This is a genomic window from Kitasatospora phosalacinea (assembly GCF_000716545.1).
GTDB lineage: Bacteria > Actinomycetota > Actinomycetes > Streptomycetales > Streptomycetaceae > Kitasatospora > Kitasatospora phosalacinea.
In genome coordinates, this window is sequence record NZ_JNWZ01000017.1 from 114,180 (window position 1) to 159,857 (window position 45,678).

General features: G+C 73.3%; 35 protein-coding genes and 1 pseudogene (1 of these 36 cut by a window edge). 33 read left to right on the forward strand and 3 right to left on the reverse strand.

What is annotated here, in order from left to right; all coding sequences use genetic code 11:
• From OO48_RS11340 to OO48_RS11380, 9 genes are all read left to right on the forward strand, one after another.
• A protein-coding gene (locus OO48_RS11340; protein ID WP_033214805.1) for an enhanced serine sensitivity protein SseB C-terminal domain-containing protein crosses the window boundary here: on the forward strand, positions 1 to 708 show its 3' portion. Its footprint begins 105 nt before the window's first position; 708 of the gene's 813 nt are visible here — the last part of the coding sequence; its start codon lies off the left edge, out of view; its stop codon occupies positions 706 to 708.
• Positions 709 to 1,308: 600 nt separating this feature from the next.
• The gene (locus OO48_RS11345; protein WP_033214806.1) at positions 1,309 to 2,307 is read left to right on the forward strand and encodes an ABC transporter permease; all 999 of its coding nucleotides are present in this window, start codon (positions 1,309 to 1,311) and stop codon (positions 2,305 to 2,307) included.
• 28 nt (positions 2,308 to 2,335) lie between these two features.
• Entirely contained in the window at positions 2,336 to 4,105 is a 1,770-nt protein-coding gene (locus OO48_RS11350) for an ABC transporter substrate-binding protein (RefSeq protein WP_033214808.1), read from the forward strand.
• Between the two features lie 116 nt (positions 4,106 to 4,221).
• Positions 4,222 to 5,220, forward strand: coding sequence for an ABC transporter permease (locus OO48_RS11355; RefSeq protein WP_033214810.1), 999 nt, complete (start codon positions 4,222 to 4,224; stop codon positions 5,218 to 5,220).
• A complete protein-coding gene (locus tag OO48_RS11360; protein ID WP_033214812.1) occupies positions 5,217 to 6,263 on the forward strand; it encodes an ABC transporter ATP-binding protein in 1,047 nt (348 codons plus the stop codon). The genes OO48_RS11355 and OO48_RS11360 overlap by 4 nt, the downstream gene beginning before the upstream one ends.
• A 28-nt stretch (positions 6,264 to 6,291) precedes the next feature.
• Positions 6,292 to 7,341, forward strand: coding sequence for an ABC transporter ATP-binding protein (locus OO48_RS11365; RefSeq protein ID WP_033214818.1), 1,050 nt, complete (start codon positions 6,292 to 6,294; stop codon positions 7,339 to 7,341).
• 117 nt (positions 7,342 to 7,458) lie between these two features.
• Positions 7,459 to 8,370 carry a DUF6891 domain-containing protein gene (locus OO48_RS11370; RefSeq protein WP_033214820.1) on the forward strand — a complete coding sequence of 304 codons (912 nt, stop codon included), beginning with the start codon at positions 7,459 to 7,461 and terminating at the stop codon, positions 8,368 to 8,370.
• A gap of 131 nt (positions 8,371 to 8,501) precedes the next feature.
• Positions 8,502 to 9,281, forward strand: coding sequence for a hypothetical protein (locus OO48_RS11375; RefSeq protein ID WP_033214822.1), 780 nt, complete (start codon positions 8,502 to 8,504; stop codon positions 9,279 to 9,281).
• A 54-nt stretch (positions 9,282 to 9,335) separates the two neighbouring features.
• Positions 9,336 to 9,995, forward strand: a complete 660-nt coding sequence (locus OO48_RS11380) for a trimeric intracellular cation channel family protein (protein WP_033214909.1) — start codon at positions 9,336 to 9,338, stop codon at positions 9,993 to 9,995.
• Here OO48_RS11380 and OO48_RS11385 read toward each other — a convergent pair.
• Complete coding sequence (locus OO48_RS11385; protein ID WP_033214823.1) at positions 9,931 to 10,752, reverse strand: IclR family transcriptional regulator; 822 nt, start codon at positions 10,750 to 10,752, stop codon at positions 9,931 to 9,933. The genes OO48_RS11380 and OO48_RS11385 overlap by 65 nt on opposite strands.
• 104 nt (positions 10,753 to 10,856) lie before the next feature.
• Between OO48_RS11385 and OO48_RS11390 the strand changes: the two genes are divergently transcribed.
• From OO48_RS11390 to OO48_RS11410, 5 genes are all read left to right on the forward strand, one after another.
• Positions 10,857 to 12,038, forward strand: a complete 1,182-nt coding sequence (locus OO48_RS11390) for a cysteine desulfurase family protein (protein ID WP_033214825.1) — start codon at positions 10,857 to 10,859, stop codon at positions 12,036 to 12,038.
• 87 nt (positions 12,039 to 12,125) lie between these two features.
• Complete coding sequence (locus OO48_RS11395) at positions 12,126 to 12,617, forward strand: MarR family winged helix-turn-helix transcriptional regulator (protein WP_033214827.1); 492 nt, start codon at positions 12,126 to 12,128, stop codon at positions 12,615 to 12,617.
• Between the two features lie 93 nt (positions 12,618 to 12,710).
• Positions 12,711 to 14,123: an MFS transporter gene (locus OO48_RS11400; RefSeq protein ID WP_033214828.1), complete on the forward strand. Its 1,413-nt coding sequence runs from the start codon at positions 12,711 to 12,713 to the stop codon at positions 14,121 to 14,123.
• A gap of 41 nt (positions 14,124 to 14,164) precedes the next feature.
• Positions 14,165 to 15,298 (forward strand): tRNA 2-thiouridine(34) synthase MnmA, encoded by a 1,134-nt coding sequence (gene mnmA / locus OO48_RS11405; RefSeq protein ID WP_033214830.1) that lies wholly within the window; start codon positions 14,165 to 14,167, stop codon positions 15,296 to 15,298.
• Between the two features lie 89 nt (positions 15,299 to 15,387).
• The gene (locus OO48_RS11410) at positions 15,388 to 15,921 is read left to right on the forward strand and encodes a hypothetical protein (protein ID WP_033214831.1); all 534 of its coding nucleotides are present in this window, start codon (positions 15,388 to 15,390) and stop codon (positions 15,919 to 15,921) included.
• Between the two features lie 4 nt (positions 15,922 to 15,925).
• Here OO48_RS11410 and OO48_RS11415 read toward each other — a convergent pair whose 3' ends face one another.
• Entirely contained in the window at positions 15,926 to 17,158 is a 1,233-nt protein-coding gene (locus OO48_RS11415) for an IS701 family transposase (RefSeq protein WP_081952051.1), read from the reverse strand.
• Positions 17,159 to 17,324: 166 nt separating this feature from the next.
• A complete protein-coding gene (locus tag OO48_RS11420) occupies positions 17,325 to 18,959 on the reverse strand; it encodes a hypothetical protein (protein ID WP_157845428.1) in 1,635 nt (544 codons plus the stop codon).
• Positions 18,960 to 19,077: 118 nt separating this feature from the next.
• Between OO48_RS11420 and OO48_RS11425 the strand changes: the two genes are divergently transcribed.
• The 19 genes and pseudogenes from OO48_RS11425 (at position 19,078) to OO48_RS11510 (ending at position 45,664) form a co-directional block, all read left to right on the forward strand.
• Positions 19,078 to 19,425 (forward strand): hypothetical protein, encoded by a 348-nt coding sequence (locus tag OO48_RS11425; RefSeq protein WP_033214837.1) that lies wholly within the window; start codon positions 19,078 to 19,080, stop codon positions 19,423 to 19,425.
• Between the two features lie 62 nt (positions 19,426 to 19,487).
• Complete coding sequence (locus tag OO48_RS11430) at positions 19,488 to 20,024, forward strand: LOG family protein (RefSeq protein ID WP_033214841.1); 537 nt, start codon at positions 19,488 to 19,490, stop codon at positions 20,022 to 20,024.
• 11 nt (positions 20,025 to 20,035) lie between these two features.
• Positions 20,036 to 20,725 (forward strand): SDR family oxidoreductase, encoded by a 690-nt coding sequence (locus OO48_RS11435; RefSeq protein ID WP_033214843.1) that lies wholly within the window; start codon positions 20,036 to 20,038, stop codon positions 20,723 to 20,725.
• A gap of 118 nt (positions 20,726 to 20,843) precedes the next feature.
• Positions 20,844 to 21,815: a methionine synthase gene (locus OO48_RS11440; protein WP_245194598.1), complete on the forward strand. Its 972-nt coding sequence runs from the start codon at positions 20,844 to 20,846 to the stop codon at positions 21,813 to 21,815.
• On the forward strand, positions 21,812 to 24,181 hold the full coding sequence (ligA, locus tag OO48_RS11445; protein WP_245194593.1) for an NAD-dependent DNA ligase LigA: 2,370 nt from the start codon (positions 21,812 to 21,814) through the stop codon (positions 24,179 to 24,181). Before OO48_RS11440 ends, ligA begins: the two co-directional genes overlap by 4 nt.
• A gap of 363 nt (positions 24,182 to 24,544) precedes the next feature.
• Positions 24,545 to 26,071, forward strand: a pseudogene (locus tag OO48_RS11450) (putative bifunctional diguanylate cyclase/phosphodiesterase); the annotation flags it as partial.
• A gap of 145 nt (positions 26,072 to 26,216) precedes the next feature.
• On the forward strand, positions 26,217 to 26,513 hold the full coding sequence (gene gatC / locus OO48_RS11455) for an Asp-tRNA(Asn)/Glu-tRNA(Gln) amidotransferase subunit GatC (RefSeq protein WP_033214845.1): 297 nt from the start codon (positions 26,217 to 26,219) through the stop codon (positions 26,511 to 26,513).
• Positions 26,514 to 26,518: 5 nt separating this feature from the next.
• On the forward strand, positions 26,519 to 28,012 hold the full coding sequence (gatA, locus tag OO48_RS11460) for an Asp-tRNA(Asn)/Glu-tRNA(Gln) amidotransferase subunit GatA (protein ID WP_033214847.1): 1,494 nt from the start codon (positions 26,519 to 26,521) through the stop codon (positions 28,010 to 28,012).
• Entirely contained in the window at positions 28,009 to 28,248 is a 240-nt protein-coding gene (locus tag OO48_RS11465) for a hypothetical protein (protein ID WP_033214849.1), read from the forward strand. The genes gatA and OO48_RS11465 overlap by 4 nt, the downstream gene beginning before the upstream one ends.
• Before the next feature lie 26 nt (positions 28,249 to 28,274).
• A complete protein-coding gene (gene gatB / locus OO48_RS11470) occupies positions 28,275 to 29,774 on the forward strand; it encodes an Asp-tRNA(Asn)/Glu-tRNA(Gln) amidotransferase subunit GatB (RefSeq protein WP_033214851.1) in 1,500 nt (499 codons plus the stop codon).
• 200 nt (positions 29,775 to 29,974) lie between these two features.
• Entirely contained in the window at positions 29,975 to 30,178 is a 204-nt protein-coding gene (locus OO48_RS11475) for a hypothetical protein (RefSeq protein WP_033214853.1), read from the forward strand.
• A gap of 74 nt (positions 30,179 to 30,252) precedes the next feature.
• Positions 30,253 to 33,267, forward strand: a complete 3,015-nt coding sequence (locus OO48_RS11480) for a helix-turn-helix transcriptional regulator (RefSeq protein ID WP_245194594.1) — start codon at positions 30,253 to 30,255, stop codon at positions 33,265 to 33,267.
• A 291-nt stretch (positions 33,268 to 33,558) separates the two neighbouring features.
• Positions 33,559 to 36,549, forward strand: coding sequence for a putative bifunctional diguanylate cyclase/phosphodiesterase (locus tag OO48_RS11485; RefSeq protein ID WP_033214857.1), 2,991 nt, complete (start codon positions 33,559 to 33,561; stop codon positions 36,547 to 36,549).
• Positions 36,550 to 36,822: 273 nt separating this feature from the next.
• Positions 36,823 to 38,673 carry an acetolactate synthase large subunit gene (locus OO48_RS11490; protein WP_033214859.1) on the forward strand — a complete coding sequence of 617 codons (1,851 nt, stop codon included), beginning with the start codon at positions 36,823 to 36,825 and terminating at the stop codon, positions 38,671 to 38,673.
• A 24-nt stretch (positions 38,674 to 38,697) separates the two neighbouring features.
• Positions 38,698 to 39,222: an acetolactate synthase small subunit gene (gene ilvN / locus OO48_RS11495; RefSeq protein ID WP_033214916.1), complete on the forward strand. Its 525-nt coding sequence runs from the start codon at positions 38,698 to 38,700 to the stop codon at positions 39,220 to 39,222.
• A 99-nt stretch (positions 39,223 to 39,321) separates the two neighbouring features.
• On the forward strand, positions 39,322 to 40,320 hold the full coding sequence (ilvC, locus tag OO48_RS11500; RefSeq protein ID WP_033214860.1) for a ketol-acid reductoisomerase: 999 nt from the start codon (positions 39,322 to 39,324) through the stop codon (positions 40,318 to 40,320).
• Positions 40,321 to 40,534: 214 nt separating this feature from the next.
• Complete coding sequence (gene serA / locus OO48_RS11505) at positions 40,535 to 42,115, forward strand: phosphoglycerate dehydrogenase (RefSeq protein ID WP_033214862.1); 1,581 nt, start codon at positions 40,535 to 40,537, stop codon at positions 42,113 to 42,115.
• Between the two features lie 280 nt (positions 42,116 to 42,395).
• Positions 42,396 to 42,572, forward strand: coding sequence for a hypothetical protein (locus tag OO48_RS38195; protein WP_157845429.1), 177 nt, complete (start codon positions 42,396 to 42,398; stop codon positions 42,570 to 42,572).
• 95 nt (positions 42,573 to 42,667) lie between these two features.
• Positions 42,668 to 45,664: a S8 family peptidase gene (locus tag OO48_RS11510; protein WP_157845430.1), complete on the forward strand. Its 2,997-nt coding sequence runs from the start codon at positions 42,668 to 42,670 to the stop codon at positions 45,662 to 45,664.
• The last annotated feature ends 14 nt before the right edge of the window (positions 45,665 to 45,678 follow it).

Genomic DNA, 45,678 nt, shown 5'->3' on the forward strand with positions numbered 1-45,678 from the left:
GGGCAGGTCTGGATGCTGCTGTGGCACGGCAGCCCCGGCAGCCCGGACGCCCAGTACGGCAACATGGACGTCGGCGGGCACGGCTACGCGCCCTGCGCCACCTCCCCGGCCCAGCTGGCGGCCAGCGGCTGGACGCGGGCCCACGAGGTGGTCTCCGGGCCGGAGATCGCGTCCTCGCTCTACCGGTCGCGCTGGGGCCTGTGGCTCGACCCGCACCGCCCCGGCGGCGGCGTCGGGGTGCCCTGGGCCGACCTGCGGCGGATCGCCCTCGGCCTGGACCGGCTGCCGGCCGGCCCGCTGCGGATCTCCGAACCCCCCGTGCAGGCCTCGCCGTTCTTCGCCGTGCTGGAGCAGCAGGCGGGTGAGGTGCGGCCGTTGCGCTCGCTGCGGCGGGCCTGGGTGCAGCCGGTGCTGGGCGAGGCGTACCTGGCGATCGGGCTCGACCTGTACGACGCCTCGCCGCCGTCCGTCGAGGCGGCCCGGGCGCTGGTGCAGCGGGCCGCCGCGCAGGCGCCCGAGGGGCCCGGGGTGTCCACCGTGATGATGGCCGACGAGTTCGACCCGGTGGCGATGTGGATGTGGGCCAACGCCCGCCCGTTCTTCGACCGGCAGGGTCACCCGACCGGCTTCGGTTACGCAGCGCAACCGATGGCCGGGCCCGCCCCGGGCTGGGGGCAGCCCCCGTGGCCGGGCCACCCGGGCCGGTGAACCTACCCTGACGCACTGTCCGAAAACCCCCGCTCCGACCTTTTCCCCGGTCGGCGGGGGTTTTTTGCCGTCTTTTGCCAGCTCGTGATCTACGCGCGAAACCCCGGGTTCCACCTGGCGTTTTCCCGCCAGTGGCGGGGTGTCGTCAGTGGCCCTCTTGACGGACACGTAACAGCTGTGTGAAGAGCGATATGCGTGCGCAACGGAAGTGCATGCCGACAGATCACAGTTGGGCATCCTTCGGCATGGAGGTCTTCCGCCGGGCACTTCCCATGACAGAGAGTGCTGCGCAATGCGGGGTGCGAGTCGAACCTCACGAAGGTGAACGCGCCCCGGCCGCAGCATGTACCGCACGATGCGCGTCTCGTACGGTCGCACCGTGCACGTCGGAGGCGTCCCGCCCGGGACCGCCGCCGTCCCGGGCGCCCCCCTGACCGGAGGGCCGCCCGGAGGAACCCGGCACCACCAGCAACGCCCTGCTTGCTCAACGCACTTCTGCACCGCCGCACCGGCACCCGGCACCACCGAACCGCTCTGCAACTCCGCACCGCACGCGACTCCGTGGGCCGGCCACCGTCGGCGAGGGGAACGAACTGACTCATGACCACACCCACCGAGACCTCGGGTCCGGCGTCCGGGGCGCAGCCTGACGGCGCGTCAACTCCAGAGCCGGACAAGCAGATCGAGGGCCGCTCGCCGGGCCGCATCGCCTGGAGCCGGCTCAAGCGCGACAAGGTCGCGCTGGCCGGCGGCGCCGTCGTGGTGCTGCTGATCCTGGCGGCGGTCTTCGCCCCGGTGCTGACCGCGCTGTTCGGACACCCGGTCGACGAGCCCCACCCGGACCAGATCAACCCCGACCTGGGCCTGCCCAAGGGCGCGTTCGGCGGCATCAGCGGCGACTTCCTGCTCGGCGTCGACCCGACCTTCGGCCGCGACGTGTTCTCCCGGATCGTCTACGGCGCGCAGATCTCGCTGCTGGTGGCCTTCCTGGCCGCCGCGCTGTCGGTCTGCATCGGCGTCGTGATGGGCATCATGGCCGGCTACTTCGGCGGCTGGGTGGACTCGGTGATCAGCCGGGTCATGGACGTCCTGCTGGCCTTCCCGCAGCTGCTGTTCAGCATCGCGCTGGTCTCGGTGATGCCCAACGAGCTGCTCGGCCTGGGCGACACCGGTGTGCGAGTGGCGGTCCTGGTGACCGTGATCGGCTTCTTCGGCTGGCCGTACATCGGACGCATCGTCCGCGGCCAGGCCATGTCGCTGCGCGAACGCGAGTTCGTGGACGCCGCCCGCAGCCTCGGCGCGGGGCGCGCGCACATCCTGTTCCGCGAACTGCTGCCGAACCTGACGGCGCCGATCCTGGTCTACGCGACCCTGATCATCCCCACCAACATCCTGAACGAGGCGGCGCTCAGCTTCCTCGGGGCCGGCGTCCGGCCGCCCACCCCGTCCTGGGGGCAGATGCTCTCGGACGCGGTCGGGATCTACCAGGCGGATCCCACGTACATGGTGGTCCCCGGTCTCGCCATCTTCATCACCGTGCTCGCCTTCAACCTCTTCGGTGACGGCCTGCGTGACGCTCTCGACCCCAAGGGCAACTGAGCCCGCAACTCTGGAGGTTCCCCAACCCATGAAGCGAAACAGGACGCTCGCGGCCGCCGCGCTGGTGGCCACCCTCGCCCTCACCACGGCCGCCTGCGGCGGGTCCAAGGGCGGCGGTTCCGGGGGCGACAAGGCCGACGGCTCGAAGGCCGGCTTCAACGCCGCGGCCGAGAAGGTGGTGAACCCGTCCGACAAGAAGGGCGGGACCCTGGAGATGTGGACCACCACCGACGTGGACTCGCTCGACCCCGGTCGCGCGTACTACGCCTCGGTGTGGAACTACGAGCGCTTCTACACCCGCACCCTGCTCGCCTTCGACGGCAAGCCCGGCAAGGACGGCCTGAACCTGGTCCCCGACCTGGCCTCCGCCAAGCCGGAGATCTCCGCCGACGCCAAGACCTACACCTTCAAGCTGAAGCCCGGCCTGAAGTTCGAGGACGGCTCGGTCATCACCTCGAAGGACGTCAAGTACGGCATCGAGCGGATCTTCGCGCAGGACGTCATCTCCGGCGGCCCGACCTACCTGATCAACGAGCTGGACCAGGGCCAGGGCTACAAGGGCCCCTACACCGACTCCGACCCGGACAAGCTCGGCCTCAAGTCGGTCCAGACCCCGGACGACACCACGATCGTCTTCACCCTGGCCAAGCCGAACTCCGACTTCCCGTACCTGCTGGCCATGGGCTCCGCCGCCCCCGTCCCGCAGAAGCTGGACACCGGTGCCCAGTACGGCCAGAAGCCGGTCTCCTCCGGCCCGTACAAGTTCAAGTCGGTCGAGCCCGGCAAGGGCTACGAGCTGGTCCGCAACGAGAACTGGGACCCGGCCTCCGACCCGTTCCGCAAGGCGCTGCCGGACGTCGTCAAGCTGACCGTCACCACCAACGCCGACGACATGGACGCCCGCCTGCTGGCGAACACCGCCGACCTCGACTGGGCCCAGACCGGCCTGTCGCAGGCCGCCCAGGTCAAGGTCCTCCAGGACCAGGCGCTCAAGGCCAACACCGACGACCCGTACAACGGCTTCATCCGGTACGTCTCGCTCGTCCCGGCGGTCGCCCCGTTCGACAACGTGCACTGCCGCAACGCGGTGCTGTACGCGGCCGACACCACCGCGCTGCAGACCGCCCGCGGCGGCTCGGTCTCCGGCTCGCTGTTCGGCTCGATGCTGCCCCCGAACATCCTCGGCTCCGACGACTACGACCCGTTCGGCCTGACCAAGGGCAAGCCGAACATCGAGAAGGCCAAGGAGGAGCTGAAGGCCTGCGGCAAGCCGGAGGGCTTCAAGACCACCATCGCGGTGCGCGGCAACAAGCCGAAGGAGGTCAACTCCGCGGTGGCCCTGCAGACCGCGCTCAAGGCGGCCAACATCGACGTCACCGTCGACCAGTACGACGGCAAGCTGATCTCCTCGGTCATCGGCGCGCCCGACGTGGTCAAGTCCAAGGGCTACGGCCTGATCGTGATGGGCTGGGGCGCCGACTACCCGACCGGTTCCGGCTACCTGCAGCCGCTGGTCGACGGCCGCTTCATCACCAGCAACGGCAACAACAACTACTCCGAGATCAACGACCCGGAGATCAACGGCTGGTTCGACCAGGCCGCCCAGCAGACCGACCCGGCCAAGGCCGCCGAGTTCTACAAGAAGATCAACCACAAGGCCATCGACGGCGCCTACTACCTGCCGATGGTCGCCGACAAGGCCCTCAACTGGCGCAACCCGCGCCTGACCAACGTCTACATCACCGACGCCTTCGGCGAGGTGGACTTCCAGGCGCTCGGCGTCTCCGACGGCAAGTGACCTGACCTCCCCGCTCGTCCGCACCGCTAGTCCGAAGGGCAGGTGAAGGCCCTGCCGAGCCGGCCGCGGCGCCCCCACCGGGGCGCCCCGGCCGGCCCGCGGCAGGGCCGACCGCAGTGCTCGTGTATCTCGTCAGGCGACTGGTCAACGTCGTCTTCATGCTGTTGGTGGTCGCCGCGGTGACCTTCGGCATCTTCTTCATGGTGCCGAAACTGACCGGGACCGACCCCGCGATGCTCTACGTGGGCAAGATCGCGGACAAGGCGGCGGTCGAGGGCATCCGCCACAAGATGGGCCTCGACAAGTCGATCATCGAACAGTTCTGGCTCTTCCTGCGCGGGGTGTTCGCCGGCCGCGACTACAACGCCGGCGTCGACATGACCCACTGCGCGGCCCCCTGCCTGGGCTACTCGTTCAAGACCGAGCAGGCGGTCTGGCCGCTGCTGCTCAACCGGGTCGGCGTCGACATCTCGCTGGCCGTCGGGGCCTCCGTGCTCTGGCTGGTGTTCGGCACCGCCACCGGCGTCATCTCCGCACTGCGCCGCGGCACCACCCTGGACCGCGTCACCATGACCGTCGCGCTGGCCGGCGTCTCGCTGCCGATGTACTTCACCGGCCTGGTCGCGCTCGCGGTCTTCGTCAACCAGCTCGGTTGGTTCCCCAACAGCTACACCGACTTCGCGGACGATCCGGTCTCCTGGTTCCAGGGGCTGGTGCTGCCCTGGGTGACCCTGGCGTTCCTGTTCGCCGCGACGTACGCCCGACTCAGTCGGGCCACTTTGCTGGACGTCCTCGGCGAGGACTACATCCGCACCGCGCGGGCCAAGGGCCTCAAGGAGCCGGTGGTCATCGGCAAGCACGCCATGCGCTCCACGCTGACCCCGATCCTGACCATCTTCGGCATGGACCTCGGCGGTCTGCTCGGCGGCGCCGTGCTCACCGAGAAGACCTTCAACCTGCGCGGACTCGGCTACGAGGCGGTCACCTCGATCCAGTCCAGCGACCTCCCGGTGATCATGGGCGTGACCCTGTTCGCCGCGTTCTTCATCGTCATGGCCAACCTCGTGGTTGACCTGCTGTACGCCGTCGTCGACCCCCGGGTGAGGCTGACATGAGCAACACCGACAAGCCTTTCCTGTCCGTCCGCGACCTGAAGGTGCACTTCCCCACCGACGACGGACTGGTCAAGTCCGTCAACGGGCTCAGCTTCGACCTGGAGCGCGGCAAGACGCTCGGCATCGTCGGCGAGTCCGGCTCCGGGAAGTCCGTCACCTCGCTGTCGATCATGGGCCTGCACCGCACCGGCACCAAGCGCGGCGCCCCGCGGATCTCCGGCGAGATCTGGCTGGACGGCGAGGACCTGGTCGCCGCCAGCGCCGACCGGGTGCGCAAGCTCCGCGGTCGGAAGATGGCGATGATCTTCCAGGACCCGCTGACCGCGATGCACCCCTACTACACGGTCGGCGCCCAGATCGTCGAGGGCTACCGGGCCCACCACCCCGGCGCCTCCAAGAAGGAGGCCCGCAAGCGCGCGGTCGAGATGCTCGACCGGGTCGGCATCCCGCAGCCCGACAAGCGGGTCGACAACTACCCGCACGAGTTCTCCGGCGGCATGCGCCAGCGCGCCATGATCGCGATGGCGCTGGTCAACGACCCCGACCTGCTGATCGCCGACGAGCCGACCACCGCGCTCGACGTCACCGTCCAGGCGCAGATCCTCGACCTGATCCGCGACCTGCAGAAGGAGTTCGGCTCGGCGGTCGTCATCATCACCCACGACCTGGGCGTGGTCGCCGAACTCGCCGACGACATCCTGGTGATGTACGGCGGCAAGCCGGTCGAGCGCGGCCCCGCCGCCACCATCTTCGAATCCCCCGAGCACCCCTACACCTGGGGCCTGCTCGGCTCGATGCCCCGCCTCGACCGGGAGCTCCAGGACCGGCTGATCCCGGTCAAGGGCACCCCGCCGAGCCTGATCAACGTGCCGTCCGGCTGCGCGTTCCACCCGCGCTGCCCGTACGCCGAGCTCACCGGCGGCCGCTCCGTCAGCGAGGTGCCCGCGCTGGCCGAGGCCGCGCCCCGGCACCACGCCGCCTGCCACCTGCCGATCGCCGAACGCCACCGGATCTTCACCGAAGAGATCGCGCCCCGGCTGTGAGCACGTACCACCCATTTGGAGAGCAGCGATGACGGACAGTCAGGCGGCGGTGCCGCAGCTCGCGAAGGTGCCCGCGCAGGCGCCCGGGCCCGACCGCGAACCCCTGCTGAGGGTCACCGGACTGACCCGGCACTTCCCGGTCACCAAGGGACTGCTGAAGCGCCAGGTCGGCGCGGTGCGGGCGGTCGACGGCATCGACTTCGAGGTCAACGCCGGCGAGACGCTCGGCGTGGTCGGCGAGTCCGGTTGCGGCAAGTCCACCATGGGACGCCTGGTCACCCGGCTCGACGAACCCACCGGCGGCACCGTCGAGTTCGAGGGCACCGACATCACCCACCTGGGCGTCGCGGCGATGCGGCCGTACCGGCGCGACATCCAGATGATCTTCCAGGACCCGTACTCCTCGCTGAACCCCCGGCACACCATCGGCACCATCGTCGGCGCGCCCTTCCGGCTCCAGAAGGTCGCCACCGAGCACGGGGTCAAGCGGGCCGTCCAGGACCTGCTGGAACTCTGCGGACTCAGCCCCGAGCACTACAACCGCTACCCGCACGAGTTCTCCGGCGGCCAGCGCCAGCGCATCGGCATCGCCCGCGCCCTGGCCCTGCGCCCCAAGATGATCGTGGCCGACGAGCCGGTCTCCGCGCTGGACGTCTCCATCCAGGCCCAGGTGGTCAACCTGCTGGACGACCTCCAGAAGGAACTCGGCCTCACCTACCTGATCATCGCGCACGACCTCTCGGTCGTCCGGCACGTCTCCGACCGGGTCGCCGTCATGTACCTCGGCAAGGTGGTCGAGATCGCCGACCGGGACGCCCTGTACGCCCGGCCGATGCACCCCTACACCAACGCCCTGATGTCCGCGGTGCCGGTGCCCGACCCCCGCCGCAAGGAGCGCCGCGAGCGCATCCTGCTCACCGGCGACGTGCCCTCCCCGCTCAACCCGCCGTCCGGCTGCCGCTTCCGCACCCGCTGCTGGAAGGCGCAGGACGTCTGCGCGAGCCAGGAGCCGCCGCTCGCCACGGCGGCGGCGGGGCACCAGGTGGCGTGCCACTTCCCGGAGAACGCGGCCGAGTAGCGCCTCCGCCCGTCGCGAAGGTCCGCCGGGGGGAGTTCCCTCCCCCCGGCGGACCTTCGCCGTGCGCGCGGCGGCCCGAGTGGGGAGCCGACGGTGGCGGATGGCAGGGTGGGGCGCATGCTGGAGATCACGGTGCGGGACGAGTCCGGTCGGGTGGGCGTGCGGGTCTCGGAGGACGAACTCCGGGCCTCGGTGCGGGACGTGGGACAGCGGAAGGGCTCCTTCCTGGTGCTCCAGCGCGTCCCCGACCTGCCGGACACCTACGCGCAGGCCTGCCCGGAGGACGGGGCGTGGACGGTCGAGTACCGGGACGGCGCGCAGTCGCGGCACTTCGGGGCGCGGGTGGGCGAGCCGGAGCGGGTCGCCGAGCTGCTGACCGGGTGGGCCCGGGGGGACGCGGACTGGGCGGCGGGGGAGGAGTGGGAGCGGATCGACTTCGGCCCGGACCCGGAGCCCGCGCCGCTGGAGCTGTCCGCGGAGGACGAGCGGATCCTGGTCGCCGAGGTGCGGCGGCTGCTGGTGGGCGGGTACACCACGCTGGCGCGGGCGGCCGAGGCCGCGCGGGAGTGCCTCGTGCGGGACGGGCACCGGCCGGTCGGTGCGGAGCAGGCCAAGCAGCTGGTCGACCGGATGTGGCTGGAGCGCGTCGCCGAGCAGCGCGGCTGGGTGGGCGAGACCGACCCGGAGCGGCTGTCCCGGGCGTTCGCCGCGCTGGAGGAGAGCGGGATCACCGCCCGGGAGAACTTCACCTGCTGCCGCACCTGCGGCAACAGCGAGATCGGCGCGGAGGACCCGGGGGCCCGCGGCTTCGTCTACTTCCACTCCCAGTGCACCGACGGCGTGGCCGGGGGCGGAGACCTCTGGCTGCTGTACGGCGGCTTCGACGGTTCCGAGCGGACCACCGCCGCCGTCGGCCGGGAGGTCGTCGCGGCGCTGGCCGGGGCGGGTCTGACGGCCGTCTGGAGCGGGGAGCCGGGCGACGCGATCCGGGTGACCGGCCTGGACTGGCGGCGCCGGCTGGTCGGCTAGGGGCGCTCCGCCCCCGCAGGTCAGGCTGTCCTTCGTCCGGCCCAGCCCCCGGCCCGAGCTGTTGCCGGGGGAGGGGGCGGTGCCTTGACTGGAGCGGAATGTCCCGGCTCCCGCGCGAGGGGTAGGTCACCATGCTGTCGGCCCGCAGTCTGTTCCAGGAGATCCACGACGACGACCAGGCGTTCCGGCTGTTCTGCTCGATCGCCGCGAAGGGGGAGGACCAGGGCGGCTGGGAGAACGGCCGGATCGCCCGGCTGGTGCCCGATCCGGTGCTGGCGCCGAAGGTGGCCCGGCACGGCGCCGACGAGGACAAGCACGGCCGGATCTTCAAGGCGCTGATGCACAGGCGCGGCCTGGCCGAGCGGGACGTGCCGGACGACACCGACTACACGATGATCCTGGAGCGGCAGGGCATCGGCCTGGCGCACTCCCGGCTGCGCCGGGACGAGCCGCTGACCGAGCAGGACGTGATCACGTACCTGGCGCACAGCCGGGTGACCGAGCAGCGGGCCGCCGAGCAGATGCTGATGCTGAAGCGGATCTTCGGCGACCACCCGGAGCTGGGGCGGGCGGTGCGGATGATCTCCAACGACGAGGACAACCACCTGGCGTTCTGCCACGAGGAGCTGCTGCGGCTCGCGTACCAGGGGCACGGGCGGACGATCCTGGACACCCTGCAGACCACCGCCCGGGCGGAGATCCGCACCTACCGGGACGTCAGCCTGGCGGTGATGGCGCACCTGGGGGAGCTGCTGCGCTGGCCGAGGGCGAAGTCGGCGGCGCTGGCGGCGGGCATCCACGCGGTGTACGCGTACGAGCGGGCGGGCGGCTGGCGGCGGATGACCACGCTGAGGACGCCGGCCCGGCTGAACGCGCTGGGCGGGCCCGCACCGCACGAACAGTTCGCCTGACCGCCCGGCGACCGGGAGCGCGGGGGGACGGCGGCCGGCGTGCACACTGACCAGGTGACGTCCGAGATCTTCCCGCACAGCGTCCAGCAGGTCCTCGACCTGGTGGGCATCTTCGTGTTCGCGCTGTCCGGCGGCCTGATGGCCGTCCGCAAGAACATGGACATCTTCGGCATCTGCGTGCTGGCCGAGGCCACCGCGCTGGGCGGCGGCATCCTGCGGGACCTGGTGATCGGGGCGCTGCCGGTGGCCGCGTTCACCAGCTTCGGGTACTTCCCCACGCCGCTGGTCGCCGGGGTGGTGGTGTTCTTCCTGCACCCCCAGGTGGAGCGGATCACCCGGGCGGTGATGGTCCTGGACGCGGCGGGCCTGGGCCTGTTCTGCGTCACCGGCACCATCAAGGCGCACACCTACGGCCTCGGCGCGATCCCCTCGGTGGCCTGCGGGATGCTGACCGCGGCGGGCGGCGGCGTGATCCGCGACCTGCTGGCGATGGAGCCGCCCTCGCTGCTGCGCTGGGACCGCGAGATCTACGCCGTCCCGGCGCTGGTCGGCTCGGCGGTGGTGGCGGTCCTGATCGGCGTCGGGCGGCTGACCCCGCTGAACGCCTCGCTGGCCGCCGTGGTCGCGTTCACCATGCGGATGCTGGCGCTCAAGTACGGCTGGCGCGCACCTCGTGCTTGGCACCGCAACGGTTCTCGCACCAGCGAGGAGTAGGCGAGCCGCCGTACGCCAGCGAGATCGCCTCGACCGTGCAGAGCAGCTCCGGCAGCAGTTTGCTCAGCTCGGTCACCGAGGCGACCCGGACCGGGGCGGAGATCGAGCAGGCGGCGATGGCGGTGCCCTCGGTGCCGGCGATCGGGGCGGCGATGCAGTTCACCGACTCCTGGTACTCGGCCTGGTCCACCGCCCAGCCGCGCCGGCGCACCTCGGCCAGCTCGGCCCGGAACTCCTCGGGGCCGCGGATCGACTGCGGGGTGCGGGCCGGGAACTCCACCTCGGCGAGGAAGGCGGTGAGCTTCTCCGCGGGCAGGTCCGCCAGCAGCACCTTGCCCGCCGCGGTGGCCACCGCGGGGGCGCGCTTGCCGATCCGGCTGGCCTCGCCGAGCCAGCTGCGGCCGTGGTCCGGGTACTTCGCCTCGACCTTGTCGAGGTAGAGCACCTCGTCGCCCTCCAGCACCGACAGGTGCACGGTGTGCCCGTAGCGCTCGTTGAGCACCGCCAGGTACGGGGCGGCGACCTGCCGGATGTCGATGCCCTCCAGCGCCTGGTGGGCGAGCGCGAACAGCCGGCCGCCGAGCCGGTAGCGCTGGTCGGACTGCCGGTGGACGAAGCCGTGCTCCTGCAGGGTGCGCAGCAGCCGCAGCGCGGTGGACTTGTGCACGCCGATCCTCGCGGCGGCCTGCTCCAGCGATGCCGGGCCCTCGCCGAGCGACGCCAGGATGGTCAGCGCGCGGTCGACCGTCTGGGACACGGCCCCTCCCCTCTCACAGCAGCGTGGCCGGAAGGCTAACGGCGCGTTGCAGAGGGTGCAATGGCCAAATCGTGACTCTTCGGCCGCCTACACTGGTTCCCGCTATGGCATACCTCGACCACGCCGCCACCACCCCGATGCTGCCCGAGTCGGTCGCCGCGATGACGGCGCAGTTCGGTGTCGTCGGCAACGCCTCCTCGCTGCACGCCGCCGGCCGGCGGGCCCGCAGAGTGGTCGAGGAGTCCCGGGAGTCGCTCGGCGAGTCGCTGGGCGCCCGCCCCAGCGAGATCGTGCTCACCGGCGGCGGCACCGAGTCCGACAACCTGGCGGTCAAGGGCCTGTACTGGGCCAGGCGCGACGCCGAACCAGCCCGCCGCCGGGTGCTCAGCAGCCCGATCGAGCACCACGCGGTGCTGGACGCGGTGCACTGGTTGGCCGAGCACGAGGGCGCCGAGGTCGAGTACCTGCCGGTGGACGGGCTCGGCCGGGTCCACCCGGAGGCGCTGCGCGAGGCGATCGAGCGGGCCCCGGAGACGGTCGCGCTGGTCACCGTGATGTGGGCCAACAACGAGGTCGGCACGATCCAGCCGATCCGCGAACTCGCGGCCGTCGCCGCCGAGTTCGACGTGCCGATGCACTCCGACGCGGTGCAGGCGCTGGGCCAGGTGCCAGTGTCCTTCGCCGACTCCGGGCTGACCGCGCTCACCGTCACCGGCCACAAGGTCGGCGGCCCGTACGGCGTCGGCGCGCTGCTGCTGGCCCGCTCCGCCAAGCCCGTCCCGCTGCTGCACGGCGGCGGCCAGGAGCGCGACGTGCGCTCCGGCACGCTGGACGCGCCGGGAGCGGCCGGGTTCGCGGTGGCCGCCGCGCTGGCCGTCGAGCGGCAGCCCGGGTACGCGGGCGCGGTCGGCGCGCTGCGCGACGAGCTGCTGGCCGCGGTCCGCGCGGCCGCGCCGGACGCGGTGCTCAACGGCGACCCCGGCGCGGACGGGCGGCTGCCCGCCAACGCGCACTTCTCCTTCCCCGGCTGCGAGGGCGACGCGCTGCTGATGCTGCTGGACGCGGCGGGCGTCGAGTGCTCCACCGGTTCGGCCTGCTCGGCCGGCGTCCCGCAGCCCAGCCACGTGCTGCTGGCGATGGGCGTCGACCCGGAGCTGGCCCGGGCCTCGCTGCGCTTCTCGCTCGGCCACACCTCCACCGCCGCCGACGTGGCGGCGCTGGCCGCCGCGCTGCCCGGCGCGGTGGAGCGGGCCCGGCGGGCCGGGCTGGTGCGCGCCGCCCGGTGAGGTGGGGGCCGCCCGCTGAGGCCGCGTTCCGCCCGGCGGCGTGACGTTCCGTACGGAACCTTCTGCTTCCGGACGTACTCTGGGGGCATGAACGCACCCCTCCCCGAGCGCACCGTCCGCGACCTCACCGGGATGCTGGTCCAGGCCGCGCACGCGATGAACACCCGGCTGTCGCTGGCCCTGGCCGAGATCGACAGCTCCCCGCGCAAGCACTGCGTGCTGCTGCACGCCCTGGAGGGCGAGCGCACCCAGTCGCAGCTGGCCGCGATCGCCGGTCTGGACAAGACCACCATGGTGGTCACCGCCGACGAGCTGGAGCGCGACGGCCTGGCCGAGCGCCACCCGTCCGCGACCGACCGGCGGGTGAAGGTGATCCGGGTGACCCCCGCGGGCGCGGAGCTGGTGCGGCGCGGCGAGGTGATCGTCGACCGGGTGCACGGGGAGGCGCTGGGCGAGCTGTCGGCGGGGGAGCGGCAGGTGTTCGTGGACGCGCTGGACCGGCTGCAGCAGGCGAAGGAGTTCCCGATGACCGGGGAGGGCGGCGTGGTGCGCCGACCGCGGCGGGCCCGACAGGGATAGCCGTCCCGATATAGATCGTCTATTACAAAACTATCTGCTACGGTCTCTCTTATCGGGAGCGCACGTCCGCGCGTCCCCGGGAGGGAGAGAACCGTGTCCGAGAACCCGTCACGCGCCCGCTGGCTGGCCCTCGCGGTGGTGTGCGCCGGAATGCTGATGGTGATCCTCGACGGGTCCATCACCACCGTCGCGCTGCCCGCCATCCAGGCCGACCTGCACGTCGGACCGGCCGGGCTGGCCTGGGTGGTGGACGCCTACGTGGTCGCCTTCGGCGGACTGCTGCTGCTCGCCGGACGCCTCGGCGACCTGCTCGGCCGCCGCCGGGTCTACCTCGCCGGGATCGCCGCCTTCACCGCCGCGTCCGTGCTCTGCGGCCTCGCCGTCAACGCCGGGACGCTGATCGCCGCCCGCTTCCTGCAGGGCGCCGGCGGCGCGATGGCCTCCGCCGTCGGCCTCGGCATGGTCGTCGCGCTGTTCCCCGACCCCGCCGAGCGGGCCAAGGCGTTCGGCGCCTTCGGCTTCACCGGCGCGGTCGGCGCCTCGCTCGGCCAGGTGCTCGGCGGCGTCCTCACCGAGGGCCTCGGCTGGCACTGGATCTTCTTCATCAACCTGCCGATCGGCGCCGCCGCCCTGCTCGCCGGGGCGCGCCTGCTGGCCGACGACCGCGGCCCCGGCCTGAAGGCGGGCGCCGACGCCCCCGGCGCCGCCCTGGTCACCGGCGGACTGATGCTCGGCGTCTACACCATCGTCGAGGGCGGACCGGCCGGCTGGACCTCCGCCCGCACCCTGACCACCGGCGCCGCCGCGCTCGTCCTGCTCGCCGCGTTCCTGCTCCGGCAGGCCCGCGCCGCCACCCCGCTGCTCCCGCCGCGGATCCTCGCCCGGCGCACCACCGCGCTCGCCAACCTGGTCCAACTCCTGATGCTGGCCGCGCTGTTCGGCTTCCAGATCCTGCTCGCCCTGTACCTCCAGCAGGTCCAGCACTACGGCGCGCTGGCCACCGGCCTGGCCATGCTGCCCGCCGCCCTCACCATCGGCGCCGTCTCGCTGCTGCTCGCGGCCCCCACCATCGCCCGGTTCGGCGAACGCCGCACCCTGCTGACCGGCCTGGCCCTGCTCACCGTCGGCATCGCCCTGCTCACCCGGCTCCCGGCCGGACACCTCGACTACGCCGCCGACGTCCTGCCCACCCTGCTCAGCTCCGCCGGGTTCGGCCTCGCCGCCACCGCCCTCACCGCGCTCGGCATGGCCGACGCCCGCCCCGAGGACGCCGGCCTGCTCTCCGGCCTGCTCAACACCACCCAGCAGGTCGGCGCCGCGCTCGGCGTCGCCGTCCTCACCGCGCTGGCCGCCGACCGCGGCACCGCCGGCTTCCACCTCGCCTTCGGCACCGGCGCCGCGCTGCTGGCCGCCGCGTTCCTGCCGGCCCTCGCGCTGCCCCGGCACCGGCCCGCCGCGCCCGCCCCGCCCGTCGGCGCCGAGCCGCCCGTCCTGACCCACGGCTGACCGCCGGGGTGCCGCCCGCCCCCGTTACGCTTGGAGGCACCATGACTGACTTCCCCGGCGCCCCGACCACCCCGTCCACCGGCCGCCTGCGCGTGCTCGCCGCGATGTCCGGCGGCGTCGACTCAGCCGTCGCCGCCGCCCGGGCCGTCGAGGCCGGCCACGAGGTGACCGGCGTCCACCTGGCGCTCGCCAGCAACCCGCAGTCCTTCCGCACCGGAGCCCGCGGCTGCTGCACGCTGGAGGACTCCCGGGACGCCCGCCGCGCCGCCGACGTGATCGGCATCCCGTTCTACGTCTGGGACTTGGCCGAACGCTTCCGCGAGGACGTGATCGAGGACTTCGTCGCCGAGTACGCCGCCGGGCGCACCCCCAACCCGTGCCTGCGCTGCAACGAGAAGATCAAGTTCGCCGCGCTGCTCGACAAGGCGGTCGCGCTCGGCTTCGACGCCGTCTGCACCGGCCACTACGCCCGGATCGTCGACCACGCCGACGGCACCCGCGAACTGCACCGCGCCGTCGACGCCGCCAAGGACCAGTCCTACGTCCTCGGCGTGCTCGACGCCGAGCAGCTCGCCCACTCGCTGTTCCCGCTCGGTGACACCACCAAGGACGTCATCCGCGCCGAGGCCGAACGGCGCGGCCTGGCCGTCGCCAAGAAGCCCGACAGCCACGACATCTGCTTCATCACCGACGGCGACACCCAGGGCTTCCTGGCCGAGCGCCTCGGCACCGCCCCCGGCGACATCCTCGACGCCGACGGCACCAAGCTCGGCGAGCACGACGGCGCGTACGGCTTCACCATCGGCCAGCGCAAGGGCCTGCGGATCGGCCGCCCCGCCGCCGACGGCAAGCCCCGCTACGTGCTCGACATCTCCCCGGTGAACAACACCGTCACCGTCGGCCCGGTCGAGGGACTCGACGTGCACGCCCTCACCGCCATCCGCCCCCGCTGGTGCGGCACCCCGGCCGTCGGCGAGGGCCGCTACACCGCCCAGCTGCGGGCGCACGGCGAGGAGGTGCCGGTCACCGCCGTGCTGAGCGGCGACGAACTGCACGTCCGGCTCGACACCCCGGCCCGCGGCATCGCCCCGGGGCAGGCCGTGGTGCTGTACGACGGCACCCGGGTGGTCGGCTCGGCCACCATCGCGAGCACCGAGCGGGCCGTCGCGGTCTAGTACTCCAGCCGTAGATCGTGATCTTGCGGTTTGCGGCAGGGACGTTTTTGAGGTGCTGCGGGTTCGGTAGTGCTGCACACTTCGTTGTTGTGGAGATCGTGGAGGGTGAGCTGCGGCGCCTTCGGGCCGGGCTGGAAGTTGGCGATCGTCGGGAGCGGACGTTTCTCGTGCGGGTCCGGTTCACCGCCGATGACGCGGCACGAGTCATCGGCGGTGCGCGTGATGTTCTGGCGCCCGTGATCGAACGGGTAGGCACCTGGCCTGCGTTCGAGCATTGGCCCGAGTTGTTGCCGGCGTGGTTCGTGCAGCGGTGCGAGCCGGAGAGTGTTCCCGACCCGTCCTCCGACGTCGAGGCGTGGGAGCGGCGGTGGCGCGCGCTGACTTCCGAGCAGAAGGCGGCGGAGTGTCACGGGCCATGGATGCTCTCGGACTGGCTCTACTACTTCGATCCGACCGAGGAGGGGCGGGGCGACGATCGCAGTTGGTGGTGGTGGGATGCGGGAGTGAGCGAACCGGGCAGTGGATGGGTCGAGGTCGCCACCACGGGCTGGCCGTTCGAGACCGGATCCCTGTCATGGCTCATCGAGGCGAGCGGCGGCACGGATCTGAGCTACGGGACGTGAACCCTCATCCCTGGTAAACGGCCTGTCCCCGGTAATGGCTGGCCCCGGCGCGGGCTTGATGGCGTCGCCGCCAGTGCGACCAGCCGAGTCGGGCAGCCACGGATGTGGGAGGAGCGATCAGCAGGTTGAACAGTCGCTGGATCTCGTTACAGGTCAACGGGATCAATCCGTCGCTCTCGGGCACGGCATGTTCCCGTGCGCGCACTACCGCGAGGAACGCGTGAGCGAGCATGGCGAGGGTGACCCATCGGGACCATGACGGGTAGCGGCGGACCTGGTGCTCGTCGAGTCCGGCCAGGCCCTTGCCGGACTGGAAGAACTCCTCCACCCGCCACCTTGATCCGGCAACTCTGACCAGCTCGGTCAGCGGCACCGGGCGGGTTGAGTGGCAGCGATAGTAGGCGAGTTCGCCGGTGCTGCGGTTGCGGCGGATCAGTAGCCGGTGGCTGCCGGGGCCGGGGTGGGTGAGGTCGATGACGGCCCAGTCGTAGAAGCGGTGCCCCTTCGCGCCGGCCCCGGCGGATAGCTTCTGCCAGGCCCGCTTCGGCAGCTTCTTGGCCAGGACGTCCGCGCGGAACTTTCCGGCATGAGTGAGGACTTCGTGGGTGCGGGCGACGGCGAGCACGTAGCCGCAGCCGCGTTCCTCCAGTGCGGCCCACAGCTTCGGGTTGCCACCGTAGACCTCGTCGCCGGCGACCCAGGGGGCCCGGTGGCCCGCGTCCAGGAACCGGCCGATCATGCGGGCGGCCAGCTCCGGCTTGGTGGCGAAGGTGGTCTGACCGTCGAGTCCGGCGGCCCGGCAGCGGTCGGGCTCGGACGTCCACGAGCGTGGGATGTACAACTCCCGGTCCACCGCCGCGTGCCCGCGCTGACCGGCGTAGACGAGGTAGACGGCGACCTGCGAGTTCTCGATCCTGCCCGCGGTGCCGGTGTATTGCCGCTGGACGCCGACTGTGTGGGTGCCCTTCTTCACATCGCCGGTCTCGTCGACCACCAGCACCGCCTGGTCGTCGCGCAGATGCTCCACCACGTAGTCGCGGACCTCGTCGCGCACCAGATCGGCGTCCCACTTGGCCCGGCCCAGCAGGTGCTGCATCCCGTCCGGGGTCGCCTCGCCGGCCCACTCGGCGATCGTCCAGCAGTTCTTGCGTGGCAGGTCCGACAGCAGCCCGAGCACCAACTGCCGGACCCGACGCCGTGGCTCAACCCGCCCGAACTGTCCCGCGATCCGGCCCATCAGGACCTCGAACGCCTTCTGCCAACGGGCAGGGTCTACGCTGTGACCTGCGGCCACCGCATGATCTTCTGTCTTCACACACCGATGATCAGCGGTGGCCGCAGCCGTGCCCCCACCGGCCCCCACCAGCAAGATCACGATCTACGGCTGGAGTACTAGGCCCGGTCTAGTGCCCTACTTCGAAGTCGAGTTCGTCCAGGTGTGACAGCGGCGGCACGGTGACCGCCTCGCCGCGCAGCGCCCGGCGCAGGACCTCGCGCAGGCGTTCGTCGTCCAGGACCGCCCGGTAGTCGCTGAGCCAGGACAGCCGACGGTCCAGGGACAGCGCGTGCTCCACGGCGGCCCGGACCCCGGGGGAGAGCCGGCCGCGCCGGGAGAGTTCGGCGACGGCCCGGGTGCCGAGCCGGTACGGGGCGGGGTCCTCGTAGGAGCGGCGGACCGGCGGCGTCCGGATCAGCCCGCGGGCTGCCTCCTCCGGGTCGGCGGGCGGTTCGGGGACGTCGGCCGTGCCGTCCCAGGCCGCCAGCAGCCGGATGCCCGGGTGGTGGTCCGGCCAGGCGTGCGACTCGCCCTCCCGGGCCCACTCCGCGACCTGCGGGCGCAGCACCGCCGCGTGCCCCTGCAGCGGGAGCAGCGCGTCGTACGGTTCCGGGCGCCGCGGGCCGCCGGTGTCGTAGCTCCGGCCGTTCTCCCGCTCCGGCTCCCGCAGCCGTTCCACCAGGTCGGGCAGGACGCGCGGGTCGCCGAGCCGGGCCAGCGCCCAGCGCGCCTGGTCGCCGGCGCTGCCGTCGAGGAACCCGTCGTCGTTGTCGGTGTCGTCCAGCCGGGCGTGCAGCGCGTCGGCGTACGGGGCGGCCGCGGGGCCCAGCACGGCGAGGAAGGCCGCGGCCCAGTAGCGGACCTCGGGGGCGGGCGAGGAGAGCAGCGCGCCGGCGGTGGCGAGCCAGAGCGGGCCGGTGGACGGCAGGTCCAGCAGCGGGCGCCAGCCGGCCTCCAGGGCGGCCGCGCACAGCTCGTGGCGGCCCGCGTCCGCCGCCGCCCGGGCCAGCCGGGCGCAGAGGTGGGGGGTGAGGCGCGGCGGCAGCCCGCGGCCGGTCCAGGCGACCTCCCGGTCCAGCGCCGCCGGGTGGTCGTCGCCGGGTTCGCTCCAGAGCCGTTCGACGGCGGCGGGCGCCGCCGAGTCGAGGACGGCCGCCACCCATCGGTCGGCCCAGCGCTCCGGTTCGGCGGCGTCCAGCACGGCCAGCCCCCACAGGGCGGCCAGCCGGTGGGCGGCGGCGTCCGGCCCGGTGGCGCCGTGCAGGGTGTCGGTGAGCAGGGCGCGGGCCGCGTCGTCGGTGGGGTCGGCCACCTCGCCCAGGCGCCGCAACTGCCTGAACCGGAGCCAGGGTTCGGTCTCCTCCGGGATTCGCGCCAGCAGTGGTGCGGCCCGCTCCACCAGGTATCCGGCCGTCCGGCGGACCTTCGGGTCCGGGTCGGCGAGCAGCGGCTCCAGGGCGGTGCGGTGCTCGCGCCAGGCGGCGGCCCAGCCGGGGGCGCGGCGCTCGGCGGCTTCCTGCCGGCCGACGCCGACCAGGTGCGCCAGGACGTGCAGCAGTTCCTCCCGGTTCGGTCGGTCCGGGTCGCGGACCAGGGCGACCAGGAACGGCAGCGCGGCGGGCGCGGCCGGGTCCATGCCCTCGTCCCAGCGGTGCAGCCACAGTCTGGACGGCTCGCCCCGGGCGGCCTGCCGCAGCTGCTCCAGCACCGGTTCGCGGGCCGCCGACTCCAGCCGCTGCCACGCCTCGTCCACCGTCGTCACGCGCGGCATGGTGGCAGGCCGGGGGAGCGGTGGGCCAGGGGTTTTCCGGAGGGCTGCCGGGAGGGCGGGGTGCCACTTAGAATCGGCGCTCCGGGGCGGCGACGGACAGGGGGCCTCGATGAAGGACAGGTACGTTCGCAAGCTGGACGACGGGTCGTACGTCATCAGCGACAGCCCGGGGCCGATGCCGGGCGGGGGGTACGGCAGGAACGAGGGCGGGTCCGATGCCGTCGTCCAGTCGGTGTGGTCGGTCGCCATCGCCTCGACCGTCCTGATGTGGCTGCTGCGGGTGGGGGTCGTGCCGGGCATGCCCGTGGTGGTGTGCTGGGGCCTGTCGGTGCTGCCGGCGGCGGCGATCGCCGTCCGGCTGGCGCTGAAGTTCACCAACCGGTGGGGCAGGTTCCTGGCCTGGGCGAGCGCCGCCGTGCTGGTGGCCGCGTTCGCGTACTGGGGGCTGCTGCTCTGAGCCGGGGCGTGCCCAAACGGTTTGACCCGGGTGCGTGGGGCGGTGGTAGGACTGGGGGCACTATGAACATCACGGTCTTCTGCTCCGCCAACTTCCTCGACGCCAAGTACACCGCCCCCGCGGCCGAGTTCGCCCGGCTGATCGGCGAGGCCGGTCACACCCTGGTGTGGGGCGGCTCGCACGCCGGGCTGATGGGGCAGCTCGCCGACGCGGTCAAGGACGCCGGCGGGCGGCTGGTCGGGATCTCGGTGGAGTTCCTGCGCCACAAGGCCTACGAGGGCGCGGACGAGCTGGTGACCATGCCGGACCTGCCGACCCGGAAGGCCGAGCTGCTGGCGCACGGGGACGCGCTGGTGGTGCTGGCCGGCGGGATCGGGACGCTGGACGAGATCACCGAGGTGCTGGAGCTGAAGAAGCACGGCCTGCACGACAAGCCGGTGATCGTCCTGGACAGCGAGGGCTTCTACACCGGCCTGCGCCTCCAGCTGGAGCGGATGGACGCCGAGGGCTTCCTGCCCCGTCCGCTCGCCGAGCTGGTGACCTTCGCGCGGACCCCGGCCGAGGCCTTCGCCCACCTGTCCGCCGACCAGAACCAGTAAGGAAGATCGAATTGGGTGTTCACCTGATCACCGGAGCCGGGTCCGGCATCGGCGCCGTCGTCGCCGACCGGCTCGCCGCCCGGGGCGAGCAGCTGTGGCTGCTCGCCCGGGACGCCCGCCGGGCCGCCCAGCTGCGCGAGCGGTTCCCCACCGCGAAGACCCTGGTCGGAGACCTGGACGACCCGGCCAAGCTGTCCTGGGCCTTCGGGCACCAGACGCTGCCGGTCGAACTCGACTCGCTGCTGCACGTCGCCGGGGTGGTCGAGCTCGGCACGGTCGCCGAGACCCCGGTCAAGGCGTGGCAGCACCAGCTCAACGTCAACGCCGTCGCGCCCGCCGAGCTCACCCGGCTGCTGCTGCCCTCGCTGCGGCTGGCCCGCGGCCACGTGGTGTTCGTCAACTCCGGCGCCGGACTGCGCGCCGACCCGACCTGGGGCTCGTACGCGGCCAGCAAGTTCGCGGTGCGCGCGCTCGCCGACGCGCTGCGGCAGGAGGAGCACGCCAACGGCGTCCGGGTGACCAGCGTCTACCCGGGGCGGACGGCCACCCCGATGCAGCAGAAGGTGCACCGGCAGGAGGGCGCGGAGTACGACCCCGAGCGCTGGATCGCGCCGGAGTCGGTGGCCACCGCCGTCCTCACCGCGCTCGACCTGCCCAGGGACGCCGAGATCACCGAGATCACCGTCCGTCCCGGCAAGTAGGACGGCCACGGGGGCACGGGTCGTTACCCGCGGCCCTCCCCGGGCTCGTAGTCTCTTCCCCGTGACTGACGTGGACGTTTTCGCGGAACTGTCCGGTGCGGCGACCGGGGTGGGCTCGATGCCCGGTGGGGACGTGCGGGAGATGGCCCGGGGGGTGGTGGCCGAGCTGGAGCAGCTGCCGCACCTGCCGGAACTGCCCGCGCGCGGGCCGGGCGCCGACATGATCGGGCGCGGCGCCGGGCTGCTGACCGAGCTGTTCGTGCAGACCGAGCCCAGCGGCTGGCGGTTCACCGACCGTCCCGGGCGCGACACCAGGCGGGCGGTGTCCTGGCTCGGCGAGGACCTGGACGCCCTGGAGGAGTACACCCAGGGCTACGCCGGCCTGCTCAAGGTGCAGGCCGTCGGGCCGTGGACGCTGGCCGGTTCGATCGAGCTCAAGCACGGCGAGAAGGCGCTCGGCGACCCGGGCGCCTGCCGCGACATCGCGGGCTCGCTCGCCGAGGGCCTGCGCCGCCACCTCGCCGACGTCCGCCGCCGCGTCCCCGGCGCCACCGTCGTCCTGCAGCTCGACGAGCCGCTGCTGCCCGCCGTGCTGGCCGGGTCGGTGAAGACCGCCAGCGGCTTCCAGCGGCTGCGCGCGATCGACCGCCAACTCGCCGAGCAGGCCCTGCGCGAGCTGATCGGCGGCCTGGACGCGCCCGTCCTGGTGCACAGTTGCGCGCCGGAGGTGCCGATCCCCTTGCTGCGCCGGGCCGGAGCGGCCGGGATCAGCCTGGACTTCGGCCTGCTGACCGAGCGCGACGACGACGACCTCGGCGAGGCGGTCGAGGGCGGGACGCTGCTGCTGGCCGGCGTCGTGCCGTCCGCCGACGCGACACCCGCCGAATCAAAAGCGGTGTCGGACCCGGCCGGTAGTGTCCAGGGTGTCAGGACGCTGTGGCGCAGGCTCGGGCTGGCCCCCGAGCTGCTGGGCCGCCGCGTGGTGGTGACGCCGACCTGCGGGCTGGCGGGGGCGTCCCCGGCGCACGCGCGGCGCGCGCTGGCCGCGGCGGCGCGGGCCGCCCGCAGCCTGGTGGACAACCCGGAGTGACGAGCGAGGAGGACGGCGCGGTGGCGGCTGTGGAGGGCTGGGAGGAGATCCCGGCGGAGGTGCGGACGCGGCACGCCGAGCTGGCGACCGAGATCGAGGAGCACCGCGCCCGGTACTACGAGCAGGACGCGCCGGTCGTCACCGATGCCGAGTTCGACGCCCTGATGCGGGAGTTGGAGGCGCTGGAGGCCGCGCACCCGGCCCTCGTGACGCCCGACTCGCCCACCCAGAAGGTCGGCGGCGCGCGGACCGCGCTGTTCGCCCCGGTCGAGCACCGCGAGCGGCTGCTCAGCCTGGACAACGCGATGGACGACGAGGAGCTGGCCGCCTGGGCCGAGCGGGTCGCCACCGAGCTGTCCGGCATCGACTACCACTACCTGTGCGAGCTGAAGGTGGACGGCCTGGCCGTCAACCTGACGTACGAGAACGGCGTGCTGGTGCAGGCCGCCACCCGCGGCGACGGCCGGGTCGGCGAGGACATCACCCCCAACGTCCGCACCATCGCCGAGGTCCCGCACCGGCTGCGCGGGGAGGACGTCCCGGCGCTGGTCGAGGTCCGCGGCGAGGTGTACTTCCCCACCGAGGAGTTCGACGCGCTGAACGCCTCCTTCGCCGCCGAGAACGAGCGCCGCCGGCAGGAGAACGAGGAGCGCGCCAAGGAGGGCAAGCGGCCCCGGGCGATGATCCGGCTGTTCATGAACCCGCGCAACGCCGCCGCCGGCTCGCTGCGGCAGAAGGACGCGCTGATCACCGCCTCCCGCCCGCTGCGGATGGTCGTGCACGGCATCGGCGCCCGCTCCGGCTTCGACATCGACTGCCAGTCGCACGCGTACCGGCTGCTGCACGACTGGGGCCTGCCCACCGCCAAGCACAACAAGGTGGTCGGCAGCCTGGAGGAGGTGCGGGCGTTCATCAAGCACTTCGGCGAGCAGCGGCACTCGGTCGAGCACGAGATCGACGGCGTGGTGGTCAAGGTCGACGAGATCCCGCTGCAGGGCCGGCTCGGCGCCACCTCCAAGTCGCCGCGCTGGGCGATCGCCTGGAAGTACCCGCCGGAGGAGGTCACCGGCAAGCTCGCCGACATCAAGATCGGCATCGGCCGCACCGGCCGGGCCACCCCGTACGCGGTGCTGGCCGAGCCGGTGAAGGTGGCCGGCTCGATGGTGCAGTACGCCACGCTGCACAACCAGCAGGTGGTCAAGGCCAAGGACGTGCTGCTCGGCGACACCGTCGTGCTGCGCAAGGCGGGTGACGTGATCCCGGAGATCCTCGGCCCGGTCTACGACCTGCGGGACGGCGGCGAGCGGGAGTTCGTGATGCCCGCCGAGTGCCCGGAGTGCGGCAGCGGGCTGCGCCCGATGTCCGAGGGCGACATCGACCTGCGCTGCCCCAACGCCCGGTACTGCCCGGCGCAGATCCGCGAGCGGATCGCCTTCCTCGGCGGCCGCAGCAGCCTGGACGTCGAGGGCCTCGGCTACGTCGCCGCCACCGCGCTCACCCAGCCGCTGCCCCCGGTCGAGCCCCCGGTGCGCAACGAGGGCGACATCTTCGGCCTGACCGAGGAGCAGCTGCTGCCGATCAAGGTGCTGGTGCGCGACCCGAAGACGGGCATGCCCAAGCCGGACGACAGGACCGGCAAGCAGAAGGAGGTGTTCTTCTTCGCCAACAACGCCGGCGCGCCGAAGAAGAACACCGGCGTCCTGCTGGACAACCTGGCCAGGGCCAAGGACCGCCCGCTGTGGCGCTTCCTGAACGGCCTGTCGATCCGGCACGTCGGCCCGGTCGCCGCCCAGGCGCTGGCCCGCGAGTTCCGCGACCTGGACCGGGTGTTCGCCGCCGACGAGACCGAACTGGCCGCCGTCGAGGGCGTCGGCCCGACCATCGCCCGGGCCGTCAAGGAGTGGTACGCCGAGGACTGGCACCGGGAGATCCTGGAGAAGTGGCGCGCCGCCGGCGTGGTCTTCACCGAGGAGGGCGCCGAGGAGCAGGGCGAGCGCCCGCTGGAGGGCCTGACCGTGGTGGTCACCGGCACCCTCGCCGGGCACACCAGGGACGGCGCCAAGGAGGCGCTGACCTCGCGCGGCGCCAAGGTCACCGGCTCGGTGTCGAAGAAGACGCACTTCGTGGTGGTCGGCGACAACCCCGGTTCCAAGCACGACAAGGCGCTGCAACTGGGCGTTCCGGTGCTGGACGACGAGGGTTTCGCCGTCCTGCTGGAACAGGGCGCCGACGCCGCCCGGGCGCACCTCGGGCTGGAGCCGCTCGAAACCCCCGCACCGGCCCCGGCGGCCGTCGAGGGCGGTACGAACGAGACGGCCGCGGTGGGGGAGAATGCCGGAGAAGGGGCGGAGGAGAAGGTTTCCTGACGGGTCGTTATCGTCCTGATGCCGCGTCAGTCGGGTGTTCGAGAGGGAAATCGGGCATTGTGTCACTGAACAACGCGCGGATATGACGTCGCGCCCGGAGCTGGCCCGAAAGTGCGCCCAGGCGGGGCACCCCGGCTTACCCTGGGCGCTACGAACTGTCAGCAGGAGTGTGTGGCGCCGGTCTCCACCGGTGTCCCGGGGACACGCCCTCGTCTGACGTCCACCGGCACCTCTGCGGAGAGGGGTGCCTCACCGTGAGGCGGCCCCGCCGGGGGGCGGGCCCGACGGAGGACTGGGCTTATGGATCGTACGACCGGCGGCGCGCCCACGCGCCCGCCGCGGGGGGTGGCAGGGGCGGTCCTGCTGCTCGGCGTGCTGCTGGCCGGCGCCGCGCCGCTCATCCCGCTGGCCGTCCTGGTGTACCGCTACGAACCCGAACTGCTCCCGCTGTTCTCGGTTCCCCTCGCCGTGCTGGTGGCCGCCTGGCGGATCGCCCGGGACCGGGCGCGCGACCAGCTCACCGACCCGCTCACCGACCTGCCCAACCGGCAGGCCCTCCTGATCGCCACCCAGGAGGCGCTGGCCGAGCACCAGGCCGAACCCGACTACGGCGTCGGCCTGATCCTGCTCGACCTGGACCGCTTCCGCTCCCTCAACGACGCGCTGGGCCACACCGCCGGAGACCGGCTGCTGGTGCACATCGCCCGTCGGCTGCACCGCGCCCTGCGCACCGGCACCGGCCACCCCAGGGACGGCGAGGACGGCACCGTGCTGCCCCCGGCGGTGCGGCGCGGCGAGCGCCCGGTGGTGGCCCGGATGGGCGGCGACGAGTTCGCCGTGCTGCTGCCGGGGGTGGGCGGCACCGAGGTGCTGGAGCGGACGGCGAAGGCGCTGATCACCGAACTCGCCGCGCCGATCCGGCTGGACGGCCTGCTGCTCGTCCTGGAGGCCAGCGCCGGCGTCTGCGCCTACCCCGCCAACGCCCAGGATGCAGAATCGCTTCTGCGCCGGGCCGACGTCGCGATGGGCCACGCCCAGCACAGCCGCAGCGGCGTCGAGTGCTACGACGAGGCGCGCGACCTCGACACCCCGTACCGGATCGGCCTGCTCGGCGACCTGCGGCGGGCCATCGAGATGAACGAGGTGCAACTGCACTACCAGCCCAAGGTCGCCTTCGACGGCAGCGTCGTCGGTCTGGAGGCGCTGGTCCGCTGGGAGCGGCCCGGGCAGGGGCGGGTGGCGCCCGACGAGTTCATCGCGCTCGCCGAGTCCTCCGGACTGATGCCCCGGCTCACCGACTACGTGCTGGAACGCGCCGTCGGGCAGATCGCCCGCTGGCGCAACCAGGGCCTGATGGTCCCGGTCGCCGTCAACGTCTCGCCCCGCGACGTCCTCAACCCGGGCTTCGCCGCCCGGGTCGCCGGACACCTCACCCGGCACCAGGTGCCCGCCGCCGCGCTCCAGTTGGAGATCACCGAGCGGCTGCTGCTCGACGACAGCCGGCGCGCCGCCGACACCCTCGCCGAACTGCGCCGCTACGGCGTCCGGATGTCCCTGGACGACTTCGGCACCGGGCACTCCTCGCTGGTGCGGCTGCGCAGCCTCCCGGTCGGCGAACTCAAGATCGACCGTTCCTTCGTCTCCCGGATGGTCGCCGACGACCACGACGCGGCCGTGGTCCGCTGCTCCGTCGAACTCGCCCACTCGCTGGGCCTGACCGTGGTGGCCGAGGGCGTCGAGGACGACGAGACCTGGGAACGGCTCCAGGACATGGGCGTCGACGCCGTCCAGGGCTGGCTGGTCTCCGCGGCGCTGCCCGCCGACCAGGCCACCGCCTGGCTGCTGGTGCGGCGCAACGACGCGCCGCCGGTGGAGTCGCTGCCGCGCTGAGCGCACCCGCGGGAGGGGGAGCACCCGGGAACGCGTTCCCGGGTGCTCCCCCTCCGCCCATAGGATGGCCCCTTAGGACCGAAAGGACCGGCGTGCCCAGCGGGCAAGGTCCGGCCCACCAGAACTCACCCTTGAGGATCGCTGCATGCCTGGCATCACGCGCGAGGAGGTCGCCCACCTCGCCCGGCTGTCGCGTCTGGAGTTGCAGGCGGAGGAGTTGGACCACTTCGCCGAGCAGCTCGACGTGATCATCGGCGCGGTCGCCCGCGTTTCCGAAGTCGCGGAGCAGGACGTCCCGCCGACCTCCCACCCGCTCCCGCTCACCAACGTGATGCGCGCGGACGAGGTGCGACCGTCGCTGACCCCGGAACAGGCGCTGTCCGGCGCCCCGGCGAGCGAGGACCAGCGTTTCCGCGTGCCGCAGATCCTCGGGGAGGACTGACCGAGATGACCGAGCTGATCAAGTACACGGCGGCCGAGACGGCCGGCGCCATCGCCAGGGGCGAGGTCTCGGCGGTCGAGGTCGCCCAGGCCCACCTGGACCGGATCGACGCCGTCGACAAGAAGGTCAACGCCTTCCTGCACGTGGACCGCGAGGGCGCGCTGGCCGCGGCCCGCGCCGTCGACGCCAAGCGCGCCTCCGGCGCCGAGCTGGGCCCGCTGGCGGGCGTGCCGCTCGCGCTGAAGGACGTCTTCACCACCGAGGGCATGCCGACCACCTGCGGGTCGAAGATCCTGGAGGGCTGGGTCCCGCCGTACGACGCGACCCTGACGCGGCGCCTGAAGGACGCCGACGTCGTCATCCTCGGCAAGACCAACATGGACGAGTTCGCGATGGGCTCCTCCACCGAGAACTCCGCCTACGGCCCCACCGGCAACCCGTGGGACCTCACCCGCATCCCCGGCGGCTCCGGCGGCGGCTCGGCGGCCGCGCTGGCCGCCTTCGAGGCGCCGCTGGCGATCGGCACCGACACCGGCGGCTCGATCCGCCAGCCCGGCGCCGTCACCGGCACCGTCGGCGTCAAGCCCACCTACGGCTCGGTGTCCCGCTACGGCCTGGTCGCCTTCTCCTCCTCGCTCGACCAGGGCGGCCCGTGCGCCCGCACCGTGCTCGACACGGCGCTGCTGCACGAGGCCATCGCCGGGCACGACCCGCTGGACTCCACCTCCATCGACGCGCCCGTCCCCGACGTGGTCGCCGCCGCGAGGACGCGCGACGTGCGCGGCATGCGGATCGGCGTGGTCAAGGAGTTCGCCGGCGAGGGCTACCAGGCCGGCGTCATGCAGCGCTTCGAGGAGTCCGTCGAGCTGCTGCGCGAACTGGGCGCCGAGGTCGTCGAGGTCTCCTGCCCGTCCTTCACCCTGGCGATGCCCGCCTACTACCTGATCGCCCCGTCCGAGGCGTCCTCGAACCTCGCCCGGTTCGACGCCATGCGCTACGGCCTGCGGGTCGGCGACGACGGCACCCGCTCCGCCGAGCAGGTCACCGCGCTCACCCGCGAGGCCGGCTTCGGCGCCGAGGTCAAGCGCCGCATCATCCTCGGCACCTACGCGCTGTCCTCCGGCTACTACGACGCCTACTACGGCTCCGCGCAGAAGGTCCGCACCCTGATCTCGCGGGACTTCGACGCGGCCTTCGCGGGCGTGGACGTGCTGGTCTCCCCGACCACCCCGACCACGGCATTCCCGATCGGCGAGCGGGCAGACGACCCGATGGCGATGTACCTCGCCGACCTGTGCACCATTCCCTCGAACCTGGCGGGCAACGCGGCCATGTCGCTGCCCTGCGGGCTCGCCCCGGAGGACAATCTCCCGGTCGGCCTGCAGATCATCGCCCCCGCGATGGCGGACGACCGCCTCTACCGCGTGGGCGGCGCCGTCGAGGCCGCGCTCAACGACAAGTGGGGCCACGCCCTGCTGGAGGAGGCACCGGCACTATGAGCAAGATCGAGAAGGCCAAGGGCTGGAAGCACTCGAAGCCCGGTCTGTGGCTGTCCATCGGCACCAGCGCCTTCGGCGCGATCTCCATCGTCAAGGAGGCCCGCACCGCGCGCGCCGACAACGACACCCTCAAGCTGGTCAACGCCCTGGTCGGCGCCGCCGCCCTGGTCACCGGCACCGCGCTCCTCGTCCGCGAGCTCAAGCGTCTCGGCGACGACGACGTCCTGCTCGGCTGAACCTCCATGACTGAAGAAGGGACGCTGTGAGCGTCATGAGCCTGGTCTCCTACGAGGAGGCTCTCGCCTCGTACGACCCGGTGATGGGCCTTGAGGTCCACGTCGAGCTGGGTACCAAGACCAAGATGTTCTGCGGCTGCTCCACCGAACTCGGGGCGGAGCCGAACTCGCAGACCTGTCCGACCTGCCTCGGGCTGCCCGGCTCGCTGCCGGTGGTCAACGCGGTCGGGGTGGAGTCGGCGGTGCGGATCGGCCTCGCGCTGAACTGCGAGATCGCCGAGTGGTGCCGGTTCGCCCGGAAGAACTACTTCTACCCGGACATGCCGAAGAACTTCCAGACCAGCCAGTACGACGAGCCGATCGCCTTCAACGGCTACCTCGACGTGCAGCTGGAGGACGGCGAGGTCTTCCGGGTGGAGATCGAGCGCGCCCACATGGAGGAGGACACCGGCAAGTCCACCCACGTCGGCGGCGCCACCGGCCGCATCCACGGCGCGGAGTACTCGCTGCTGGACTACAACCGGGCCGGCATCCCGCTGATCGAGATCGTCACCAAGCCGATCACCGGCGCGGGGCACCGGGCGCCGGAGGTCGCGAAGGCGTACGTGGCCGAGCTGCGCGAGCTGATCCGGGCGCTGGGCGTCTCCGAGGCCCGGATGGACAAGGGGCAGATGCGCTGCGACGTGAACCTGTCGCTGCGCCCCAACGGCACCGAGAAGTTCGGCACCCGCAGCGAGACCAAGAACGTCAACTCGCTGCGCAGCGTGGAGCGGGCGGCCCGGTTCGAGATCCAGCGGCACGCCACCGTGCTGACCGACGGCGGCACGATCGTCCAGGAGACCCGGCACTTCCACGAGGAGGACGGGTCCACCACGGCGGGCCGGATCAAGGACAACGCCGAGGACTACCGGTACTTCCCGGAGCCCGACCTGGTGCCGGTCGCCCCGGCCCGGGAGTGGGTCGAGGAGCTGCGGGTCTCCCTGCCGGAGCTGCCGCGGGTCCGCCGGGCCCGGCTGCAGGCCGAGTGGGGCCTGACCGACAAGGACATGCAGTCGGTGCTCAACGCCGGTGCGGTGGAGCCGATCACGGAGACCATCGCGGCCGGCGCCCCCGCCGACCAGGCCCGCAAGTGGTGGATGGGCGAGCTGGCGCGTCGTGCCAACGAGACCGGCACCGAGCTGTCCGAGCAGCCGATCACCCCGGCCCAGGTGGCCCGGGTGTGCGCGCTGGTCGCCGAGGGCAAGCTCAACGACAAGCTGGCCCGCCAGGTCATCGAGGGCGTCCTCGCGGGCGAGGGCGAGCCGGACGACGTGGTCGCGAAGCGCGACCTGGCCGTCGTCTCGGACGACTCGGCGCTCGGCGCGGCCGTCGACCAGGCCATCGCCGACAACCCGGACGTCGCCGCGAAGATCCGCGACGGCAAGGTGCAGGCGGTGGGCGCGCTGGTCGGCGCGGTCATGAAGACCACCCGCGGGCAGGCCGACGCGGCCCGGGTCAAGGACCTCATCCTGGAGAAGCTCGCCTGAGGCTTCCGAGGTTCCTAAGGCGGTGCGGCGGGGCCTAAGGAGGCCCCTTAGGCCCCGCCGAGCACGGTGCCCGCCCCCGGGAGGGGGCGGGCACCGGCGTTTCCGCGGTCGGCGGCCCGCGGAGATCGGGCAGGCTCCCGATGTGGCGCACCCCCCTGGGGGCGGAGGCTGGACACCAGCAGACGACGAGGGGAAACACCGTGTACGAGTACGAGTTGTTCAAGGTACGGGAACGCGAACTGCACCACCGGGCCGCCGCCGGGCGCCTGGCCCGCGAGGCGGCCGGTGCGCGCGCCGGACTGGTCGAGCGGGTGGTGCGGGCGGTCCGCCGGGAGGCCGCGCCGCGCACCAAGTCGGTCGCGGAGCCGGGCCGTTCGGCCGCCGCGGCGGGCTGCGCGGGATGACCGGCGGACCCGGTCCGTCCGCGGACCGGGATAACCGTTCGGCGCTGTTCGAGGGCTGTGGCATGCTCACGGACATGGAGCAGACAGTCAGCCCGGTGTTCGTCGGACGCGGCCGGGAGACCGACCTGCTCGGCGCGGCCCTGGGCCGGGCGGGGGCGGGGGAGCCGCAGGCCGTGCTGGTCGGCGGCGAGGCGGGGGTCGGCAAGACCCGGCTGGTCGAGGAGTTCCTGGCGCGGGCCGAGGCGGACGGGGCGGTGACCGCGCTCGGCGCCTGCCTGGAGGTCGGCGCCGAGGGCCTGCCGTACGGGCCGCTCTCGGCGGCGCTGCGCCGCCTGCACCGGCGGCTCGGGCCGGAGCTGGACGCGGCCGCCGCCGGGCTGGAGGGCCACCTCGCCCGGCTGCTGCCGGACTTCGGGGAGGTCGACGGGGAGGGCAACGACGAGTACGGCCGGGCCCGGCTGTTCGAGCACACCGCCCGGCTGTTCGAGCGGCTGTCCGAGGGCCGGACGCTGGTCCTCGCCGTCGAGGACCTGCACTGGTCCGACCGCTCCACCCGGGAACTGCTCGCCTACCTGGTCCGCACCCTGCACCGCTCCCGGGTGCTGATCGTCGCCACCTACCGCACCGACGACCTGCACCGCCGCCACCCGCTGCGCCCGTTCCTGGCCGAGCTGGAGCGGCTGCGCACCGTCCAGCGGCACGAACTGGAGCGCCTGGACCGGCCCGAGGTGGCGGCCCAACTGGCCGGCATCCTCGGCTCCGAGACCCCCGGACGGGACGTGGTGGACCGCATCCACCGCCGCTCCGAGGGCAACCCGTTCTTCGTCGAGGAACTCGCCGCCGCCTACCGCGACGGCTGCCTGGCCTGCGTCACCGAATCGCTGCGCGACATCCTGCTGGTCCGGGTCGAGGCGCTGCCCGAGGAGACCCAGCGGATCGTCCGGATCGCCGCCGAGGGCGGCTCCCGGATCGAGCACGCCCTGCTCGCGGCCGTCGTCGCGGAGAGCGGCGCCGGCGGCGAGGACGCGCTGATCTCCGCGCTGCGCACCGCCGTCGGCGCCAACATCCTGCGCCCCGACACCGACGGCGAGGGCTACCGGTTCCGGCACGCCCTCGTCCGCGAGGCCGTCTCCGACGACCTGCTGCCCGGCGAACGGCAGGGCATCAACCGGCGGTTCGCCACCGTCCTGGAGGCCGACCCGGAGCTCGTCCGGGCCGAACAGCGCACCGCCCGGCTCGCCGACTACTGGTACCACGCCCACCAGCCCGCCCGGGCGCTGCCCGCCGCCCTCGACGCGGCCCGGGGCGCCCGCCGGCGCAACGCCTTCGCCGAACAGCTCAAGATGCTCGAACGCGCCATCGAACTATGGGACACCGTCTCCGAGCAGGCCCTCGCCACCACCCTGCGCCCCTACGACTGGGCCGACACCTACCCGCCCTGCGCCTGCGACGACGGCGAGCACGACGGCTGCGACCGGCTGCAACTCGTCGACGTGCTGGCCGAAGCGGTGGTCGCCGCCCGCCGGGCCGGCGACCGCGACCGCGGCCAGGCCCTGGCCCGCCGCGCGCTCTCCCTGGTCGACGAGGCCCGCAACCCGATGCGCGCCGCCTGGTTCCGGCTGCAGCGCGCCAAGATGCTCGACCAGCTCAAGCGCGGCGGCGGCCTGGAGGAGATCCAGTACGCCTACCGCCTGGTGCAGGACCTCGGCCCGTCCGTCGTCCAGGCCGAGGCGCTCTCCCTGGAAGCCTCGCACGGCCTGCTCCGCAACCCCGGCCCCGCCGCCGTCGCCACCGCCGAACGCGCCGTCGCCGTCGCCCGCCAGGTCGGCGCCCCCTCCGTCGAGGTGCACGCCCGGGTCACCCTGGCCGGGCTGCTCGGCGACTTCGACGACAGCGACCGGGCCCTCGCCCTGCTCACCGAAGCCGTCGAACAGGCCCGCCCGCTCGGCAACGACGACGTCCACACCCGGGGCCTCAACAACCTCGCCAGCCTGCTGCTGGCCCACGGCCGCGCCGAGGAGGCCGTCACCGCCGCCCGCACCGGCCTCGACGCCGCCCGCCGCAGCGGACTGCTGCTCAACACCGGCCCCATCCTCACCGGCAACCTCGCCGAGGCGCTGCTCGCCGCCGGCCGCACCGAGGAGGCCGCCGCCGTCCTCGCCGACTGGGACGACAAGCCCGAAGCCGACACCCACGGCGAGTTCATGGACCGCCTGCGCGGCGAACTCGCCCTGCTGCGCGGCGACACCGCCGAGGCCGAGACCCACTGGGCCGCCGCCCACGCCAGCGGCGGCGGCGGCGCCCAACCCCAGCACGTGCTGCCCACCGCGACCCTCGGCATCCGGCTCGCCGTCCGCCTCGGCCGCCCCGACCAGGCCCGCGCCCGGCTCGCCGAAGCACTCGACGGCACCGTCCTGACCGGCCAGGACGGCCACCTGTTCCCGCTGCTCACCCACGCCGCCGAAGCCGAGGCCGACCAGCACCCGCGCACCCCCGAGGGCGAGGCCGCGCTCGCCCGGATCACCGCCCTCGCCGCCCGGCTCACCCCCCGCTGCGGCCTCCACCGCGGCTGGGCCGCGCTGCTGGCCGGCGAGCTCGCCCGCGCCGCCGGCCGCCCCACCGCCGCCCACCGGCAGGCCGCCGTCACCGAACTGCGCGCCGTCGGCCTCCCCTGGCCGCTCTCGCTCGCCCTGCTGCGCGCCGCGGAGGACGCCGCCGCGGCCGGCGACCGCGAGAGCGCCGCCGCGCAGCTTCGCGAGGCCGCCGAACTCGCCCGCCGCCGCGGCGACTCGGGCACCCGGCGGGACGCCGAGCTGCTCGCCGAACGGCTCGGCCTCGGCCACCGGGACAACCCCGCGAGCGGGCCCGGCGACGGCCTCGGCCTCACCCCGCGCGAACGGGACGTGCTGCGCCAGCTCGCCCTCGGCCGCAGCAACCGGCAGATCGCCGAGCAGCTGTTCATCTCCCCGAAGACCGCCAGCGTGCACGTCTCCAACATCCTCGCCAAGCTCGCCGTCACCGGCCGCGGCGAAGCCGCCGCGCTGGCCCACCGGCTGCGCCTGTTCCCCGAGGGGGAGACGGTCGGGTAGGGCTTCCGGCCGGGCGGGCAGCGGCTGCCGCCGACGGCGCGGCGCCCGCCACCGGACGGGTCGTCAGGATCGGCGCCCCGCTGCGCGGGCCGCCCGCTCCGTGCCCCCGCTCCATGCCCCCGCTCCGTGCCCCCGGTCTGAGCCGAACGGGCGATCCCCGCCCCAACCCGCCTCACGCCACCTGCGGTTCATTACTCTAAGTTGAGAGTGCGTGCCAGTGCGTGACCACAGTGGTGTAGGGTCCGAAGCGGGAACACCGGTACGGCCGTTGGCCGGAGGGGGAGATGTCGATTGAACTCCACCGAGTCGGTGCCGCCTGCCCGAGCCCCGTTCCGCCGGGCCGCCGCCACCCTGCTCGCGGTGCTCTGCGCCGGGTACGCCGCCGGCGCCGCCGTCGGCTGGGGGTCGAGCGAACTCGCGCTGGTGATGGGAGACTTCGGTCTCGCCGGGGCGGCCCTCGCGGCCGCCCTGTCGTGTCTGGCGCACGGCGTCACGGTGGGGGGCCACACCCGCCCCGCCTGGCTGCTGTTCGGCCTCTCCTCGGCCATGGTCGCCTTCGGCAACGGCGCCTGGGGCTGGTACGAGGTGGTGCTCCGGCAGCCGCTGCCCCAGGACTCCTCCGCCGACTACGCCTTCCTGCTGTTCGCCCCGCTGGCCATCACCGGCCTGCTGGTGCTGGCCCAGCGCCCGCACACCCCGGCCGGCTGGCTCTGCCTGCTGCTGGACGGCTGGCTGGTGGCCGGCTCGCTGTTCACGCTCAGCTGGAGCCTGGCCCTGGGCCGGGTCGCGGCCGGCGACGGCGACGACCCGCTCAAGCTCGCCCTCGCCCTCGGCTACCCGGTGCTGGACATCCTGCTGGTCAGCCTGGTGGTCGGGCTGCGCTTCCGCGGCCGGGACGGCAACCGGACCGCCGCGCACACCGCGATGATCGGCCTGGCGCTGACCGTGGTCTGCGACGCGCTGTTCACCACCCCGCAGTTCCGCAGCGACTACCACTCCGGCGAACTGCTGGACGCCGGCTGGTTCGCCGGTTCGCTGCTGCTCGCCTGGGCCCCCTGGCAGCACGCCCGCCGCCGCCCGTCCAGCGAGCACCCCTCCGCCCAGGGCTCGCCGCGCCGCCGGGTGGCGTCCACGTTCAGCGCGCTCACCCCGTACGCGGCCGCCGCGGTCTGCACCGCCGGCATCCTCTACAACGCGCTCGGCGGCCGCCCGCTGGACCGAGTGATGCTGGCCGCCGCCAGCACGGTGGGCCTGGCGCTGATCGTCCGGCAGGGCGTGATGCTGCTGGACAACCTCTCGCTGGCGCAGGAACTCGCCACCAAGGAGGCGCACTTCCGCTCCCTGGTGCAGGGCTCCAGCGACGTCATCATGATCGCCGGGCCGTCCGGGGCGCTGTCCTACGTCAGCCCCGCCGCCCTGCGGGTCTACAACCGGGACCCGGAGGACCTGGTCGGCGGCAACCTGCTCAACCTGGTCCACCCCGAGGACGTCGACCGGGTGCTGGCCGAGGTCCGCCGGATCCTGGCCCGCACCAGGGGCGCCCGGTTCAGCAACTGCGAGCCCTCCGCCCGGGTCGAGTGCCGGATCCGCTCCGGCGACGGGGAGTGGCTGCACGTCGAGTCCACCGTCAACCCCTACCGCGACGGCCTGATCCTCAACAGCCGGGACATCACCGAACGCGTCCGCCTCCAGGCCCAGTTGCAGCACAACGCCTTCCACGACCCGCTCACCGACCTGCCCAACCGCGCGCTGTTCGCCCACCGCGTCCGGGCCGCGCTCTCCGCCCGGGGCCCGGCCGGCACCACCGTCGCCGTGCTCTTCCTCGACCTGGACGGCTTCAAGGCGGTCAACGACACCGCCGGGCACCAGGTCGGCGACGAACTGCTGGTGCAGGCCGCCCGCCGGCTGCAGGCCGCCGTCCGCAGCGAGGACACCGTGGCCCGGTTCGGCGGCGACGAGTTCGCCGTCCTGGTGCGCGGCCGGCTCGGCCACCCGCAGGTCCGCGACCTGGCCGAGCGGATCCGCGGCGCGCTCTCCGAGCCGTACTGGATCGGCGGCGTCGAACTCGGCGTCGCCGCCTCCATCGGCATCGCCTTCGGCCCCGACACCCCGCCGCCGGTGCCCGAACCGGCCCCCGCCGGGCCGGAGGACGCCGGGCCCGAACCGGCCGGGGCCGAGCCGGCCGGAGCCGCCGTCGGGGCCGCCGCCGACGAACTGCTGCGCGACGCCGACCTGGCGATGTACCAGGCCAAGTCCCGCGGCAAGGGCCGGGTGGTGCTCTACACCCCGGCGATGCGCGCCGAGATCGACCGCCGCGGCGAACTGGAGGAGCGGCTGCGGGCCGCCGTCCGGGAGGGCGCCTTCACCCTGCTCCACCAGCCCGTGGTCGAACTGGCCGGCGGCCGGCTCACCGGCGTCGAGGCCCAGGCCCGCTGGCGCTCGGCCGGCGGGCTGCTGCTCACCCCCGCCGAGTTCCTGCGCACCGCCGACTCCGGCGACGCCGCCACCCGCTTCACCCGCTGGCTGCTCACCGAGGCCGTCACCGCCGCCGCCCGCCGCCGCGCCGACGGCCCCGCCGCCCCGCCCGTCCCGGTCACCGTCCGGCTCGCCGCCGAACGGATCTGCGCCCCCGGCCTGTACGAGACGCTGGCCGGCGCGCTGCGCGACACCGGACTGCCGCCCGAACTGCTGGTCATCGAGGTGGCCAGGACCGGCCCGGACTCGCTGGCCGACGAACTCGGCCGCCGGCTCGCCGCGCTGCGCGGCCTCGGGGTGTCCACCGCGCTCGCCGGGTTCGGCGCCGGCGCCGGCTCGCTCGGCGCCCTCGCCCGGATGCCCTTCGACGCGCTCAAGCTCGACCGCAGCCTGGTCCAGGACATCGCCGACTCCGCCCTCACCCGCGCCCTGGCCGGCCACGCCCTGCGCCTGGGCCGCGACCTCGGCATGGTCACCGGCGCCGACGGCGTCGACCACCCCCGGCAGGTCGCCGCCCTCCAGGAGCTCGGCTGCCGGCGCGGCCAGGGCCTGGCCTTCGACCGCCCGCTGGACGAACTGCGGCTGCGCCGCGCCCTGCTGCGCCGCGGCTACCCGGTGCCGCGCCAGCCCCAGGGCGGCCCGGGCCGTCGCCCGCAGCGCGCACCGGACCCGCGAACGGGTGGTCTGGCCGAAGCCGCCACCGCCCGCCCCGGCCCCGCGCACCCCGGTCTCGACCTGCCGCAACGGCACGCCGTGGGGGGTCCGGGCGGTGGCCCGCATGGTGAGACGGCGGTCCCACCAGCTTGACACCCGCCACTGCGTGGGAGGAAGGTCGGTGCCATGACCACCCGAATTCTCGTACTTGGCGGGCGCGTCGGCTGAAACCGGCCTGACGCGCCTCCCCCTCGCATGCCCTTGGCACGAGGGGTTTTTTGTTGCACGAATGCTGGTGGGCCATCGCACCACAACTGGCCTCGACCACCTGAAATCCGGACGATTGAGGCAGAGCCGGAGACCGGCCGGGACCGTTCGCCGCCCGGACCGCAACCCCCCGAGCAGAACCCGAGAAGAGACAGGCAGATGACTGAGCACGCCGCAACCCCCCGCCGCGGGGACCACCCGGCCGCCCACGCTCCGGGTCCCCAGACCACCGAGACCATGACCGGCGCGCAGTCGCTCATCCGCTCGCTCGAAGCCGTGGGCGCCGACACCGTGTTCGGCATCCCCGGTGGTGCGATCCTCCCCGCGTACGACCCGCTGATGGACTCCACCAAGGTCCGCCACATCCTGGTCCGGCACGAGCAGGGCGCCGGCCACGCCGCGACCGGCTACGCGCAGGCCACCGGCCGGGTCGGCGTCTGCATGGCCACCTCGGGCCCCGGCGCGACCAACCTGGTCACCCCGATCGCCGACGCGTACATGGACTCGGTGCCGATCGTCGCGATCACCGGCCAGGTCGCCTCCAAGGCGATCGGCACGGACGCCTTCCAGGAGGCGGACATCTGCGGCATCACCATGCCGATCACCAAGCACAACTACCTGGTGACCGACCCGGCCGAGATCCCCCGGGTCATCGCCGAGGCCTTCCACATCGCCGCCACCGGCCGCCCGGGCCCGGTCCTGGTCGACATCGCCAAGGACGCCCTGCAGGCGCAGACCGTCTTCCGCTGGCCGGTCGAGGCCTCGCTGCCCGGCTACCGCCCCGTCACCAAGCCGCACGCCAAGCAGATCCGCGAGGCCGCCAAGCTGCTGGTGAACGCCAAGCGCCCGGTGCTGTACGTCGGCGGCGGCGTGCTCAAGGCCAACGCCGGCGCCGAACTGCGCATCCTGGCCGAGCTGACCGGCGCGCCCGTGGTCACCACCCTGATGGCGATCGGCGTCTTCCCGGACAGCCACCCGCAGCACCTGGGCATGCCCGGCATGCACGGCTCCGTCCCCGCCGTCACCGCCCTGCAGAAGTCCGACCTGCTGTTCACCCTGGGCGCCCGCTTCGACGACCGGGTCACCGGCAAGCTCGACTCCTTCGCCCCGAACGCCAAGGTCGTGCACGCCGACATCGACCCCGCCGAGATCGGCAAGAACCGCCCGGCGGACGTCCCGATCGTCGGCGACGCCCGCGAGGTGCTGGCCGACCTGATCGTCGCCGTCCAGGCCGAGTTCGACGCCGGCCACCGCGGCGACTACACCGAGTGGTGGACCCGGCTGAACGAGTGGAAGACGACCTACCCGGTCGGCTACGAGCCCGCCCCCGAGGGGCGGTTGTCGCCCCAGCAGGTGATCGAGCGGATCGGGCAGCTGGTCGGCCCGGACGCGATCTACGCCGCGGGCGTCGGCCAGCACCAGATGTGGGCCAGCCAGTTCATCCAGTTCGAGAAGCCGGCCACCTGGCTGAACTCCGGCGGCGCCGGGACGATGGGCTACGCCGTCCCCGCCGCGATGGGCGCCAAGGCCGGCAAGCCGGACGTCCCGGTCTGGGCGATCGACGGCGACGGCTGCTTCCAGATGACCAACCAGGAACTGACCACCTGCACCCTGAACAACCTGCCGATCAAGGTCGCGGTCATCAACAACGGTTCGCTGGGCATGGTCCGTCAGTGGCAGACGCTGTTCTACAACCAGCGCTACTCCAACACCGTGCTGCACTCCGGCCCCGGCCACGACGGCATCGAGCCGCCCGCCCAGGGCACCCGGATCCCGGACTTCGTGCTGCTCTCCGAGGCGATGGGCGCCGTCGGCCTGCGCTGCGAGCGCCCCGAGGACCTGGACGACGTGATCAAGCAGGCGATGGCGATCAACGACCGCCCGGTGGTCATCGACTTCATCGTCCACCAGGACGCCATGGTCTGGCCGATGGTCGCGGCCGGCACCAGCAACGACGAGATCCAGTTCGCCCGGGGCGCGCGCCCCGACTTCGGCGACGACCTGGACTGACGGACCCAGAAAGCGATGACCACCATGTCCAAGCACACCCTGTCCGTCCTGGTCGAGAACAAGCCCGGCGTGCTCGCCCGGATCGCCGCGCTGTTCTCCCGCCGGGGCTTCAACATCGACTCGCTCGCGGTCGGCCCGACCGAGCACCCCGACATCTCCCGGATGACCATCGTGGTCAACGTCGAGGAGCTGCCGCTGGAGCAGGTCACCAAGCAGCTCAACAAGCTGGTCAACGTGATCAAGATCGTCGAGCTGGACCAGTCCCAGGCCGTCCAGCGCGAGCTGGTCCTGGTCAAGGTCCGGGCCGACGCGGAGAGCCGCTCCCAGGTCACCGAGATCGTCCGGCTGTTCCGCGCCAAGACCGTCGACGTGTCGCCCGACGCGGTGACCATCGAGGCCACCGGCTCCTCCGACAAGCTGGAGGCCATGCTGCGGATGCTGGAGCCTTACGGCATCAAGGAGTTGGTGCAGTCCGGCCTGGTCGCGATCGGCCGCGGCGCCCGTTCGATCACCGACCGCTCGCTGCGGGCGCTGGACCGCTCCGCCTGACGCGCGCGTCTTACAACCTGAGCACTGTCATCGAAGTCCGCCGGGTGCGCCTACGGTAGGAACCCCCGGCATCACCATCACGCAAGGAGATGTGCCCCCGTGGCCGAGCTGTTCTACGAAGACGACGCCGACCTGTCCATCATCCAGGGCCGCAAGGTCGCGGTCATCGGCTACGGCAGCCAGGGCCACGCCCACGCGCTGTCGCTGCGCGACTCGGGCGTGGACGTCCGCGTCGGCCTGCTGGAGGGCTCCAAGTCCCGCGCGGCCGCCCAGGAGGCCGGCCTGCGCGTGGTCACCCCGTCCGAGGCCGCGGCCGAGGCCGACGTCATCATGATCCTGGTTCCGGACCCGATCCAGGCCGACGTCTACAAGGACGCCATCGAGCCGAACCTGAAGGCGGGCGACGCCCTGTTCTTCGGCCACGGCCTGAACATCCGCTTCGGCTTCATCCAGCCGCCGGCCGACGTCGACGTCTGCATGGTCGCCCCGAAGGGCCCGGGCCACCTGGTCCGCCGCCAGTACCAGGAGGGCCGCGGCGTCCCCTGCATCGTGGCGGTCGAGCAGGACGCCACCGGCAAGGCCTTCGACCTGGCGCTGTCCTACGCCAAGGGCATCGGCGGCACCAAGGCCGGCGTCATCAAGACCACCTTCACCGAGGAGACCGAGACCGACCTGTTCGGCGAGCAGGCCGTCCTGTGCGGCGGCACCGCCGCCCTGGTGAAGGCCGGCTTCGAGACCCTGGTCGAGGCGGGCTACCAGCCCGAGATCGCCTACTTCGAGTGCCTCCACGAGCTGAAGCTCATCGTCGACCTGATGTACGAGGGCGGCCTGGAGAAGATGCGCTGGTCGGTCTCCGAGACCGCCGAGTGGGGCGACTACGTGACCGGCCCCCGCATCATCACCGCCGACACCAAGGCCGAGATGAAGAAGGTCCTCGCCGAGATCCAGGACGGCACCTTCGCCAACACCTGGATCGCCGAGTACAAGGCCGGCCTGCCGAAGTACAACGAGTACAAGAACGCGGACAGCGAGCACCTGCTGGAGACCACCGGCAAGAAGCTGCGCAAGCTGATGAGCTGGGTCGACCAGGAGGCCTGATCCCCGCCCCCTCCCGGTTGTACAACAAGGCTGTTCCCGTCCGGGTGATTTCGCCGGACGGGAGCAGTCCCCGCACCACCCCGCCGATAGACTCCGAACCACGCGTCAGGCCCACAGCGTCGTGCGTCTAGCCACGCGACATGCCACCTTCTCCCCGCCCTGTGCGCGCCACTCCGTGCGGCGGGGTGAACCGGACAGTTAAGGACACACTGTCGTGAGCAAATCTGTCGTACTGATCGCCGAAGAGCTGTCGCCCGCCACCGTCGACGCGCTGGGCCCCGACTTCGAGATCCGCCACTGCAACGGCGCCGACCGCGCCGAGCTGCTGACCGCGATCGCCGACGTCGACGCCATCCTGATCCGCTCCGCCACCAAGGTGGACGCGGAGGCGCTGGCCGCCGCCAAGAAGCTCAAGGTCGTCGCCCGGGCCGGCGTCGGCCTGGACAACGTGGACGTGGCCGCCTCCACCAAGGCCGGCGTGATGGTCGTCAACGCGCCGACCTCCAACATCGTCACCGCCGCCGAGCTGGCCTGCGGCCTGCTGATCTCGGTCGCCCGCAACATCGCGCCCGCCAACGCCGCGCTCAAGGGCGGCGAGTGGAAGCGCAACAAGTACACCGGCGTCGAGCTGAGCGAGAAGGTGCTCGGTGTGGTCGGCCTCGGCCGGATCGGCGTGCTGGTCGCGCAGCGGATGTCCGCGTTCGGCATGAAGATCGTCGCCTACGACCCCTACATCCAGGCCGCCCGCGCGGCCCAGATGGGCGTCAAGCTGCTCTCGCTGGAGGAGCTGCTGGAGGTCTCGGACTTCATCACCGTCCACCTCCCGAAGACCCCGGAGACCATCGGCCTGATCGGCGACGAGGCGCTGCACAAGGTCAAGCCGACCGTGCGGATCGTCAACGCCGCCCGCGGCGGCATCGTGGACGAGGAGGCGCTCGTCCGGGCGCTCCAGGAGGGCCGGGTCGCCGGCGCCGGCCTGGACGTGTACGCCAAGGAGCCGTGCACCGACTCGCCGCTGTTCGCCTTCGACAACGTGGTCGCCACCCCGCACCTGGGCGCCTCCACCGACGAGGCGCAGGAGAAGGCCGGCATCGCGGTCGCCAGGTCGGTGCGCCTGGCGCTGGCCGGCGAGCTGGTGCCGGACGCGGTCAACGTCCAGGGCGGCGTGATCGCCGAGGACGTCCGCCCGGGCCTGCCGCTGGCCGAGAAGCTCGGCCGGATCTTCACCGCGCTGGCCGGCGAGGTCGCCGTCCGGCTGGACGTCGAGGTCCGCGGCGAGATCACCCAGCACGACGTCAAGGTGCTCGAACTGTCCGCCCTCAAGGGCGTGTTCGAGGACGTGGTGGCCGAGACGGTGTCCTACGTCAACGCCCCGCTGTTCGCCCAGGAGCGCGGCGTGGAGGTGCGCCTGACCACCTCCAGCGAGTCGCCCGAGCACCGCAACGTGATCACCGTCCGTGGCACCCTGGCCGGCGGCGGCGAGGTGTCGATCTCCGGCACCCTTTCCGGCCCGAAGCAGGTCCAGAAGATCGTCGGCGTGGACGGCTTCGACGTCGACGTGGCGCTCACCGACCACATGGCGTTCTTCCAGTACGAGGACCGCCCCGGCGTGGTCGGCACCCTCGGCCGGATCCTCGGCGACGCCGGCATCAACATCGCGGGCATGCAGGTCGCCCGGGACGGCGACAGCGCGCTGGCCTCGATCACCGTGGACAGCGAGGTCTCCCAGGAGGTCCTGACCGAGATCGCGGCCGCGATCGGCGCCAAGTTCGCCCGCTCGGTGAACCTGGGCTGACGCCCCCCGGCACCCCGGAGACGGCCCTTCCGACCTTGAGGCGGAAGGGCCGTTCGCGTACCGGTGGACCGGCCCCGTCTCAGATACTAGGAAATCCAAGTAAATCTGCTGACCTCGCGGCCCCTTCGTCGTACCGTGGAGTAGTCCTACGGTGAGCCACCCCCGCAACTACGGGGAGCGTGGCCCGTGGGCGCGTACGCGGTGCGGCAGGCGATCCCTGCTCGGCGTACCCCTCACCCCCTTCCGCGCGCCGCTGCGCCCCCGCACCAAGGAGCCCGGTATGCCGTTCGTCGCAGACCGCACCACCGCCCCCGCCGCCACCACGACCACCACCGTCGCCGCCGTCCGCGCCGCGGCCCCGCGCCGCCGCCGCGCCCTGCCGACCGACCCCCGCACCGCCGCCGCCCTGCAGCGCGCCCTCGACCGCCGCGACAACGGCGCCCCGATCGGCGACTGACCGCCGACGCCCGTGCTGGGCCGGACGGGTGACGGGGCGTCACCCATGGGGTGAACCTCCGCCCCCGGCCCCGCGACGGCTCCTACCTTGGGGCCGTGCGCACCCCCCTCGGCCTCCTCGCCGCCCTCGTCCTGCTCGCCCCGGCCGCCGCCCCCGCGCTGGCCGACGACCGGCCGGCCGGCGGCCCGAGCACCACCGTGTTCGTGGAGCTCGCCACCGAGCCCGCCGCCACCGCCTGGCAGCGGGCCCGGGACGACGCCCGCCGGCAGCTGCGCACCCCCGACCAGGCCCGGCGCGCCGCCGCCGGCGCGGGCAGCGCCCAACGGGCCGTCGCCGACCGCTCGTTGGACGCGCTCACCGCCGCGCTGCGGCGCGCCGCCCCCGGCGCCCGCCCGCTCTACCGCACCCGCACCCTGGCCAGCGGCCTCGCGCTGCGGCTGCCCGCCGCCGAGGTGCCGCGGCTGGCCGCGCTGCCCGGCGTCCGCGCCGTGCGCCCGGTCGCGCTCAAGCGGCGCGCCAACGGGTACTCGGTGCCGCTCACCGGCGCCCCGCGGGTCTGGGACGGCCCCGAGGGCCACACCGGCGAGGGCGTCCGGATCGGCGTCGTCGACTCCGGCATCGACTACACCCACGCCGACTTCGGCGGCCCCGGCACCGCCGGGGCCTACCGCGCGGTGGACGGCGCCGCCCCCGCCCCCGCCGCCCTGTTCCCCAACGCCAAGGTGATCGGCGGCAAGGACCTGGTCGGCGACGACTACGACCCCGACCCGGCCTCGCCCCACCACCAGCCCGACCCGCACCCCGACGACAACCCGCTGGACTGCGCCGCCAACGGCCACGGCACCCACGTCGCCGGCACCGCCGCCGGGCTCGGCGTCACCGCCGACGGCAAGCCCTACCGCGGCCCCTACCGGCCCGGTCTGGACCCGGCCGACTTCGAGGTCGCCCCCGGCGCGGCCCCCGGCGCCCAGCTGTACGCCATCAAGGTGTTCGGCTGCGACGGCTCCACCGACCAGCTCTCCGCCGCGCTCGACCTGGCCGCCGACCCGAACGGCGACGGCGACCTGTCCGACCGCCTCGACGTGGTCAACCTCTCGCTCGGCAGCCCCTACGGCCGCCCCGGCGACGCCGACGCGCTGGCCGCCGACCGGCTCGCCGCCCTGGGCACCGTGGTGGTCGCCGCCGCCGGCAACGAGGGCGACGTGTATGGCATCGGCGGCAGCCCCGGCACCGCCGCCCGCGTCCTCACCGCCGCCGCCTCGGTCGACGAGCACGGCGACGCCGACGGCATCACCGTGCTCGCCCCCGCCGCGCTCGCCGGGAACGTCCCCGCGCACTGGAGCAGCAAGTACACCCACTGGGACGACACCGAGGTCAGCGGCGAACTCGCCGTCCCCGCCGACCAGTCGGACGGCTGCGCGCCGTTCTCGCCCGCCGACGCCGACCGGCTGCGCGGCAAGGTCGCCGTGCTGCGCTGGACCACCAAGGACCCGGACCGGGCCTGCGGCTCCGCCCCGCGCGCCGACCACGCCGCCGACGCCGGAGCCGTCGGCGCGCTCTACGCCGCCGACGGCGACAGCCTCGGGGAGGTCGCCGGCGACGACCGGATCCCCGCCGCGATCCTGGCCCGCGCCGACGGGACGCGGCTGCTGTCAGCGCTGGAGGACGGCCCGGTCACCGTCCGGCTCGCCACCCCCGGCAACCCGCTGCACGGCGCCGTCCCGCAGGACCAGCCGCAGCGCACCGACACCCTCGCCTCCTTCACCTCCCGCGGCATCGGCGTCGACGGCGTCGTCAAACCGGACCTGGCCGCCCCCGGCGAGACCATCTGGTCCGCCAAGGCCGGCACCGGCAGCGGCGGCACGCGCGAGGACGGCACCTCGATGGCCACCCCGCACCTGTCCGGCCTGGCCGCCCTCGTCCGCTCCGCGCACCCCGACTACGACGCCGCCGAGGTCAAGGCCGCGCTGATGGACACCGCCACCGACACCCACCTGCGCGACGGCGGCACCGGCCCGGTGTACGGCCCCGAGCGCACCGGCAGCGGCCGAGTCCGCGCCGACGCCGCCGTCCGCACCCCCGTGCTCGCGTACGGGACGCAGGTCGAGGGCGCGGTCGGCGTCTCCTTCGGCACGGTCGAGGCCACCGGCGCGCGCGGCGCCACCCGCGAGGTGACCGTCCGCAACCTCGGCGACCGGCCGCTGACCTACGCCACCGGCTACGCGCCCGCCACCACCCTGCCCGGCGCCTCCTTCGGGATCTCGCCCGCCCGGGTCGACCTGCCGCCGCACGGCAGCGCCACCGTCACCGTCACGCTCCGGCTCGGCCCCGACCTCGGCCGCGCCCCCGACCCCACCCTCGACCTGCTCCAGGCCGGCCGCGCCCGCAGCTACCGCGGCGAACTCTCCGGCCGGCTCACCCTCACCCCCGAGGACGGCACCCTCCCGCCGCTGCGCGTCCCGCTGTTCGCCGCCCCGCGGGCCGCCTCCGACGCCGCCGCGCTCGGCACCGCCGCCGCCTTCGCCGTCTCCGGGAGCCCCCGCCCCGGCCTGCTCACCGTCCTGCAGCCGGGCGGCGAGGGACCGCGCTGGCCGGACTGCCCCGCCGCCGGCACCGACCCCTGCGCCGACGACCCCGCCGAACGCTCCGCGAACCTCCGCTACGCGGCCGCCGCCGTCGACGGCCGCGGCACCCTCTACCTGGCCGCCGTCCTGTGGGCCCCGGCCGCCACCCCCGCCGGAACCCTGGGCGTGCGCGCCTCGCTCGACGCCGACGGCGACGGCACCCCCGACGCGACCGTGGTCGCCGACCGCCTCAAGGGCAGCGACGTGCTGGTCGCCCGCACCCTGGACGCCCGCACCGGCGCCGAACTCGACGTCCAGCCGCTCAACGGCCGCTGGGGCGACACCGACACCGCCCTGCTCGACTCCGACACCCTGCTGCTGCCCGTCCGCCTGTCGGCCCTCCCACCGCTCGCCCACCCCCGCTACACGATCTGGACCGGCCCCGCCGAGGACCCGGCCGACGCCCTCGCCACCCTCGGCCCCTACCCCCTCGACCCGACCCTGCCCCTGTCTCTTATACACATCTGACGCTGCCGACGATA

What these genes read in the sequence shown, in the direction of transcription:
- OO48_RS11345 (WP_033214806.1), top strand. Translation starts at nt 1,309, where the DNA reads ATGACCACACCCACCGAGACCTCGGGTCCGGCGTCCGGGGCGCAGCCT.
- OO48_RS11375 (WP_033214822.1), top strand. Translation starts at nt 8,502, where the DNA reads ATGCTGTCGGCCCGCAGTCTGTTCCAGGAGATCCACGACGACGACCAG.
- OO48_RS11480 (WP_245194594.1), top strand. Translation starts at nt 30,253, where the DNA reads ATGGAGCAGACAGTCAGCCCGGTGTTCGTCGGACGCGGCCGGGAGACC.
- mnmA (WP_033214830.1), top strand. Translation starts at nt 14,165, where the DNA reads ATGACTGACTTCCCCGGCGCCCCGACCACCCCGTCCACCGGCCGCCTG.
- OO48_RS11390 (WP_033214825.1), top strand. Translation starts at nt 10,857, where the DNA reads ATGGCATACCTCGACCACGCCGCCACCACCCCGATGCTGCCCGAGTCG.
- gatC (WP_033214845.1), top strand. Translation starts at nt 26,217, where the DNA reads ATGCCTGGCATCACGCGCGAGGAGGTCGCCCACCTCGCCCGGCTGTCG.
- gatA (WP_033214847.1), top strand. Translation starts at nt 26,519, where the DNA reads ATGACCGAGCTGATCAAGTACACGGCGGCCGAGACGGCCGGCGCCATC.
- OO48_RS11430 (WP_033214841.1), top strand. Translation starts at nt 19,488, where the DNA reads ATGAACATCACGGTCTTCTGCTCCGCCAACTTCCTCGACGCCAAGTAC.
- OO48_RS11490 (WP_033214859.1), top strand. Translation starts at nt 36,823, where the DNA reads ATGACTGAGCACGCCGCAACCCCCCGCCGCGGGGACCACCCGGCCGCC.
- OO48_RS11395 (WP_033214827.1), top strand. Translation starts at nt 12,126, where the DNA reads ATGAACGCACCCCTCCCCGAGCGCACCGTCCGCGACCTCACCGGGATG.
- OO48_RS11365 (WP_033214818.1), top strand. Translation starts at nt 6,292, where the DNA reads ATGACGGACAGTCAGGCGGCGGTGCCGCAGCTCGCGAAGGTGCCCGCG.
- OO48_RS11440 (WP_245194598.1), top strand. Translation starts at nt 20,844, where the DNA reads ATGCCCGGTGGGGACGTGCGGGAGATGGCCCGGGGGGTGGTGGCCGAG.
- OO48_RS11425 (WP_033214837.1), top strand. Translation starts at nt 19,078, where the DNA reads ATGAAGGACAGGTACGTTCGCAAGCTGGACGACGGGTCGTACGTCATC.
- OO48_RS38195 (WP_157845429.1), top strand. Translation starts at nt 42,396, where the DNA reads ATGCCGTTCGTCGCAGACCGCACCACCGCCCCCGCCGCCACCACGACC.
- OO48_RS11465 (WP_033214849.1), top strand. Translation starts at nt 28,009, where the DNA reads ATGAGCAAGATCGAGAAGGCCAAGGGCTGGAAGCACTCGAAGCCCGGT.
- ilvN (WP_033214916.1), top strand. Translation starts at nt 38,698, where the DNA reads ATGTCCAAGCACACCCTGTCCGTCCTGGTCGAGAACAAGCCCGGCGTG.
- OO48_RS11370 (WP_033214820.1), top strand. Translation starts at nt 7,459, where the DNA reads ATGCTGGAGATCACGGTGCGGGACGAGTCCGGTCGGGTGGGCGTGCGG.
- OO48_RS11350 (WP_033214808.1), top strand. Translation starts at nt 2,336, where the DNA reads ATGAAGCGAAACAGGACGCTCGCGGCCGCCGCGCTGGTGGCCACCCTC.
- OO48_RS11360 (WP_033214812.1), top strand. Translation starts at nt 5,217, where the DNA reads ATGAGCAACACCGACAAGCCTTTCCTGTCCGTCCGCGACCTGAAGGTG.
- OO48_RS11415 (WP_081952051.1), bottom strand. Translation starts at nt 17,158, where the DNA reads ATGGGCCGGATCGCGGGACAGTTCGGGCGGGTTGAGCCACGGCGTCGG.